Annotated in this window: 58 protein-coding genes (2 of these 58 only partly in view); 29 read left to right on the top strand and 29 right to left on the bottom strand. The window is 53.1% G+C overall.

Going from position 1 to position 57,100, the window contains the following annotated elements:
- Window positions 1-543: the beginning of an FAD-binding oxidoreductase gene (locus AACZ64_RS06685; protein WP_293614570.1), read on the bottom strand. The gene continues 858 nt to the left of window position 1, outside the view; only the first 543 of its 1,401 coding nucleotides appear in the window; it begins with the start codon at window positions 541-543; its stop codon lies off the left edge, out of view.
- A 102-nt stretch (window positions 544-645) separates the two neighbouring features.
- Here AACZ64_RS06685 and serA point away from each other — a divergent pair, with 102 nt between their 5' ends.
- Window positions 646-1,875 carry a phosphoglycerate dehydrogenase gene (gene serA, locus AACZ64_RS06680; RefSeq protein ID WP_293614569.1) on the top strand — a complete coding sequence of 410 codons (1,230 nt, stop codon included), beginning with the start codon at window positions 646-648 and terminating at the stop codon, window positions 1,873-1,875.
- A gap of 54 nt (window positions 1,876-1,929) precedes the next feature.
- On the opposite strand, the gene AACZ64_RS06675 is transcribed toward serA, so the two are convergent.
- From AACZ64_RS06675 to tkt, 6 genes are all read right to left on the bottom strand, one after another.
- Window positions 1,930-2,928: an alpha/beta hydrolase gene (locus AACZ64_RS06675; RefSeq protein ID WP_293614568.1), complete on the bottom strand. Its 999-nt coding sequence runs from the start codon at window positions 2,926-2,928 to the stop codon at window positions 1,930-1,932.
- Complete coding sequence (locus AACZ64_RS06670) at window positions 2,921-3,151, bottom strand: DUF2798 domain-containing protein (RefSeq protein ID WP_293614567.1); 231 nt, start codon at window positions 3,149-3,151, stop codon at window positions 2,921-2,923. Before AACZ64_RS06670 ends, AACZ64_RS06675 begins: the two co-directional genes overlap by 8 nt.
- A gap of 17 nt (window positions 3,152-3,168) precedes the next feature.
- The gene (gene fba, locus AACZ64_RS06665; protein ID WP_293614566.1) at window positions 3,169-4,233 is read right to left on the bottom strand and encodes a class II fructose-bisphosphate aldolase; all 1,065 of its coding nucleotides are present in this window, start codon (window positions 4,231-4,233) and stop codon (window positions 3,169-3,171) included.
- A gap of 88 nt (window positions 4,234-4,321) precedes the next feature.
- Window positions 4,322-5,488, bottom strand: a complete 1,167-nt coding sequence (locus tag AACZ64_RS06660) for a phosphoglycerate kinase (protein ID WP_272981595.1) — start codon at window positions 5,486-5,488, stop codon at window positions 4,322-4,324.
- Between the two features lie 35 nt (window positions 5,489-5,523).
- On the bottom strand, window positions 5,524-6,546 hold the full coding sequence (locus AACZ64_RS06655) for a glyceraldehyde 3-phosphate dehydrogenase NAD-binding domain-containing protein (RefSeq protein ID WP_036858732.1): 1,023 nt from the start codon (window positions 6,544-6,546) through the stop codon (window positions 5,524-5,526).
- 39 nt (window positions 6,547-6,585) lie between these two features.
- Window positions 6,586-8,580 carry a transketolase gene (gene tkt, locus AACZ64_RS06650; protein ID WP_293614565.1) on the bottom strand — a complete coding sequence of 665 codons (1,995 nt, stop codon included), beginning with the start codon at window positions 8,578-8,580 and terminating at the stop codon, window positions 6,586-6,588.
- Window positions 8,581-8,727: 147 nt separating this feature from the next.
- Between tkt and AACZ64_RS06645 the strand changes: the two genes are divergently transcribed.
- The 5 genes from AACZ64_RS06645 to AACZ64_RS06625 are packed head-to-tail and all read left to right on the top strand — an operon-like array spanning window position 8,728 to window position 13,940.
- Window positions 8,728-9,732, top strand: a complete 1,005-nt coding sequence (locus AACZ64_RS06645) for a metalloregulator ArsR/SmtB family transcription factor (protein ID WP_339639802.1) — start codon at window positions 8,728-8,730, stop codon at window positions 9,730-9,732.
- A gap of 31 nt (window positions 9,733-9,763) precedes the next feature.
- On the top strand, window positions 9,764-10,918 hold the full coding sequence (gene metK / locus AACZ64_RS06640; RefSeq protein WP_339639801.1) for a methionine adenosyltransferase: 1,155 nt from the start codon (window positions 9,764-9,766) through the stop codon (window positions 10,916-10,918).
- Between the two features lie 27 nt (window positions 10,919-10,945).
- Window positions 10,946-12,319: an adenosylhomocysteinase gene (gene ahcY, locus AACZ64_RS06635; protein WP_339639800.1), complete on the top strand. Its 1,374-nt coding sequence runs from the start codon at window positions 10,946-10,948 to the stop codon at window positions 12,317-12,319.
- 48 nt (window positions 12,320-12,367) lie between these two features.
- Window positions 12,368-13,213, top strand: a complete 846-nt coding sequence (metF, locus tag AACZ64_RS06630; RefSeq protein ID WP_339639799.1) for a methylenetetrahydrofolate reductase [NAD(P)H] — start codon at window positions 12,368-12,370, stop codon at window positions 13,211-13,213.
- Window positions 13,206-13,940, top strand: a complete 735-nt coding sequence (locus AACZ64_RS06625; RefSeq protein ID WP_339639798.1) for a 16S rRNA (uracil(1498)-N(3))-methyltransferase — start codon at window positions 13,206-13,208, stop codon at window positions 13,938-13,940. The genes metF and AACZ64_RS06625 overlap by 8 nt, the downstream gene beginning before the upstream one ends.
- Before the next feature lie 160 nt (window positions 13,941-14,100).
- On the opposite strand, the gene secB is transcribed toward AACZ64_RS06625, so the two are convergent.
- The 4 genes from secB to AACZ64_RS06605 form a co-directional block, all read right to left on the bottom strand.
- Window positions 14,101-14,547, bottom strand: coding sequence for a protein-export chaperone SecB (gene secB / locus AACZ64_RS06620; RefSeq protein WP_293614561.1), 447 nt, complete (start codon window positions 14,545-14,547; stop codon window positions 14,101-14,103).
- Between the two features lie 266 nt (window positions 14,548-14,813).
- Window positions 14,814-15,314, bottom strand: coding sequence for an acetone carboxylase subunit gamma (locus tag AACZ64_RS06615; protein WP_036858740.1), 501 nt, complete (start codon window positions 15,312-15,314; stop codon window positions 14,814-14,816).
- An 87-nt stretch (window positions 15,315-15,401) separates the two neighbouring features.
- Window positions 15,402-17,729 (bottom strand): hydantoinase B/oxoprolinase family protein, encoded by a 2,328-nt coding sequence (locus AACZ64_RS06610; RefSeq protein ID WP_293614560.1) that lies wholly within the window; start codon window positions 17,727-17,729, stop codon window positions 15,402-15,404.
- A gap of 72 nt (window positions 17,730-17,801) precedes the next feature.
- Window positions 17,802-19,943 (bottom strand): hydantoinase/oxoprolinase family protein, encoded by a 2,142-nt coding sequence (locus tag AACZ64_RS06605; protein ID WP_293614559.1) that lies wholly within the window; start codon window positions 19,941-19,943, stop codon window positions 17,802-17,804.
- A 468-nt stretch (window positions 19,944-20,411) separates the two neighbouring features.
- On the opposite strand from AACZ64_RS06605, the gene AACZ64_RS06600 reads away from it, so the two are divergent.
- A complete protein-coding gene (locus AACZ64_RS06600; RefSeq protein WP_339639797.1) occupies window positions 20,412-22,382 on the top strand; it encodes a sigma-54-dependent Fis family transcriptional regulator in 1,971 nt (656 codons plus the stop codon).
- 80 nt (window positions 22,383-22,462) lie between these two features.
- Here the strand turns inward: AACZ64_RS06600 and AACZ64_RS06595 are convergent, their stop codons facing one another.
- The 3 genes from AACZ64_RS06595 to AACZ64_RS06585 are packed head-to-tail and all read right to left on the bottom strand — an operon-like array spanning window position 22,463 to window position 27,210.
- Window positions 22,463-22,933, bottom strand: a complete 471-nt coding sequence (locus AACZ64_RS06595; protein ID WP_293614557.1) for a DUF2721 domain-containing protein — start codon at window positions 22,931-22,933, stop codon at window positions 22,463-22,465.
- A gap of 3 nt (window positions 22,934-22,936) precedes the next feature.
- Window positions 22,937-26,059 carry an efflux RND transporter permease subunit gene (locus AACZ64_RS06590; RefSeq protein WP_293614556.1) on the bottom strand — a complete coding sequence of 1,041 codons (3,123 nt, stop codon included), beginning with the start codon at window positions 26,057-26,059 and terminating at the stop codon, window positions 22,937-22,939.
- Window positions 26,056-27,210 carry an efflux RND transporter periplasmic adaptor subunit gene (locus AACZ64_RS06585; RefSeq protein ID WP_339639796.1) on the bottom strand — a complete coding sequence of 385 codons (1,155 nt, stop codon included), beginning with the start codon at window positions 27,208-27,210 and terminating at the stop codon, window positions 26,056-26,058. Before AACZ64_RS06585 ends, AACZ64_RS06590 begins: the two co-directional genes overlap by 4 nt.
- A gap of 222 nt (window positions 27,211-27,432) precedes the next feature.
- Here AACZ64_RS06585 and AACZ64_RS06580 point away from each other — a divergent pair, with 222 nt between their 5' ends.
- Entirely contained in the window at window positions 27,433-28,239 is an 807-nt protein-coding gene (locus AACZ64_RS06580; RefSeq protein ID WP_339639795.1) for a UDP-2,3-diacylglucosamine diphosphatase, read from the top strand.
- 62 nt (window positions 28,240-28,301) lie between these two features.
- Here AACZ64_RS06580 and AACZ64_RS06575 read toward each other — a convergent pair whose 3' ends face one another.
- Complete coding sequence (locus AACZ64_RS06575) at window positions 28,302-29,660, bottom strand: UDP-glucose/GDP-mannose dehydrogenase family protein (RefSeq protein ID WP_339639794.1); 1,359 nt, start codon at window positions 29,658-29,660, stop codon at window positions 28,302-28,304.
- 227 nt (window positions 29,661-29,887) lie between these two features.
- Between AACZ64_RS06575 and gshA the strand changes: the two genes are divergently transcribed.
- The 6 genes from gshA to rsd all read left to right on the top strand — a co-directional run bounded on the left by gshA (window position 29,888) and on the right by rsd (window position 34,196).
- Complete coding sequence (gene gshA / locus AACZ64_RS06570) at window positions 29,888-31,474, top strand: glutamate--cysteine ligase (protein WP_339639793.1); 1,587 nt, start codon at window positions 29,888-29,890, stop codon at window positions 31,472-31,474.
- A complete protein-coding gene (locus tag AACZ64_RS06565; protein ID WP_293614553.1) occupies window positions 31,471-32,052 on the top strand; it encodes an ACP phosphodiesterase in 582 nt (193 codons plus the stop codon). Before gshA ends, AACZ64_RS06565 begins: the two co-directional genes overlap by 4 nt.
- A gap of 25 nt (window positions 32,053-32,077) precedes the next feature.
- Window positions 32,078-32,557 carry a disulfide bond formation protein B gene (locus AACZ64_RS06560; protein ID WP_293614552.1) on the top strand — a complete coding sequence of 160 codons (480 nt, stop codon included), beginning with the start codon at window positions 32,078-32,080 and terminating at the stop codon, window positions 32,555-32,557.
- Window positions 32,554-32,913: a CidA/LrgA family protein gene (locus AACZ64_RS06555; RefSeq protein WP_293614551.1), complete on the top strand. Its 360-nt coding sequence runs from the start codon at window positions 32,554-32,556 to the stop codon at window positions 32,911-32,913. Before AACZ64_RS06560 ends, AACZ64_RS06555 begins: the two co-directional genes overlap by 4 nt.
- Window positions 32,910-33,617, top strand: a complete 708-nt coding sequence (locus tag AACZ64_RS06550; RefSeq protein WP_293614550.1) for an LrgB family protein — start codon at window positions 32,910-32,912, stop codon at window positions 33,615-33,617. The genes AACZ64_RS06555 and AACZ64_RS06550 overlap by 4 nt, the downstream gene beginning before the upstream one ends.
- Window positions 33,618-33,719: 102 nt before the next feature.
- The gene (gene rsd / locus AACZ64_RS06545) at window positions 33,720-34,196 is read left to right on the top strand and encodes a sigma D regulator (RefSeq protein ID WP_293614549.1); all 477 of its coding nucleotides are present in this window, start codon (window positions 33,720-33,722) and stop codon (window positions 34,194-34,196) included.
- 116 nt (window positions 34,197-34,312) lie between these two features.
- Here rsd and AACZ64_RS06540 read toward each other — a convergent pair whose 3' ends face one another.
- From AACZ64_RS06540 to ftsY, 9 genes are all read right to left on the bottom strand, one after another.
- Window positions 34,313-35,065, bottom strand: a complete 753-nt coding sequence (locus tag AACZ64_RS06540) for an FKBP-type peptidyl-prolyl cis-trans isomerase (RefSeq protein ID WP_293614548.1) — start codon at window positions 35,063-35,065, stop codon at window positions 34,313-34,315.
- Window positions 35,066-35,115: 50 nt separating this feature from the next.
- On the bottom strand, window positions 35,116-35,640 hold the full coding sequence (locus AACZ64_RS06535) for a TIGR02444 family protein (protein ID WP_293614547.1): 525 nt from the start codon (window positions 35,638-35,640) through the stop codon (window positions 35,116-35,118).
- Window positions 35,641-35,643: 3 nt separating this feature from the next.
- Entirely contained in the window at window positions 35,644-36,300 is a 657-nt protein-coding gene (elbB, locus tag AACZ64_RS06530; RefSeq protein WP_339639792.1) for an isoprenoid biosynthesis glyoxalase ElbB, read from the bottom strand.
- Window positions 36,301-36,406: 106 nt separating this feature from the next.
- Window positions 36,407-37,093, bottom strand: coding sequence for a tRNA (guanosine(46)-N7)-methyltransferase TrmB (trmB, locus tag AACZ64_RS06525; protein ID WP_339639809.1), 687 nt, complete (start codon window positions 37,091-37,093; stop codon window positions 36,407-36,409).
- Window positions 37,094-37,101: 8 nt separating this feature from the next.
- Window positions 37,102-37,494 carry a DUF423 domain-containing protein gene (locus AACZ64_RS06520; RefSeq protein WP_339639791.1) on the bottom strand — a complete coding sequence of 131 codons (393 nt, stop codon included), beginning with the start codon at window positions 37,492-37,494 and terminating at the stop codon, window positions 37,102-37,104.
- Between the two features lie 78 nt (window positions 37,495-37,572).
- A complete protein-coding gene (gene rpoH, locus AACZ64_RS06515; RefSeq protein ID WP_339639790.1) occupies window positions 37,573-38,427 on the bottom strand; it encodes an RNA polymerase sigma factor RpoH in 855 nt (284 codons plus the stop codon).
- A gap of 98 nt (window positions 38,428-38,525) precedes the next feature.
- Window positions 38,526-39,575: a permease-like cell division protein FtsX gene (gene ftsX / locus AACZ64_RS06510; protein ID WP_339639789.1), complete on the bottom strand. Its 1,050-nt coding sequence runs from the start codon at window positions 39,573-39,575 to the stop codon at window positions 38,526-38,528.
- Entirely contained in the window at window positions 39,565-40,242 is a 678-nt protein-coding gene (gene ftsE, locus AACZ64_RS06505) for a cell division ATP-binding protein FtsE (protein ID WP_036861069.1), read from the bottom strand. Before ftsE ends, ftsX begins: the two co-directional genes overlap by 11 nt.
- A gap of 17 nt (window positions 40,243-40,259) precedes the next feature.
- On the bottom strand, window positions 40,260-41,294 hold the full coding sequence (gene ftsY / locus AACZ64_RS06500) for a signal recognition particle-docking protein FtsY (RefSeq protein WP_293614544.1): 1,035 nt from the start codon (window positions 41,292-41,294) through the stop codon (window positions 40,260-40,262).
- A gap of 95 nt (window positions 41,295-41,389) precedes the next feature.
- Here ftsY and rsmD point away from each other — a divergent pair, with 95 nt between their 5' ends.
- Both rsmD and coaD read left to right on the top strand, forming a co-directional pair.
- Complete coding sequence (gene rsmD / locus AACZ64_RS06495) at window positions 41,390-41,989, top strand: 16S rRNA (guanine(966)-N(2))-methyltransferase RsmD (RefSeq protein WP_339639788.1); 600 nt, start codon at window positions 41,390-41,392, stop codon at window positions 41,987-41,989.
- Between the two features lie 55 nt (window positions 41,990-42,044).
- Window positions 42,045-42,527 carry a pantetheine-phosphate adenylyltransferase gene (coaD, locus tag AACZ64_RS06490; protein WP_036858758.1) on the top strand — a complete coding sequence of 161 codons (483 nt, stop codon included), beginning with the start codon at window positions 42,045-42,047 and terminating at the stop codon, window positions 42,525-42,527.
- Here the strand turns inward: coaD and mutM are convergent, their stop codons facing one another.
- Window positions 42,528-43,343: a bifunctional DNA-formamidopyrimidine glycosylase/DNA-(apurinic or apyrimidinic site) lyase gene (gene mutM, locus AACZ64_RS06485; RefSeq protein WP_339639787.1), complete on the bottom strand. Its 816-nt coding sequence runs from the start codon at window positions 43,341-43,343 to the stop codon at window positions 42,528-42,530. It lies immediately after the preceding gene.
- A 123-nt stretch (window positions 43,344-43,466) separates the two neighbouring features.
- Between mutM and AACZ64_RS06480 the strand changes: the two genes are divergently transcribed.
- Complete coding sequence (locus AACZ64_RS06480; RefSeq protein ID WP_339639786.1) at window positions 43,467-43,874, top strand: biopolymer transporter ExbD; 408 nt, start codon at window positions 43,467-43,469, stop codon at window positions 43,872-43,874.
- 87 nt (window positions 43,875-43,961) lie between these two features.
- On the opposite strand, the gene rpmG is transcribed toward AACZ64_RS06480, so the two are convergent.
- The 3 genes from rpmG to radC all read right to left on the bottom strand — a co-directional run bounded on the left by rpmG (window position 43,962) and on the right by radC (window position 45,229).
- Window positions 43,962-44,129, bottom strand: a complete 168-nt coding sequence (rpmG, locus tag AACZ64_RS06475) for a 50S ribosomal protein L33 (RefSeq protein WP_036858763.1) — start codon at window positions 44,127-44,129, stop codon at window positions 43,962-43,964.
- Between the two features lie 11 nt (window positions 44,130-44,140).
- Window positions 44,141-44,377, bottom strand: coding sequence for a 50S ribosomal protein L28 (gene rpmB, locus AACZ64_RS06470; protein WP_339639785.1), 237 nt, complete (start codon window positions 44,375-44,377; stop codon window positions 44,141-44,143).
- A gap of 177 nt (window positions 44,378-44,554) precedes the next feature.
- A complete protein-coding gene (gene radC / locus AACZ64_RS06465) occupies window positions 44,555-45,229 on the bottom strand; it encodes a DNA repair protein RadC (protein ID WP_339639784.1) in 675 nt (224 codons plus the stop codon).
- A gap of 99 nt (window positions 45,230-45,328) precedes the next feature.
- On the opposite strand from radC, the gene coaBC reads away from it, so the two are divergent.
- The 4 genes from coaBC to slmA are packed head-to-tail and all read left to right on the top strand — an operon-like array spanning window position 45,329 to window position 50,514.
- On the top strand, window positions 45,329-46,528 hold the full coding sequence (gene coaBC / locus AACZ64_RS06460; RefSeq protein WP_339639783.1) for a bifunctional phosphopantothenoylcysteine decarboxylase/phosphopantothenate--cysteine ligase CoaBC: 1,200 nt from the start codon (window positions 45,329-45,331) through the stop codon (window positions 46,526-46,528).
- Between the two features lie 6 nt (window positions 46,529-46,534).
- Window positions 46,535-48,976 (top strand): phosphomannomutase/phosphoglucomutase, encoded by a 2,442-nt coding sequence (locus AACZ64_RS06455; protein WP_293614537.1) that lies wholly within the window; start codon window positions 46,535-46,537, stop codon window positions 48,974-48,976.
- A 24-nt stretch (window positions 48,977-49,000) separates the two neighbouring features.
- Window positions 49,001-49,915 (top strand): acetylglutamate kinase, encoded by a 915-nt coding sequence (gene argB, locus AACZ64_RS06450; protein WP_036858767.1) that lies wholly within the window; start codon window positions 49,001-49,003, stop codon window positions 49,913-49,915.
- Window positions 49,912-50,514: a nucleoid occlusion factor SlmA gene (gene slmA, locus AACZ64_RS06445; RefSeq protein ID WP_036858768.1), complete on the top strand. Its 603-nt coding sequence runs from the start codon at window positions 49,912-49,914 to the stop codon at window positions 50,512-50,514. Before argB ends, slmA begins: the two co-directional genes overlap by 4 nt.
- Here the strand turns inward: slmA and AACZ64_RS06440 are convergent.
- Window positions 50,435-51,127: a hypothetical protein gene (locus AACZ64_RS06440; protein WP_339639782.1), complete on the bottom strand. Its 693-nt coding sequence runs from the start codon at window positions 51,125-51,127 to the stop codon at window positions 50,435-50,437. The two genes, slmA and AACZ64_RS06440, sit on opposite strands and share 80 nt — an antisense overlap.
- A gap of 91 nt (window positions 51,128-51,218) precedes the next feature.
- Here AACZ64_RS06440 and AACZ64_RS06435 point away from each other — a divergent pair, with 91 nt between their 5' ends.
- From AACZ64_RS06435 to phoB, 8 genes are all read left to right on the top strand, one after another.
- Window positions 51,219-51,986: an exodeoxyribonuclease III gene (locus tag AACZ64_RS06435; RefSeq protein WP_339639781.1), complete on the top strand. Its 768-nt coding sequence runs from the start codon at window positions 51,219-51,221 to the stop codon at window positions 51,984-51,986.
- 101 nt (window positions 51,987-52,087) lie between these two features.
- On the top strand, window positions 52,088-53,245 hold the full coding sequence (locus tag AACZ64_RS06430; protein ID WP_339639780.1) for a homoserine O-acetyltransferase: 1,158 nt from the start codon (window positions 52,088-52,090) through the stop codon (window positions 53,243-53,245).
- 2 nt (window positions 53,246-53,247) lie between these two features.
- Window positions 53,248-53,838, top strand: a complete 591-nt coding sequence (metW, locus tag AACZ64_RS06425; protein ID WP_339639808.1) for a methionine biosynthesis protein MetW — start codon at window positions 53,248-53,250, stop codon at window positions 53,836-53,838.
- Between the two features lie 26 nt (window positions 53,839-53,864).
- Window positions 53,865-54,308, top strand: coding sequence for a DUF4426 domain-containing protein (locus tag AACZ64_RS06420; protein ID WP_339639779.1), 444 nt, complete (start codon window positions 53,865-53,867; stop codon window positions 54,306-54,308).
- 83 nt (window positions 54,309-54,391) lie between these two features.
- The gene (gene rdgB / locus AACZ64_RS06415) at window positions 54,392-54,991 is read left to right on the top strand and encodes an RdgB/HAM1 family non-canonical purine NTP pyrophosphatase (RefSeq protein WP_293614535.1); all 600 of its coding nucleotides are present in this window, start codon (window positions 54,392-54,394) and stop codon (window positions 54,989-54,991) included.
- Between the two features lie 65 nt (window positions 54,992-55,056).
- Window positions 55,057-55,632 carry a chorismate lyase gene (locus tag AACZ64_RS06410; RefSeq protein WP_293614534.1) on the top strand — a complete coding sequence of 192 codons (576 nt, stop codon included), beginning with the start codon at window positions 55,057-55,059 and terminating at the stop codon, window positions 55,630-55,632.
- 21 nt (window positions 55,633-55,653) lie between these two features.
- Complete coding sequence (gene ubiA, locus AACZ64_RS06405; protein ID WP_293614533.1) at window positions 55,654-56,526, top strand: 4-hydroxybenzoate octaprenyltransferase; 873 nt, start codon at window positions 55,654-55,656, stop codon at window positions 56,524-56,526.
- An 86-nt stretch (window positions 56,527-56,612) separates the two neighbouring features.
- Window positions 56,613-57,100: the 5' portion of a phosphate regulon transcriptional regulator PhoB gene (phoB, locus tag AACZ64_RS06400; protein WP_036858776.1), read on the top strand. Its footprint extends 214 nt past the window's final position; 488 of the gene's 702 nt are visible here — the first part of the coding sequence; the start codon lies at window positions 56,613-56,615; the stop codon falls past the right edge of the window.

The following is a 57,100-nucleotide window of genomic DNA, read 5'->3' as shown; positions in this document are numbered from 1 at the left end:
ATTCAGCTCGAGGATATCGCCATTGCCGGTGACCACCTTCAGACCAAGCACCCAGTTGCGGGTCATGCCATAGCGAATGACTTTGATACCGCCGGCATTGGTCGCAATATTGCCGCCAATCTGGCTTGAACCAGTCGATGCGAAATCAACCGGATAGAATAATCCCTGTTGCTCGGCAAAGGCCTGCAACTGCTGAGTGATCATGCCCGCCTGCACCGTCACACTGCGGTCAATGGCATTGAATGCCACGACCTCGTTCATCCGGTCCAGCACTAGGACGATCTCACCGTTCAGGGCCACAGCCCCGCCACTGAGGCCTGTGCGCCCCCCGGAGGGAACCACGGCGATGCGCTCGGCAATGGCCAGCTGAATGATGGCCTGCACTTCCTCGGTGCTCCCCGGCAATACTACGACACCGGGTGACGGCGACCAAAGGGTCGTGCGATCGACGCCGTACTGCTGAAATGAAGTTTCATCCGTCAGCACACGCTGCTGACCGACGATCTCACGTAATTTTTCAATGACCGGGGGGGCAACAGTCATCTGGCGGACCTCCACAAAAAGGGGCAGTTATCGAAGGGCGTGCATGGTATCATAGCCGCCTTTTTTTCAGGTAGCAGTACGGGCCACCCAACCGAGGAGTGTATGGTCAATTTTTCTCTCGATAAGTCCAAGATCAAATTTCTCCTGCTTGAAGGCGTGCATCCCTCTGCGGTAGAGACACTCAAAGCTTCTGGCTACAGCAACGTCGAGTATCTTAAAGCGGCACTGTCAGAAGAACAGCTGATCGAAAAGATCCGGGACTTCCACTTCGTCGGGATTCGCTCCCGCACCCAACTCAATCGCCAGGTATTTGAAGCTGCCAGACGGTTGATCGGCGTGGGCTGTTTCTGCATCGGCACCAACCAGGTGGATCTGCAGGCAGCCACAGAACACGGCATAGTGGTATTTAACGCGCCCTATTCCAACACCCGCAGTGTCGCAGAATTGATTATTGCTGAAACCATCATGCTGATGCGGGGCATTCCCGAAAAGAATGCTGCTGCCCACCGCGGTGACTGGCTCAAAACGGCCACGGCCTCTCACGAAGTTCGAGGCAAAACCCTCGGCATTGTTGGCTACGGCAATATCGGCAGTCAGCTCAGCGTCATGGCCGAATCCATGGGCATGCGGGTGAAGTTTTACGATGTGGTCACCAAACTCCCCCTGGGCAATGCAGAACAGGTCGGTTCTCTCAAAGAGCTATTGGAGCTGGCCGATGTGGTTTCACTCCATGTGCCCGACAACCCCGCCACGCGCAACATGATTCGTGCAGAACAGCTTGCTGCCATGAAAACCGGCGCCATCCTGATCAATGCCGCTCGCGGCAAAGTAGTGGATATTGATGCACTGTGCGACCGACTGGAGAACAAACAACTCGGTGGTGCAGCTATTGATGTTTTCCCGGTTGAGCCGAAGTCCAACCAGGAAGAATTCGTATCACCTCTGCGCAAGTATGACAACGTCATACTGACGCCGCATATCGGCGGCTCCACCCAGGAAGCACAGGAAAATATTGGCCTGGAAGTCGCTGAAAAACTGGTCAGGTACAGCGATACCGGTGCCACCATCAGTGCTGTCAACTTTCCCCAGGTATCGCTGCCCTCCCACAGTGGAGCCCACCGCCTGTTGCACGTGCACCACAATGTGCCGGGCGTGATGACGGCCATCAACCATGTGTTTTCCGACAACAACATCAATGTCAGCAGCCAATACCTGCAGACCAATGAGTCTGTAGGCTATGTAGTGCTGGATGTGGACAGGGAATACAGTGATGTGGCACTGAAGGCACTCAAGGCCATTGATGGCACCATTCGCTGCCGGGTGCTGTTCTAGAATCTCACCAGAGACCGGTGGACACCCGACTGCCGGTTCTTTCCACTACGCCACCTAGCCCTCACCGAGCGACTTGAAGACCCGGTCTCGCATGTCATCGATCTCATTGACCAGATGGTGCCCGGCACCGGGGATCAATACCAGTTCAAAGTTGGGGAATTTTTTGCGGATCGACGCCACATTATAGCGCCAGTCCACCGTGCCGTCACAATCGCCCTGAACCACCTTTAACGGATAGTCACTGGGCGGCAGCGCGGCAAACTCCTCTGTCCAGCGTTTCATCGATGCCACCCATTCAATGGGAATGTAGTTGTACTGCAACGGATCACAGTTGATCAGAAATTCGTTAAATGCCTCGTTGGTGGTATTGGGGCGGAATGTCCGTGATACTTTTTTCAGCACCCGGTGAAACAGCTTGTAGGTGCGCAGACTTTTCATCCACTCCCTGGGCCGGATGAGTGGCGCCAGCACAGTGACCGCAGTGAGATCATTCGGGTAGTGGTAGGGTTTGGCCGCCATGACATACTTCATCAGAATAGCGCCTCCCGTGCTTTGACCAATCCCTTTCCAGGGTCTGGGAAAACTGCTCACACATTTTTGCAGCAGGTCGGAAAACACATCCACGTAGCGATCAAAGCTGTCGATACTGACCCGCTCGCCACTGGACAGGCCATGCCCCGGCAGATCAAATGCCACCACGGCATAACCCCGCTGCAGCAGGTAGTGAATCAAATGGCCATAAAGCCCGACATGATCAAAGTAGCCGTGTACCAACAGGTAGGTGCCACGCGGACTCTCCGGCAACCAGTAATGGGTGGCCAGCTGGAAATCGCCGGAGGCGAAGGTACCCATGCAATGACTGACCGCCGTCAACGAGTCTGGCGGTATCAGCCCGTAGTGACGCAGGTAAGCCATTTCGTCTGGCGTCTTGTCCCGCCGATCCTGCTCAGAATCGAATGTCAGCGGCAACAAACCACTGCTCACGCGTTCCAGCAGAGCATCATGCAAGGACTCTCGAGTGTCAGTCACGCAGGGCAGCGGATTGTCACCCATCTTTTTTAATTACCAGACTGACCAGCCTGCTCACCAGGGGCGCCACCACCAACACCGCCGGGAACGCAACCACAAAGGCAAAGCCCCATGCATGAAGCCAAATCTGCAGAATATTGTCCACCAGACCGACATTAAAAATACTGATCACCAGGGACATCAGACAGGACATCAGCCCTGCCATAAAAAAGGCAAACACCAGATGCTGATACTTACTAAGGATCATTGTTCTGCCCCGTCTGCCTAATTGACCTGGGGATCCAGTTCGCCGGACTGGTAACGCTCGGACATTTTATCCAGGTTGTAGGGCCTGATTTTGCCGGCATTGCCCGCGGTACCGAAGGACTCATAGCGGGCCACACAAATCTCTTTCATGGCATCCGTGCTCGCCTTCAGGTATTTGCGCGGATCAAACTCGGATTTATGACTCGCGAGAAACCGGCGCACGGCACCCGTAGAGGCCAGACGCAAGTCAGTATCTATATTGATTTTGCGCACCCCGTGCTTGATACCCTCAACAATTTCCTCCACTGGCACACCGTAGGTTTCCGCAATATCGCCGCCAAACTCATTAATGATTTCCAACCAGTCCTGTGGCACAGAGGAGGACCCGTGCATCACCAGATGGGTATTGGGGATCCGGGCGTGAATCGCCTTGATTCGCTCTATAGCAAGGATATCGCCCGTGGGCGGACGGGAAAACTTGTATGCCCCATGGGACGTACCAATGGCTATCGCCAACGCATCAACCGCAGTCCGCGACACGAAATCCGCAGCTTCCTCCGGGTCCGTCAGCATCTGCTCGTGGGACAACATCCCCTCAGCACCGACACCATCTTCCTCACCGGCCTGACCGGTTTCCAGCGAACCCAGACACCCCAATTCACCCTCGACGGAAACTCCGCCAGCATGTGCCATATCAACCACGCGCCGAGTGACTTCAACATTGTAATCATAGGAGGCCGGTGTCTTGCCGTCCTCCTGAAGGGAACCATCCATCATCACGGAGCTGAAGCCCAGTTGGATAGACCGCTGGCAGATTGCCGGGCTGGTGCCATGATCCTGATGCATGCAGACCGGTATATGGGGGAACTCCTCAATCGCCGCCAGAATCAGGTGACGCAAAAAAGGCGCGCCGGCGTATTTGCGCGCACCGGCTGAAGCCTGCACGATCACCGGGGAATCCGTCTGATCTGCGGCTTCCATAATGGCGCGCATCTGTTCCAGGTTGTTGACATTGAATGCCGGCACGCCATAGCTGTGCTCAGCAGCATGGTCCAGCAACTGTCGCAGTGAAATAAGTGCCATGTAATTATCCTTCCATCCTGTTTGGTTACTTGCCGCCGGGGAATGGCTTTTCAGCACTCACCGGGTGCCGTGAAAAACTGGTCTGCCGTCAAGAGGTCGCACGCGACTCAAGCATCGCCACTGCGGGCAGGGTTTTACCTTCCACATATTCCAGAAAAGCTCCCCCACCAGTTGAAATGTAGGAAACCCTGTCGGCAATGCCGTATTTGTCGACTGCTGCCAGCGTATCGCCACCGCCCGCTATCGAAAACCCGTCATTGGCGGCAATGGCATTGGCGATGGCTTCGGTTCCGGCACCAAACTGGTCAAACTCAAAAACACCCACCGGGCCATTCCAGATAATTGTACCTGCACCTTCGAGTATTTCGGTCAACACCTTGATGGTATTCGGACCAATATCAAGAATCATATCGTCTTCCGCCACATCCGCCACCGCCTTCAGCGTCGCTTCGGCCGTGGCGGAAAACTCGCCCGCGACGACCACATCGCTGGGCAGTGGAATGCTTGTTTTGGACATCAACTGTTTGGCCTCGGGCAGGAGATCGTGCTCACAAAGGGATTTGCCGACAGGTAGTCCCGACGCGGCGAGAAAGGTATTGGCAATACCACCCCCGACGATCAGCTGATCCACTTTTTCTGACAGTGTTTCAAGCACGGTCAGCTTCGTGGAAACCTTGGCACCTCCGACGATAGCCACCAGCGGACGAGCGGGATTGGCCAGTGCTTTTTCCAGTGCCTCCAGCTCGCCCGCCAGCAGTGGGCCGGCGCAAGCCAGTGGCGCAAACTTTGCGACACCGTGGGTGGAAGCCTGGGCGCGATGAGCCGTGCCGAAGGCATCCATGACAAAAATATCACAAAGCGATGCATAGGCTTTCGCCAGCACCTCATCATCCTTTTTCTCGCCGGCGTTAAAGCGCACATTCTCCAGCAATATCAATTGCCCATCCTGCTCGATACCCTTTTGCCAATCGCGAACAAGCGGTATCTCTCGCCCCAGCAAGACACCCAACCGGTCGGCCACCGGTTGCAAGGAAAACTCGGCATCAAACTGCCCTTCGACCGGACGTCCAAGATGGGACATCAGGATGACCGTGGCACCGGCCTGGAGCGCCAATTCAATAGTGGGTAGCGTTGCCCGCAATCTGGCATCGGATGTAACAACACCATTGCGGACAGGGACATTGAGGTCTTCACGAATCAGCACCCGCTTGCCCGTCAGGTTCAGATCCGTCATCTTGAGTACATTCAATGGCATGGTGATTACTCTGTCTCTGCTTATTGTATTTCAGGTTATTTGGACCCGGAAATGGACAGCCAGTGATTTACCAGCTCCACCATCCGGTTGGCGTAGCCCCACTCGTTATCAAACCAGAGCAGCACTTTCACCAGATGCCGTTGGCTGACCCTGGTCTGCCCCGCGTCCACGATACCGCTGCGTGGATCATGGTTGAAATCACAGGAGGCCAGTGGCTCCTCGGTATAACCGAGTATGCCGGTCAGCTCAGTGTCAGCGGCAGCCGCCAGCACCCGGTTTATGGTAGCGACATCGACGTCTGTATTGAGCAATATGGAAAGATCAATCGCAGACACATTCAACGTGGGAACACGCATGGCCTGAGCTTCAAAACGGCCCTTGAGTTCCGGCAGCAGGCGGTCGATGCCTCGCGCCAACTGGGTGTCCACCGGAATAATGGATTGCATCGCAGCACGGGTTTTACGCAAGTCTGTGTGATGGTAGGCATCGATAACGGGCTGGTCATTCATAGCCGAGTGAATTGTGGTGATCACCCCACCCTCTACTCCAAACACCCGTTGGAGGGTTTTAATCACCGGGATCACACAATTGGTGGAACAGGAGGCATTGGATATTACCGTCTCTTCACCGGTCAGGATCCCCTCATTGACACCCAACACGATGGTGGCATCAACGGTTGCTTCAGCCGGCTGGGAAAACAACACTTTCTTTGCTCCCGAACGCAGATGCCCCTCGGCAGTCTGACGATCAGTGAACGTGCCGCTGCATTCCAGCACCACATCCACTCCCAGTTCACCCCAGGGAAGGCTGGCAATATCCTCACGGTGATAGACCGAAATGGCATCGCCATTGACTGTCAGGGTATCGCCCAGAACCTCTACTGTCCCGGGAAAACGGCCATGGGTGGAATCGTATTTGGTCAGGTGGGCGATGGTCTTGCAGTCAGCTGGTTCGTTTATGGCAATGACCTGGATGCGTTCGCGGAACCCGGACTCATAGAGAGCCCGCAAGACCGAACGGCCTATTCGACCATAACCATTAATTGCCACACGAATCATTGAGCTGAATTCTCCTTTATCGGCGACGCGACGTCCCGCCTACAATACGGCTTTGACAGCTTCAACCACATTCTCCACGGTGAAACCAAACTGCTTCATCAGCTGATCACCGGGAGCAGACTCCCCAAAGGTGGACATGCCAACTACCCTGCCATCGAGGCCTACGTACTTGTACCAGTAATCCCGGTGCCCTGCCTCCACGGCTACCCGCACTCTAACCTCGGGCGGCAACACACTGTCCCGATAGGCTGAGTCCTGAGCGTCAAATAATTCAGCACAGGGCATGGAAACGACCCTTACCGCCACCCCCTTGCTTCTCAACTCTCCGGCAGCATCCATAGCCAGTGACACTTCTGAACCCGTCGCAATCAGTATCGCTTTGGGCTTGCCATCGCAGTCTTTCAGCACGTAACCACCGCGCTGGATATTGTTCAGTTGAGCTTCGGATCGCGACATCGGGGCCAGGCCCTGCCGGGAAAAGACCAGAGCACTTGGACCGTTCTTGCGAACAATTGCCTGCTTCCAGCTCACCGCCGCTTCCACTGTATCGCAGGGGCGCCAGGTGTGCAGATTGGGGGTTGCCCGAAGTGCTGTGAGCTGCTCCACCGGCTGATGGGTGGGGCCATCTTCGCCCAACCCGATGGAGTCGTGGGTATAAACAAAAATGCTTCGTTGTTTCATCAAGGCGGCCATACGCACCGCGTTCCTGGCGTATTCCATGAACATCAGGAACGTGGCGCCATACACGACAAAACCACCGTGCAGCACAAGGCCATTCATGATAGCGCTCATACCAAATTCGCGAACGCCATAATACAGGTAGTTCCCCGACGCATCGTCAGCAGTGATGCCCTGGCAACCGGACCACAGTGTGAGATTGGATCCAGCCAGGTCTGCAGAACCACCCAGCAGTTCAGGCAGCAGTGGCCCAAACGCATTGAGACAGTTTTGCGAGGCTTTGCGGGAGGCCACTTTTTCCATGGCTTGCTGACACTGGTGAATATAGGCATCGGCCTGATCAATAAATGTCGCCGGCAGGTCCCCTTTGATACGCCTGATAAATTCAACCGCCAAATCGGGGTGTGCAGCCCGGTAGCGCTCGAGCTTCTCCTGCCAGTCAGACTGGGACTTACTACCCTTTTCACAGGCATTCCAGCCACGATAAATCTCGTCTGGCACATCAAAGGGGCCATGGTTCCATTGCAGTTGTTGGCGGGCCAATGAAATTTCTTCAGCACCCAGAGGAGCTCCGTGACAATCTTCCTTACCCTGCTTGTTTGGCGAGCCAAAACCGATGATCGTTTTACAGCAAATCAGGGTGGGCTTTTCCTCATCCATTCTGGCAATTTCGATGGCCGCTTTGATGGCAGTGGCATCATGGCCATCCACATCAGGGATTACCTGCCAGCCATAGGCCTCAAAACGGGCCGGGGTGTCATCGGTAAACCAGCCAGCTACTTCACCGTCGATGGAAATGCCGTTGTCATCATAGAAGGCAATCAGCTTACCCAGCTTGTGGGTTCCCGCCAGAGAACTGACCTCATGGGATATTCCCTCCATCAGGCAGCCATCGCCCAGAAAACAGTAGGTATAGTGGCTGACGATTTCATGTCCCGGGCGATTGAACTGCGCTGCCAGAATTTTCTCTGCCAATGCCATACCCACGGCATTGCTAAGCCCCTGCCCCAATGGACCCGTGGTCGTCTCAACCCCCGGGGCATAGCCATATTCCGGGTGGCCAGGTGTTTTTGAATGCAATTGCCGAAAATTTTTCAATTCATCCAGTGGCAAGTCGTAGCCACTCAGATGCAACAGGGAGTACAACAGCATGGAGCCGTGGCCATTGGACAAGACAAACCGGTCACGATTAGCCCAGGCGGGGTCGGCCGGGTTGTGTACCAGGTAATCGTTCCATAACACCTCAGCGATATCCGCCATCCCCATGGGAGCACCGGGGTGACCGCTATTGGCTTGTTGAACAGCGTCCATACTCAGGGCGCGGATGGCATTGGCTAGATCACGTCTGGAAGGCATTTGGAACAGGCTCCTGGAGGGCAAATCGGGGAAATCGAAAGGGGCGCTATTTTCTCGTACTCGCGCAGCACAGTAAACAACCAATAGCACGCTACACCTATATCAAACTATTTTGATATAGATTTTCAGCTGTGTTAGAGTCGCCCCATGATCACCAGCCCTCAACCCGCAACCTGGGAATCTACCGGGTCAGACACCGATTCCCTTGCCACGCTTTGCAAGGCGGCCGGTGATCCCCTGCGGGTGGATATCCTCAGGGTATTGCGACACAACGCCTACGGCGTACTGGAATTAAGTGAAATTCTGGATATTGGCCAGTCCGGGATGAGCCATCATTTGAAAATACTTACCAAAGCGGGTCTGACGGCCACCCGCAGGGAAGGCAATAGCATTTTTTACCGGCGGTCGCCGATACCGGAGGAACCACGACTTCAGTCGTTACACCGCGCCCTGTTCGCCGCCATTGACCAGACTGAACCCAGCCTAAAATTGCAACGACGCATACAGCATATCAATGATGAGCGGACCCGGGCATCGACTGTTTTTTTTGAACAGAATGCAGACCGGTTTCACAGCAATCAGGATTTGATTGCCAGCTTCGATCAATATGGTGAGCCCGTCACGGACTTTCTGGATGCAACACCGGGATTCCGAGGCACGGTACTTGAGGTTGGCCCCGGGGAAGGAGGCTTTTTACCTGCGCTCTCCCTGCGCTTTGATCAGGTTATTGCATTGGATACATCGGCGGAGATGCTCAACCGCTCGCGTGAATTTGCCGAATCACGCAATCTGGCAAATATACAGTTTATCCACGGCGATACCGGACTTGCTGTCGAGCATTCTCTCAACCCTGATTACATTACCCTTAACATGGTACTGCACCACACCTCGGATCCAGCGCTGATTTTTAAACATCTCGCCGAGCTCCTGGTACCCGGTGGAGCACTGATCGTGACTGAGCTCTGTCATCACGATCAAAGCTGGGCCCGCGAAAACTGTGGCGATCTATGGCTTGGCTTTGAACCGGAGGATCTCAGCAGTTGGGCATCAGCTGCGGCCCTGACTGAAGGAGAAAGCCTGTTTCTGGCCCAACGCAATGGCTTTCAGGTTCAACTGAGACAATTTTTTAAACCCAATCCCAATCGGAAGTAGCTGATGCTAATCAGCACAGGAACCGCTACCTATGTCAAATTACAACTTGTTCACCTCTGAATCCGTTTCCGAAGGCCACCCCGATAAAATGGCCGACCAGATCTCCGACGCCATTCTTGATGCCATTCTGGCCGATGATCCGAACTCCAGAGTGGCTGTGGAAACCCTGGTAAAAACCGGAATGGCCATTATTGCCGGGGAAGTGCGTACCAACACGTATGTCGACCTGGAGGAAATTGTTCGTAGCGTCATTCTGGATATTGGTTATAACAGTTCGGATGTGGGCTTTGATGGCGCATCCTGTGCTGTATTGAATGCCATCGGCAAGCAATCCCGCGATATCGCCATTGGCGTTGACGAGGCCAACGAGAAAGAACTGGGTGCAGGTGATCAGGGACTGATGTTTGGTTATGCCAGCGACGAGACCGATGTCCTGATGCCCGCCCCGATCTATTTCGCCCATAGGCTGGTAGAGCGCCAGGCGCAGTTGCGCAAAGATGGCGTATTGCCCTGGCTGAGACCCGATGCCAAGAGTCAGGTGACCCTGCGTTACGCTGATGGCAAACCAGTGGCCGTGGACGCAGTTGTGTTGTCGACACAGCACGCACCCAGTATTTCCCAAGCCAATTTGCAGGAGGCCGTCCGAGAGGAGATCATCCAGCACGTGCTCCCTGAAGAGTGGCTCCACAAAGGTACCCGCTACCATATCAACCCTACCGGTCAATTCATCATCGGCGGCCCCATGGGTGACTGCGGACTCACCGGTCGGAAAATTATCGTGGATACCTATGGCGGTATGGCGCATCACGGTGGCGGGGCCTTCTCCGGCAAGGATCCCTCCAAAGTTGATCGCTCGGCCGCTTATGCCGGGCGTTACGTGGCAAAAAATATTGTCGCTGCCGGGCTGGCCGAGCGTTGTGAAATTCAGATCTCCTACGCCATTGGGGTCACTGAACCCACGTCGATCAGCGTCAATAGTTTTGGCACGGGCAAATTGACGGATGATGAAATCGCACTGCTGATCCGCGAAAACTTCGACTTGCGCCCCCAGGGCCTGATAGAAATGCTCGACCTCAAACGTCCAATTTATCGGCCAACAGCCGCCTACGGCCACTTCGGTCGAGAGCTTGATAATTTTACCTGGGAAAGAACCGATCGGGCTGAAAGCCTGAAACGCGCTCTGTAATTCTCATTTAACAAACAGGAATTCACTATGACAAACATGGCCATCAAGAACGATTACAGGGTTGCGGACATTTCCCTCGCCGAGTGGGGTAACCGCGAAATTTCTATTGCTGAAACCGAGATGCCGGCACTGATGGCACTGCGAGAAAAGTATCGTGCAGAACAGCCCCTCGCTGGCGCAAAAATTCTCGGTTGCATCCATATGACGATTCAGACAGCCGTACTAATCCAGACACTGGAGGCACTGGGAGCCCAGGTGCGCTGGACATCCTGCAATATCTTTTCCACTCAGGATCACGCTGCCGCAGCTGTTGCAGCAAATGGTACACCGGTTTTTGCCTGGAAAGGTGAAACAGAAGAAGAGTACGAATGGTGCCTGGAACAGCAAATTCTCAAGGAGGGCTCTCCCTGGGAAGCGAATATGATTCTGGATGATGGCGGCGATCTCACCGCCATGCTTCATGAAAAGTTTCCTCAGGTGCTCAAGGGAGTGCATGGCGTTACTGAAGAAACTACGACTGGCGTGCACCGTCTCTACGAGATGCTGAAAAAGGGTGAACTGAAAATACCGGCCATCAATGTCAATGACTCCGTGACCAAGTCGAAAAATGACAATAAATACGGGTGTCGTCACAGCCTCAATGATGCACTGAAACGTGCCACTGACCATTTACTGTCTGGCAAGAAAGCACTGGTGATTGGATACGGTGATGTGGGCAAGGGCTCTGCCCAGTCGCTCCGTCAGGAAGGCATGATCGTCAAGGTGACCGAAATAGACCCGATCTGCGCCATGCAGGCCTGCATGGACGGTTTTGAAATCGCCTCACCCTATCTTGAAGGGAATCCCGAGAAGGGGGTTAATTCAGCGTTGTTAGCAACGACAGACCTGCTGGTCACCTGCACCGGGAACTACAATGTTTGCGATGTCGAGATTCTTCACGCACTGAAATCTGGTTGTGTGGTTTGCAACATTGGCCACTTTGATAATGAAATCGACACCAGTTACATGCGCAAAAACTGGCTATGGGAAGAAATCAAACCCCAGGTACACAAGGTATACCGGAATCGTGACACCAATGACCACCTGTTGCTGCTCTCTGAAGGCCGACTGGTCAACCTGGGCAATGCCACCGGTCACCCGAGCCGTATCATGGATGGCTCTTTTGCCAATCAGGTTCTGGCCCAAATTCACTTATACCAGCAAAAATTTGCTGACTGCGATCAGCCTACAAGACAGGCCTTGTTACGCGTCGAGGTATTACCCAAAAAGTTAGACGAAGAAGTGGCTGCTCACATGGTTTCCGGCTTTGGCGGTGTACTGACAAAGCTGAAACCCACACAAGCTGCCTATATCAATGTGCCACTGGATGGTCCATTCAAGGAAGACAGCTACCGTTATTGATTACTGGTTTAGAAAATTTACCATCTCCGCAGGGATTATTGATCAGTCATGAATGATCGACATTTAAGTTTTGAATTTTTTCCACCGAAAACACCCGAAGGACGCGAGAAGTTGCGCCTTGTACACAGTCAACTGGCTCGGTTCAATCCCGAGTTTTTCTCTGTGACCTATGGTGCGGGAGGCTCCACGCGTGACCACACCCGGGACATCGTCCTTGAAATAAACCGGGCCGGCTCAAATGCCACACCACACCTGTCCTTTGGCGGGGACAGCAAGCAATCGGTTTTATCCCTGCTGGAAACCTACCGTGAAGCTGGCATACGCCGTATCGTAGCCTTACGTGGTGATCTGCCCTCTGGTATGGGCGGCTCAACACAACTCGTCTATGCCAATGAATTGGTTCAGTTTATTCGTGAACATTTCGGTGATACGTTTGAACTGCTTGTGGCGGCCTACCCGGAGATTCATCCCGAAGCCGAAAGCTATCACAAAGACATTTATTGGCTCGACCAAAAATTTTCGGCAGGGGCAAGTCGTGGTATCACCCAATATTTTTATAACATCGATGCTTATTTTTATTTCCGCGATCAGTGTCTTGCAGCGGGGATTCAGAACCCGATAATCCCCGGTATTATGCCAATCACCAATTATCAGAACCTTATCCGTTTCTCGGATAATTGTGGTGCCGATGTGCCCCGTTGGATCAGACAACAATTGAAATCCTATGGTACGGATACCGCCAGCATTCGGGCTTTTGGCCTGGACGTTGTCTCCCGTCTTTGCGAAAAACTCTTGTCGGGAGGAGCACCCGGTTTGCATTTTTATACCATGAACCAGGCTGACACCTGCACAGCCCTATGCCGTAATCTGGGGTTTCCAATAGCCGATGCGTGATATCAGAGTATTCACCAATCAACCTCTGGCAGTAGATGCTGAAGTACTCCTCGAGGAAAACAGTACTCACCATTTAACGACCGTATTACGTCTCAAAACTGGTGCCGCAATTGTCCTTTTTAATGGAACTGGAGGGGAATATCACGCCATTTTGGGTCAGGCCACAGGCAAACAAGCGCGGGTTTTAATTACCGGGTTTACGGAGACAAACAGAGAATCGCCTCTGTATATTTCCCTCGGTATTGGCCTGTCACGTGGGGACCGGATGGACTGGGTTATCCAAAAAGCCACGGAAGTCGGTATTGCTGAAATTACTCCCCTATTTACCGCACGCAGTGAGGTACGTCTCAAGGGGGACCGGGCTGACAAAAAAATTCAACACTGGCGAAAGATAGCCATTAATGCTTGTGAGCAATGCTATAGAAACATACCCCCCATTATTAATGCCCCAATTTCTCCTGACCTTTGGTCTCAATCTTTATCTACAGACCAAAACTTTGTACTCCACCATCGTAGCAATCAAACAGTTGGCGAACTGCGTACTCAGTCGATTAACTGCGTCGGGTTATTGGTCGGCCCTGAGGGAGGGTTAACAGATTCTGAAATTACATCTTCACTGCAAAGTGGCTTTCAAGCACTGACTATAGGTCCCCGGATCTTACGGACAGAAACAGCGCCCATCGTCGCAATCACCCTGTTGCAATCTCTTTGGGGAGATTTCATCTGACACAGACACTTTTTACAGTTTATAAATCCCAACCTGTTTACATCGTTTCCTCTCATTATCCACAAAAAACGCTGATCAAAATTTTGATCAGCGTCCACGACAACGTATCCAATGAACCTACAACACAACAATATAACTTGAGGCCCTGGCCTCTCTACAGTTATTGAGTAAGTTGTGCCTTTTTATCTTTATACAGTGCATCAAAGTTGACCGGTGCCAACATAAGAGGAGGGAAACCGCCTTTCAGCAACATATGGTCTACAGTCTCACGCAAGTAAGGAAACATAATAGCCGGACATGCCGAACCTAATGCCTCTTCAAGACGATCATCTGGGAAGTTGCCAATCAAAAACGAAGCGGCCTGATCAACTTCTAAGCGAAAAGCAACTTGCTCTGCATTATTTGCAGTAATTGAAATCGACAGAATCACTTCATACCTGTCTTCTTCAAGTTTCTGGTCCTTGATATCGAGATCCAAGGTCACTTCTGGGTTCCAGTCCGTCTTAAATACAGAAGCAGGATTGGGTGCTTCATAGTCATTTTTCTTCAGATAAATCTTCTGCATTGAAAAATGTGGCGTCGTTTGCGCTTTTTCATTCTGAGACATAATTTTTCCTCTGTATGTCGCACAGGATACCAGATCACAAAACAAACATGCGCAGCCTGCTTATTGTGTCATCGATACCTTTTTTGAATAGTCTGCCGGCCCGATACAATTCAGATCGAGTTTCAGGCGGCATGAAAGGGGTGTGTAATACATTTGCCAGCCAACCACTAACAGTCAGCGCATCACTTTTATCGTGGAAACTTGTAACTAAAATTTTATACCAGACATAAAAAAAGGTCCCGGCCAAAGGCCGGGACCCAGCACCATTAGATCTTAGCCGGTGCAGGCATATCCAACCATTCGAAGAAAGTCTTCAGGTCAGGCTGAATATCATGCATAACAGGGTACCAGGGAGTTGGTGCTTCCACATCATGCATAATACCGCACGACGGGCAGTAGTACTCACGGTATACCTGCCAGTTGGTATCCGGAGCCATCAGCTCTGGATAAACCTCTTTCATCTTCTCCACATTGTCACGAACATAAATCAATGCGTTAAGTTTCCAGTTTTTGCTGTAATGACCAAATTCATGGCCACAATCGCACTTGATGAGAATTTCCTGATCTTTGGAGGACTCAACAATGTTCAGGTGAGGACCAACAGCCAGAAGGATTTTGTCATCATAGGAGACATTTTCCTGCAGCACTTCCATATACAGCTTGTAACGAGCCTCGTCTTTCGGCATGGACAGCATCAGGTGAACTGTATCCCAATCCAAGGTGCCTTTGACCAGGTCACTAACCTGCTTCTTAGTGTAAGTAGACATAACTAAACTCTCTTATATTCTGTCAATTCGTCAAGTGATAGGGTGAACCACCGAAGTGGCCACCCTGCTCATAGGCAGATTAATACCTTATTCTTCTACCATGATCACTGGATGGACGTCGGGCAGGTCACCAATATCAATATTGTGTCTTGCACCGTACATCGGGGTTCCCAGCTCTTCTTCAGGCAATTCCCAATCTGCAGGAAGATCCCAGAATTCCTTGAATTCGGCAAGGAATTTGGCTGACAGATAGAAGCTTGACGCGAACATCTGCTGGACTGCCAAAGATGCGTCTTTATCGATGATTTTAGCGCGCTCTGTTTCCATCCACTCACGCACTGGAACACCGCGACCAATACGCTCTTTGCGGATTTCAGCCTGGCGAGCTCTGGTCTTCGCTGCGTCCATGGTGTAAACACCTTCTTCATCTTTGGTGAATACTGCACCGTAGATTTTTACAGCGAACTCTTCCATCAGGAAGTTCTGGTTAAGGTCTTCTTGGATGTCTGCAATTTCGCGATCCAGCGGATCACCAAAACCAGGACCACCGCGCAGATAGTTCAGGTACAGGTCACCATTGTCGAACATGTCTTCAGTGGTAATACACTGCTTGTCACGCTTAACAATAGCATCCGGACCGAGGTGTTTTTCGTATTCGCAGAGTGAAGGATCACGATCCTGACCCAGTGGCAGAGATTTACCTTCGGCGATACGCTCTTTCAGGCCGGTGTTATGAGCTTCAAAACGGTAGCCGGTAGCTGACGGATAACCACCCATCATGCCCCAGTCACTGTTCATGTAGCCATTGCCCATGAAGAACATAGTCCAGTCAGCTGAGTTCCAAACCATACGCAGGGTTTCATAACCCAGACCACCGCGGTACTTACCGTAACCGCCAGTATTGGTTTTGATACGACGACCCATGTACAACAGCGGTTCAGCCAGTTCCCAGATCTCGATATCACCCATGTCACCTTCAGGGTTCCAAATCGCAGCAGCGTGGTTCAGGCCGTCTTTCATAGCACAGGCACCAGTACCACAAGCCGCAGTTTCGAAGCTGTTAACCGCGTGAACTTCGCCGTCCTGGTTTACACCACCACCTTGCAACCAGTTACAGGGGTTGGAGTTACCGGCGTTAACTTCTTCCAGATAACCGCGAGCGAAGTACGTACGGCTGATGCCGCGCCACAAGGAACTCCAGGATGACACCAGGAAGTGCCACGCGTCAGCGTGTGCTGTACGGCGATCCTTCGGGTTGGTCCAGGTACCCGCAGGGCAACGGAACTCAGTCGCGTAACGAGGACCATCATTGATACGTTCAGTAGGAACCAGAGACTGGGTCATCATTACCCAGATACCGGAGGTGAACGCAGTGGGGTTTGTGTTATAGGTGTGCCAGCCCCAACGGCTGCAGCCTTCGAAATCAAGGCGCCAGGTACCATTGGGTTTCACGGTAATTTCACAAGGGGCGTGCATGATGGAGTCCATTTTTGCAAAAGTGGACGGAACATGGACATCCGGGTGGCTGTAGGGTACGTCGACAAAAGCAACAGTCTTCACTGTACCAGGCACACACATTGCCTTGATACGTTTAACCAGACCACGGCGACCGTCTTCAATCACCTCATACATGAATTTTTCAACCGCTTCAACGCCTTCTTCTTCGATTACCTCAGTAAGCATCTTGCGGATCATGTGGCAACCGGCAATACGGGTTTTCTCATCGAGAATCCAGTATTTGGTCGTACGAATGTTGCGTTGACTTTCATGCAAATAGTCGCGCAGAGGGGTATCGTTGATACCTGTTTTGCGACAGCTGATCTGGATGCCATCACCAAAACGCTGGATTTGGCCATTGGACATGGAACCAGGACCTACCGCGCCGGTATCAATTACGTGAGTCATACCACCGACCCAACCTCTCAGCAACCCATCATAGAAAATGGGTACGATAGTCGCGATATCACAGGGGTGAACGTTACCAACTTGACAATCGTTGTTGGTGAACATGTCGCCATCGGCGATACCGGGATTGCTTTCCCAGTCATTCTGGATCATGTATTTGATCGCTGCACCCATGGTACCCACGTGAATGATGATACCCGTAGAGGTAGCAACACAATCACCAGCAGCGTTGTACAGGGTAAAGCAAAGCTCACCTTCCTGTTCAACAATGGGCGATGCAGCAATTTTCTTGGCCACTTCACGGGAGTTAACCAAACCCGCACGAACTTTGGAGAAGATACGCTCGTAACCGATCGGATCTTTGTCCTTGAATTCGAGGGTTTCGTGACCGTTATAGAAACCAGTTTTGGCTGTACGCTCCATGATGGCATTACGGTGGTCATTTAGAGTCAAGCCGCTTGCGAGTAGTACACCGGGGGTGTTACCCAACGCATTTTTCATAATAGTCATAATTATTCCTCTGTATCTTTTTCGTCTATGTAATCGACGTTAGCAATTATCTTAGTAGATGTTCGCTATTTATTAAACTTCGATCAGGTGGAACAGACGGTGTCCATCCAACCAGGTTTCAAAGCCAGTCGGGATTACATATGTGGTTGCATCAGACTCAATAACTGCTGGTCCGGTTATTCTGTTGCCAGGCAACAGGCTTTCCATTTTGTAGAGTTTTGCAGTAACCCATTTACGACCATAGTAGAACGGACGCTCGCCAATTGCTGCTTCAGCTGGAGGATTTGGACCGGCATCTGGTTCAGAAGGAATGCTTGGCTTCTTGGTTTCAACAGATCCACGCATGATAGCAGCAGTCACACCAAAACCGAGCTCAGGAGAACGAGCAGCGTCGGCGTATACCCGGCCATAGGTTTCATCAAAAGTGGCAACCAGCTTATCCCAGTCTTCCGGAGAACCGATATCGGAAAGTGGTGAGCTCATTTCCAGGTCATTCAACTGACCCAGATACTGCATGCGGTAACCGGGGGTGAGTGTGACGTCATCTTCGGTAAATCCGTTGATTCTGAACTCTTCCATCACTTTGTCGGCCAGCTCTTTCCAGGCACCGCCCAAGGTATTCACAGCTTCCTGCTTCTCGGCAGTCGTTGAGTCTTTGGTGATACCGATATCTGTACTCTTATCATAGCGGTATTCAAAGTCTGCGGTCGCACAACCAAATGCAGAGAAACCAGCAGCCCAAGCAGGAACGATAGTTTCTTTAAAGCCGAGACCCATGGTATAGCCATAGGCGTGAACCGGACCACCACCACCGTAGGAGAAACACACGAACTCACTGGGGCTGTAGCCTTTGGCACTGATCATGGCGCGCAAATGCTGACGCAAGGAAAGGTCAAGCAGCTCAATCACACCCGCCGCTGCATCTTCCAGAGACAGACCGAGGGGATCAGCGATCTGTTCTTTGACGCACTGCTTAGCACGTGGAACGTCCAGCTCAAGAATACCGCCGAGGAAGTTATCGGGGTTCAGGTAGCCCAAGATGATGTGGCAGTCAGTTACAGACACTGTGTCAACACCACCAGCAGGCCAGCAAGTACCTACACGGTAACCGGCACTATCAGGGCCGAGTTTCAGGGAGTTACTGTAGGGGTCGATACGCACAAAGCTACCGGCACCCGCACCAATAGTATCCATGGATACCAGCGGCAGAGACAGTACCAGTCGGGCGCAATCGCCGTCCTGATGCATGGACACTTTGCCCTTAACAATCAGCGCCATGTCGAAACTGGTACCACCGATGTCAGAACAGGCAACGTTTTCGTATCCGAGCTGCTCAGCGAGGTAACGAGAACCCATCACACCGCCGATAGGACCAGACACCAGCGTACGAGCCAGTTCTTTTGCCTTCCAGCTGATGGTACCACCGTGGCTGGCCATGACACGAACGTCATATTTAGCACCGACGTCTTTCATGCGCTGGCTAAGGTTAGCCAAAATTTTGCGTGAAGGCTCGGCAGCGTAGGCTTCCAACAAGGTTGTGTTGGTACGGTGAGTTTCTTTACGAACCGGGTAGTAGTCGACAGAAGCAAATACTGGAATGTTAGAGCCCATCTCTTTGGCAACCTCAAGACACACATCGCGAACAGCGCGCTCATGTGTACCATTAAGGTAAGAGCTCAGGAAGCTGATCACAATGGCTTTACAGCCTTGCTCAATCAGTTCACGGGCTGCTTCACGGGCCTCATGCAGACGAACGGGAATTACTACACCGCCTTTGGAGTCAACACGCTCGGTAACACCCCGAGTGTCATGGATGTGCGCCAGAGGCTCATCATAACGGTGGGTGTTGAGGTGGAGACGGTCTTCAAATGCATAACCCAGATAACACTGGATAGCACGCCCCATGCGATGGAAGTCTTCAAAGCCTTTACTTACGATCAGACCAGTGCGAAGACCCTTGCGACCAACAACGCGGTTAAGCATCGCGGTACCAGAGAATACGCAGGTGACCATTTGCGGGAAAACTTCTTCAGGAGTTACGTCCCAGTGAGCCAGTGCATCAACACTGGACGTCAGCACCGCGTTGGCTTCATCGACGTCACTTTGTGCTTTACCGACGACGAAGGTGCCATCTGCACGCACAAAAAAAGTATCGGTCATCGTGCCGCCGGCATCGATACCCAGAACTTCAACGGGATTGGTTAAATCATTCAAGTGTATATCCTCTTATGTTGATTACTTCTACCCCTGTCCACCTTAATTTGATTTGCTTCTTATAGTTAATACTACAAATCATTCGCGGACTGGGGAGCCCTCGCATACGACTATAGCAATAGCCGTGCCAATAAAAATTTATTGTTAAATTTTATTATGTTATAAGAAATATCAAATTAATGTTTGGCGGAAACCGACTATAATCGTTCGAATATCAGTCGCCGGCCGGACATTAATCGAACTGGATTAAAACACGGCTTAATGGTTCATGTCTACGATATTGCTGACTATCTAGACTCTCTGGCCAACAGAAACCAGTGCTTTAGTGTCTCCTGGACCATTATTACAAACCACTTGTAATTGAATGACTTGCAAGTGACTATATTTAATGAGGCCTAAAATCCAGAAACGTCCTATAATCGTACAACGACTTTTTTCATAATAACAACCCGGTGAGATAAGAGTGTCATGAGTTATGAACCTTCCCTTAAGGGGTCCACTGCCGTTTCGCACCCGACGCGCGTTGCTTCTGCACGCGAGAAACTTCTGACAGACGGCAACCTGCCGGACAATACCGTGCGATCAGTCATTGAAGCTTCCTGGAAGCGTTGCGTGACAAGTCAGGTTGATCCGCTAATTGCAAAACGGGCACTGGAACTCAGCGGTGAAGAGCTGACTGGAATCAGACGGCAGCACCGGGAACTGCTCTCTGCCTCCGAAATCATCATGCGCGAAGCCAAAGAACTACTGGCAGAATCCGGCACCATCATGCACCTTGTGACGCCCTCTGGGATGATACTGGATTACGAAGGAGATCCCGACACACTGGAACTGGCCAACAATTACAGCTTAATCCCGGGTGCCAACTGGAACGAGCAGGCAGCGGGAACGAACGCCATTGGCACTGCCTTGAACATTGGCGCACCTGTACAGGTTCACGCATTTGAGCATTTCTGTGAAAACATCAGCCGCTGGACTTGTTCTGCGGCAGTTATTCGTGACCCGTTCGAGAAACGCCTGCTTGGTGCACTGAATATTTCAGGTTTGAAAAACACACTGCATGATTACTGCCTGGCACTGGCCATTTCCGGTGCTCGCAGAATTGAAGGTCAGTTTGCACAGCTGAAACTGGCGAAGAGAGATCTTCTGCTCGGCACAACCATTGATCATTTTGCCTCTTCAGGAAATGACGGGGTACTGCTGTTTGATATGGATGGCAAATTGGTTCGCACCAATACTATGGCAGACAAGGTTCTGGCCGCCAGAGGTATAAGAATCAATCTGACGCCATACAATCCTATTCTGACACTTAACAGTGAGGGAGCCTACACCCCCGAGCAGGACAGTGCTCTCCATCAGATAGATCAGCAGTGGGTCCAACCTGTCACCCACCAGGGGGAGCAAATTGGTTATCTGGCGGTCATTCCTCTCCCCGCACGCTCTTCACAGAGAGCATCAGGCAACCCGACCACTATCCCCCCCCCCTCCAAATCTACCGGGTTTTTCCGCCTGGTAGGACAGAGTGCTCCTTTCCTGAAAGCGGTACAGCAAGCGAAGCGGGTTGCCAAAGCACCCATACCTGTTTTGCTCCAGGGAGAAACGGGGGTTGGCAAAGAGCTTTTTGCCAGGGCGATGCACGAAGAGGGGCCATCTAACACAGGTGAGTTTGTTGCACTTAACTGTGGCGGGCTTTCCAGGGATCTGCTGGCAAGCGAACTGTTTGGACACATTGAAGGGGCTTTCACCGGTGCCCGGCGCGGCGGCATGATTGGCAAAATAGAAGCCGCTAACGGCGGCACACTATTTCTGGATGAGATAGGCGAGATGCCCTTCGACCTCCAACCAATGTTTCTCCGGGTACTCCAAGAATCAGAAATCTGCCGGGTAGGCGATACCAGACCGCGCAAGGTCAATTTCAGGCTGATCGCCGCCACCAACCGAGACCTGGCTCAGGAAGTGGCAGAAGGTCGCTTCAGGATGGACCTTTACTACCGAATCTCTTCAATGACACTGACGGTACCGCCATTGCGGGAGCGAACCGGAGATGTCTCACTGCTCGCTCACAATATATTCGCTCACCTGCTGGAACAGCATTCCGGCGACCAGAAACGACTCAGCAAACCATTGCTCGATCTACTCGAGAAGCATAGTTGGCCGGGCAATATTCGCGAACTGGGCAACCTGATTACAGCCGCTTTCTTTCTCTCCGACCGGGAAGAACTGGGGCCGGAAGACCTCCCCAAGGATTTCCTCGCTGCCAATCTGGAGGGTCATGAAGGCGAAGAAGTGGCCAACCCCCTGGACTTTGCCGAAAAAGAGGTGATTATCCGGTCCATTCGTGAACAGGGCGGCAACCTGACAAAAGTGGCCAAACAGCTGAACATTGCGAAAAGTACCCTGTACATCAAACTGAAAAAATACAATATCAAGCGCGCCTGAATAACCTTTTCACAGGCTCTCTGTGAAAATCCTGTCACTTTTGGCAAGGCTTCATTAAAGCGCAAACAGGTCAGATCAACTTATCTGGCACCAACATCCTCAAAGGAAAACTCTCTGGCTACCCTTAGTGTGCGGGTAGCCAGCTGAACCTCCTTGAGGAATAACATCAGCGCGACAATCAACAATACCAGTGCCAACACAAAGAACCCGATAATCAGACCACCTATATGCAACTGCCAGAAACCGCCCACAAATAGACTGACAATTAATATGCAGACCAGCAACCCGGCTGCCGTGCAAAGCCCAATAGACCAGTTGGTGACTTTAGTCCTGCGCCAAAGAAACTTAAGTTCCTGCTGACAAATCGCTTTCTGTTCAGGGTCACTCAGGCGGAGTTCCCGTTGACCCACCACCCTGGCGCGATCAACAATTCGCCCTAGCCGACCGGATATGACATTGAGAAAGCCCGCTATGCCTGCCAGCAGGAATACCGGCGCAACCGCCAGCTGAATAACCAATGCCAGATCAGTGACCTCAATCATCGAATTCATCTTTTAGTCGCTCCTCGCGATCGGTTGCTGGCCCGCACTGAATTGCGCCCTGATACGTTCACCCGTGAGATAGATCGAGGGCACCAGCAGCAGAGTGACAAAAGTAGCCAACAAAACGCCAAAAGCCAACGAAATTACCATGGGTATCAGGAATTGAGCCTGGGCACTGCGTTCAAACAGTATCGGTGTCAAACCAAAAAAAGTGGTCAGTGATGTCAGCACGATTGGCCTAAACCGGTCCCTGGCCCCCTGAACAACTGCATCCATCGCATGCCACCCCTCTTTTTTCAACTGGTTAATGCGATCAATCAGCACAAGATTATCATTGACCACCACACCGGCGGTTGCCAACACACCCATCATTGAAGGCATGCTGATTTCCTTGCCAAACAATATGTGGCCAATAATGGCTCCGGCAATACCAAACGGCACGGCGCTGAGCACAATAATTGGTTGCCAGTATGAGCGGAACTCCACAGCGAGCAAGGTATAAATGGCCAAGAGCGCCAGCGCCATCATCTGTACAAAGCCTATTTCAAAGGCTTTTTGATCTTTCTGTGCACCGTCAATTTCCAGCGTTAGGCCCGGGAATTTCTGCACCAGTTCGGGCCAATGGTCCCGCATAAACACTGCCACGATTTCATCGGCAGAAGCAGCACCACTAACCAGCTCGCCTTCTATCTCTACCATACGCTTCCGATCGCGGCGCTTGATCTCCGTATATCCCGGCACAAACGCGATATCTGCCACAGCATTAAAAGGCAACTCACGGCCATCATCCGTTCGAATACGCAGCTCATCCAGTGACGAAATTCGGGCTCGCTCCGCTTCAGGATAACGAACCATGACTTTGACGTCTTCCCGCTCCCGTGGAATCCGCTGAGCTTCGACACCATAAAAGGCATTGCGCAATTGTCCGGCAATATCACTCAAACCAATTCCGAGCGTGTCCGCATTGTCTTTAAGGCTGATTTCTATTTCTTTGCTTGCCGTACGAAATGAACTGGAAACATTAAAGACCCCGGGGTATTCCAGCAACAGGGACTCAATTTCCACCGAGGCCAAACGCAACTCATCAATCTGCTTGCCCTTGAGAAGTAAATTGATCTCCTTGGGCCGCCCCATCAGGGTATATTCGACCCGGTAGTCCTCGACATTTTCAACAGCCCCTATATGTTTCTGCCAGAGCTCGGCCACCGCCTTTGACGAGACTGAGCGGGTTTCGTTACTGGATAATTCCAGAACAACCGAGACGATATTCTCCCGACTCTCGGCATAGTGGTTTTCAATGACCGAGCGCCCATCGTCGCCAATCAACAGAGGCTCCTGCTTTAACCCCTCCACGCCTTCTTCTATCTGTCGCATGACCGCCAGAGAGCGATCGAAACTGACACCTTCCTGTAGCTCGGCTGATGCCCGCAGGTATTCACCCTCAACCACCGGAAAAAAAGCGACACGCAACCAACCTGTAAAGAAAACCCCCAGTATGACAATCAGAACTGCCAGAAACAGCGCCATGGTGGTGCCGCTGTGACGCAGGCAACTTTCCAGTACCGGCCGGAACTGATAATCCGCAAACTGCTTCATCCACCGGGAAGCCCCGTTTCTTGCCTTCTGCAACCATTTTGCAAACAGCCATGTAGCCTCTTTCTCAGGTTTCATATGACGCAGGTGCGCCGGCAAAATCAGGAAGGACTCCAGCAGCGAAAATGTCAGCGCAATAATCGCTACCTTGGGCATTTCTGCCATCAGTTTGCTGGAATCACCGGGCAACAGCAGCATCGGCACAAACACTATGATCGTGGTCAAAACGGCAAAAGTGACCGGCTTTGAAACTGCCAGGGCCCCCAGTGAAGCACTGTCATTGCCATTCAGACCGCGCTCGTGATGTGAGTAGATACTTTCACCCACGACAATGGCGTCATCCACTACGATGCCGAGGATGAGTAGAAAGGCAAATAACGAGACAATATTGACGCTAATCCCCAGGTAGGGCATTAACCACAGAGTACCCACGTAGCAAATACCTATTCCCGCAGCCACCCAAAATGCCAGTGCCGGTCGCAAGAAAAGTACCAGTAAGCCGAACACCAGCAATAACCCACCGAGGGCATTTTTTGACAGCAGATCAATTCGACTGCCCAGGTATACTGACAAATCGCGCCACACCACCAATTCGACGCCAGGCTGAAGACTGGGCAACTTCTCCGCAACATAAGCTCTGACGGCCTCCGAGGAAGCCACAACATCGGGATTGCGGGTATTGAATAGATTGATAAATACAGCGGGTTTGCCATTGAACATGGACACCAGATCCTGTTCTGCAAAACCGTCGTTAATACGGGCAATATCACCCAACAGAACCTGTGTACCGTCGGTATCCCGCAAGACCACAATACGCTCAAAATCTTCCCGCTGGTAAGCTTGCCCCCGGGTCTGCAGGACAATGTCCCCCGCTTGCTCGCGCACCTCACCGGCGGGCAAATTGACCGATGAACGCCGGATGGCGGCAACAACGTCCTCAAACGTCAGCTGGTAACGGCGCAGTGTTTCCTCGGATATTTCCACAGCGACCTCCTCAGGCCGCGTGCCACCAATTTCCGCCAGAGTGACACCAGGTAACCCGATGACCTCATCGCGAATGGACTCGGCAAGTCGCTTGAGGTCATCTTCCGCCATCGGTCCCGCCAGAGCCAGGCTGAGAATCTGCGTTCTTGCCAACACCTCTTTGATCCGAGGTCGCTCGGAATCCACTGGTAACGTATTAATGGCATCTACCCGTGATTTCACATCATTGAGCAACTTCTGGGTGTCGTGACCGTCGGCCACTTCTATCTCAATCCGCCCCATGCCCTGATAGGCAAACGAGCGCAGCTCCTCAATACCATCCAGATCATGCACCTGCTCTTCGATGCGGATACAGATCTGCTCTTCAACCTCCCGCGGCCCGGCACCCGGGTAGGGCACCTCGACCTGAACCACGTCCCTCGGTATTTTCGGAAACATTTCCTTGTCGAGGTCCGGCAAACTGGTCAGGCCACCCACCAGCACCATGAACATTAACAAATTGGCCGCAATGGGATTGCTGACCCACCAATGAATCAACCCCCGACCTGACGTGCTCATGGGAGGTCCGGCGCCGACACAAGCACTGGAGACACCTTCATCCCCTCAACCACATAACCCGGCCTCTCCAGCAGGATCAGCTGCCCCTCCGGGATACCCGTGATCAACAGGCTTTCCTCCAGTACCTGCAGTACCCGAACAGAGACCGTATGCAACCGGTTTTCTTCATCCAGCACGAGCAGTTGGTCTTTCTCATACAGGGCCTGGCGAGGCACACTAACCACTGCATCAAAGGAGCGACCCACTACTTCTGCGTTGACAAACAGACCCGCCACCAAGGGCGGCGAATACTGATAGGGATTGGTTATCTCGACAATCCCGTAAATGACCCGGGTTCGCGTATCAATGGTGGCGTCTGTGCGCACCAGCAGGCCAGGCCAGTCGGCCTGCTGCCCATCAAACCTCGCCGACAGTGTCACCTGAAGCGGGCTGTCGGCTTCGGGCCGGAGCGGCAGATTCAAACGCGACGCCTGACTCGCCGTTAATGGCAGGCGTACCTCCATGGTATGTGTCGCGAAAATCTCTGCCACCTGCATGCCGGAACTCACATACTGTCCGCTGTTCACCTGGGTCTGACGTATCAGGCCATCAAAGGGTGCGACAATCGTCGTACGCTCAAGATTGATACGGGCCTGCTCGAGATCCGCCCTGGCCCCAGCCAGGGCAGCTTCTGCCGCCTTTAACTGTGGCTCACGCAGAAACAATGCGTTGCCTTCTCTATTACCCAAATCCCGCCACTCTCGCTTTGCCTGCCTGGCTTGTCCTCGCTCCATGGCAAGGGTTTTCTCCGCCTCGGCAACCCGTGATGATGCCCGGATGACTTCAATATCGTAGTCTCTGGCATCCAGTTGCATCAGCACTTCGCCTTCACTGAAAAAACCACCATCGACAAAATTTGGTGAAACAGACAGCACCCGTCCCGCAACCTGGGCAGCCAGCGCCACTTCAACCTTGGGCTGAACCGTGCCCTGGGTCAGCACACTGACCTGGCGGCGCGCTGGAATGGCTGTCATAGCGGAAATTTCCGGCGGTGCCGGTTCCGCCCGGGGCTGTTGGGCTGGCTCAGGCCTGATTCCGGCCAATAAGACCACTACCAGAATGGCCACCAGCACAATCATCAGGGGGACAAGCGCTCTTTTTAATTGACCCATAGTCTGTTGATTATCCTTCTAATTGGGGGAAGTGACATTATCACAGGATCACGTGAGATCCCGGCCCTTGTAGCCATCAAACTGGCAGCAATCTGCCGAAAGTACCAATCTCGCCTCAAAACAGTTGCTGTCATCAAAGCTTCTTCAATATGCCATGCCCCCGTCATCTGAGGCCACTAAGTTTCCAACAAAGCTCTGTAATCAAGAACTGTGAGGCCAGCTATGCACTATAACGCCATATGGCTATCGGACATTCATTTGGGCTACCGGGACTGCAAGGCAAATTTCTTGCTGGACTTCCTCAATAAAACTCACACCAACCGGCTTTATCTGGTAGGGGATGTGGTCGATTTGTGGGCAATGAAACGTTCTTTTCTCTGGCCACCCAGTCATCACGAGGTGTTGCGCAAAATCATCGATCTGGCGAATAACGGCACCCGGGTGATTTATATACCGGGCAATCACGATGATCTGATGAGAGAAGTGGCTGGTACCGTGCTTCTCAATATCGAGATTCACCAACAATTTGTCCACACCACCCACGAAGGCAAAAAATTACTCTTGCTGCACGGTGATGAGTTCGATCATGCTGTGCTGTGCAACCGGTTTGCACGCCTGGCAGGCGACGCCGGCTACAGCCTGCTGCTACATTTTAACCGCTGGAGCAACGCCTTGCGGCGCTGGTGGGGACTGCCCTACTGGTCGCTCGCTCAGTACGTGAAAAACCGGGTCAGAAATGCCCGTGCGGCCATCATCGCTTTTGAAGAAGCGGCGGCCAAGGAAGCTGTTCGTCAGGAAGCAGACGGTATTGTCTGCGGGCACATCCACCAACCGGAAATCCGAACGATTGACGGGATTCTCTATTGCAATGATGGCGATTGGGTAGAGAGCTGCACGGCATTGGTCGAACATCGTCAGGGCAAACTCGAGCTGCTTCACTGGGGTGACCTGCAACAGGCGATCAAATGCGATCAGGCGGCCAATGACAGCTCAATCAGTGCCCCGTATTCACTACCACGGCTCTCCTGAGGGACAGCGACCCCGGGGGCAATCAGATCACACTGCCTGCGCCAGCCTGTTGAGCGCATCTATCACTGCTCTGCGACTATTGACCCCTGTTTCACGACACCCGTCCGACCCATTGCCAGATAATCAAAACCGGCTTCGGCAACCCGCCTGGGATCAAACAGGTTGCGGCCATCAACAATCAGGGGTCGCTTCATTTTCTCGGCAAGCGCTGCAAAATCAGGTGCCCAGAAGTGTTTCCATTCTGTACAGATCACCAACGCATCGGCACCTTTCGCCGCAGACTCTTTGGTGCCCACCAGCACCAGGTCGTCGCGATCGCCATAGATGCGCTGACACTCTTCCATGGCACGCGGGTCGTATGCCTGTACCAGGGCACCATGCTGCCAGAGAGACTCCAATAGCACTCTGCTCGGGGCCTCGCGCATATCGTCAGTTCGAGGCTTGAATGCCAACCCCCACACGGCTATGGTTTTTCCTTTCAAGTCACCATTAAAGTAACAATAGAGCTTCTCAAACAGCCGCTGCTTTTGCTGGCTGTTCACCTGCTGTACAGCCGACAACAGGGATGTGTGGTAACCCGCCTTTTCAGCCGTCACCTGCAGGGCACGGACATCTTTTGGAAAGCAGGAGCCCCCGTAACCACAACCAGGGTAAATAAAATGGTAGCCAATGCGGGGGTCCGCACCGATGCCCAGACGAACTTTTTCGATATCGGCACCCAGGTATTCGGCAAGATTCGCTATCTCATTGATAAAACTGATTTTGGTGGCCAGCATCGCATTTGCTGCGTATTTGGTCAGCTCTGCTGAGCGAACGTCCATGACAATCAACTTCTCATGATTTCGGTTAAACGGTGCATAAAGCTCCCGCATAATACCGGTGGCCCGTTCGGAACCAGTGCCCAGTACAATCCGGTCCGGCTTCATAAAATCACCGATGGCGGCACCTTCTTTCAGAAACTCGGGGTTTGAGACCACGTCAAAGGGTATATCGAGCGCACGATGATGGAGCTTCTTTTCAATCAGGGCCCTCACTTCATCGGCTGTGCCCACAGGCACCGTGGATTTATTAACAATCACGGCAGAGTCCTGCAGATACTGGCCAATCGTGTCTGCCACTGACAGGACATGTCGGGTATCCGCCTCACCATCTTCATCACAGGGCGTGCCCACGGCGATAAAAATCACTTCGCCATGGGTAACGGCTTCGGCGACGTCGGTCGTAAACACCAACGATCCCTCCCGTTGCGTTTCTACCAGATAGTCCTCAAGACCGGGTTCAAAAATAGGGGCTATCCCTCGACGCAACGCATTTATTTTAAGTGCATCCTGATCAATACAAGAAACCTGATGGCCAACATGGGCAAGACAAACACTGGTCACCAACCCCACATAGCCTCCACCAAATACGGTCACTCTCATTCCACTCACACTCATTCTGTCATTTGGTGGATTCATGGTGTGACTGTGGCATGACAGCCTTATGGCACTTTTTTAGGGGTTTTGTGACAGCCCACGGGCTCTTGCAAGGGCTGCAATTCAGTTACACTTAGCTGGCCGGAAATCATCCACGTTCAACCCTTTGCTCTGCAGGGTGCTACTTGCCCGGGGAGACAAGAACACGATTTTTGCCTGATAAGGAATTTAACTTGCCGCTACTAAAAAACCGTTTGGCCCTACTGACTGACGCGACCGGGGATCAGCTCCTGACCGGGATGGTCAGAGGTATAGAGAAAGAGAGCCTGCGGGTGACACCAGCCGGCAAACTGGCACAGACCCCCCACCCATTGGCATTGGGGTCTGCGTTGACCCACCCGAAAATCACCACAGATTACTCGGAGGCGTTACTGGAATTCATTACGCCACCTTTCAGGGATGCCGATCTGGTATTGCAAACTCTGGAGGATATTCACCGCTTCACTTACCACAGGATTGGCGATGAATTGCTCTGGGCCAACAGTATGCCCTGCCAGCTCAGTGGCGACAGTGATATTCCGGTGGGCTATTACGGCACCTCCAATATCGGCAAGATGAAAAGTGTTTACCGGGTTGGCCTGGGCCACCGCTATGGCCGACTGATGCAGACAATTGCCGGTATCCACTACAATTTTTCAGCCCCGGATTCACTCTGGGAGATGTTGCGCAAGGCAGAGAATCCCGGCCAGTCGCTACAGAATTTTAAAACTGAAAACTACTTTGCCCTGATTCGCAATTTCCGCCGCTACTTCTGGTTATTACTCTATTTGTTCGGTGCCTCGCCCGGGGTTTGCCGCAGCTTTGTCAGAGGCCGTGAGCATCGTCTGATACCCTTCGGCAAAGACGATCACAGCCTCTACGCGCCCGACGCTACATCACTGAGAATGGGCGACCTGGGTTATCAAAGCACGGCCCAGGAGCAACTGATTGTCTGTTATAACGATCTGCACAGCTACGTGACCACCCTCCGCGGTGCGCTGGTCAAACCCTATCCGGCTTACGAATCAGTAGGACTCAAAGACCACCATGGCGAGTACCATCAACTAAGCACCCATTTACTACAGATTGAAAATGAATTTTACAGCACCATCCGGCCAAAGCGGACAACCAACACCGAAGAGACTCCATTGAGGGCACTGTGGGAGCGCGGTGTTGAATATATCGAGGTGCGCTGTATTGACCTTAATCCTTACCAGCCACTGGGTATTGATCGTGAACAGATAGATTTTCTCGACATTTTTCTGCTCACTTGCCTGTTGGCCAGTAGCCCGGACACCGATGACCAGGAATATCGAAATATCCTGGATAATCAGCGACGCACAGTTTATCGGGGACGGAATCCGCTGCTTACCCTGCGGGATGGAGGGGGTGAGCGATCACTTCTCGAGTGGGCCGAAGCAATATTTGCCGATATGGCACCAGTGGCTAGCATGATGGATGATCACCATGGCGATGACCGTTACCAAAAAACGTTGCTGTCACTACGCCATCGGTTAAAAGACCCTTCGCTGACCCCCTCCGCCCGGATGCTGGAGGAAATGGCAGAAACCAACCAGACATTCTTTCGCGTCGCCATGAAATACGCCACCCAGCACCGCGAATACTTCCTGGACACACCACTGGATCGGGAAACTGAGACACACTATCAACAGCTGGCCCGCGAGTCGCTGCGACAACAACAAGAGATTGAGCAGCGCGATGACCGGAGTTTTGACCAGTTTCTTGCCGATTATTACCGGCAGTATGATTTTCAGCTGTGAACTACCTCGCCCACCTCTACCTGTCAGGTCATTGCCCGGAGCGGATGATCGGTGGGTTGCTGGGTGATTTCGTCAAGGGTCCCCTCCGGGGAGACTACCCGCCAGCGATCGAGGCGGGGATTTTACTGCATCGAAAAATAGACGTTTTTACCGACAATCTTCCGGCCGTCCGGACTGCCATCACTCGCTTCGAGCCACCCTACCGGCGCTTTGGCGGGATACTGCTCGACCTCTGCTACGACCACTTTCTGGCCGATAACTGGTCGAGGTACCACCATCGTCCACTCACAGATTTCTGCCAGGATTTCTACCGCAATCTATCGGATTATGCAGAGATTTTACCGGACAGGGCCAAACATTTCAGTGAAGTGGCACCCCGGGTGAACTGGCTTGAAAACTACGCACAGTTTCAAAATCTGGAATATATGCTGGAACGCATCGGTCAACGTTTTAAAACCCCAATACCCCTCCACCAGGCTTTCCCGGAACTGCAGCGGGACTATCGGTTGTTGTCCAATGAGTTTCACCAGATTTTTCCTCTGTTGATTGAGTTTACTGAAAGCCAACGTCTAAAATGAATGGCCTCCTGAAGGGAATAATCCAATGATACCGACAGCAAGACAGACCAATCTGGTGATCTTTCTCGGCTGCACGCTGTTGATCCTGATTGCCCTCTACATGCAACACATAATGGGACTGGTTCCCTGTTACCTTTGCGTCACCCAGCGGGTTTTCGTCATAGCCACCGGGCTTATCGCCCTGCTGGCATTTCTTCACCACCGGCACACACGCTTTTACGGTGCTATCACCGCCCTCAGTGCACTGGCAGGTGGTTTTTTCTCCGGCAAACAGCTCTGGATGCAACATTTGCCAGAGGAGCGGGTTCCCGCCTGCGGACCACCGGTGGAATACCTGTTTGACGTTTTCAAATTCAGCGATGCGTTGGGCATGCTGCTGCGCGGTGACGGCAACTGTGCCGAGGTGCAATGGCTGTTTCTCGGTCTCAGCATTCCCGGTTGGACTCTGGTTTGTTTTATCCTGCTGGCTGCGCTGGGCCTGTGGCAAATGGTTCGCCGGCAGTGAATTTGCTGCGCGGACTCGCCGTACTGATCCTGTTTCAGGGCATTGGTGAGGGAATCAGCCACATCACAGGGATACCGGTACCCGGCCCGGTAATCGGCATGGTCCTGTTATTTCTGGCACTGCAGTTCAGCCACACGGAAACACCGGCCTGGCTGGGGCGAACGGGCCACTCGCTTATCCGCTGGCTGTCTCTGATGTTCCTGCCCGCCTGCACCGGCCTGTTTTTTCTGCCTGACATCTCCCGGAACCAATGGCTTCCCATCGCCGGGGCCATTGTTCTGGCAACCCTGCTAACACTGCTATTGGCTGCTCTGTTGATGCAAAAACTGATGTCCGCTGAAGGCGAGCGTCCATGACAGCGTGGCTGGCCACTACCCTGCTGTTGGTGCTGACCTTTGCTGCTTTCGCCGCCGCTCTCTGGCTGTATCGGCTCAATCGGGGTAGGCCCACCCTACAGGCGCTCATGCATCCGCTGGTCACAGGCCCGTTAATAGTCAGCGTCATCCTAGTCGCCACCCATATTGATTACGACCAATACCGGGAGGCCAATCAACTGTTCTTTTTTTTGCTGGGCACCACGACCGTTGCGTTGGCAATCCCGCTTCACCAGCAATTTCATCATATTAGCCGGCTATTCAGACCGCTAATCATTACGCTGATATTTGGTGCCAGTTTTGCCGTAGCAAGTGCCCTGGTAATCGCCTGGTTACTGGGTGGCTCCATAGAGACACTGATTTCATTGGCACCCAAATCAGTCACCACCCCTATCGCCCTTGGCCTGTCGGAAAAGATTGGCGGTCTGCCGGCATTGACTGCCGGTGCGGTTGTGTTTACCGGTGTTGTTGGAGCGGTGCTGGGCCCCCTGATTTTTCGTTGGCTGGGTATCACGGACGACCGTATCATTGGCTTTGTCACAGGCATTTGCGCGCACGGGGTCGGGACAACCCGGGCTTTTGAAATCAGCGCCCGTTGCGGCGCTTTCGCCAGCCTGGGACTGGGTATGACCGGCGCGCTGACAGCTTTCAGCCTGCCGTGGCTGGTCATTTTCTTCCTCGATTAGCCCTGACAGCCAGTGTGGCCGTGCGCGCCTAATGTGTGCTTGCCACGCACACACTGTTTCCCTATGCTTGGTGCATTCCAACAATCACAAGCAGCATCGTTTATGCTAGAAAATTGCAAGTCGGCCCAGGAGCGCTGGGGAGGTGTCAGCCAACTGATAGATCATTGGCTGGAGGAACGGCAGGAAATGCTGGTTCGCTTTTGTGCGCTGGGTGAAATTCGCCATTTCAGCAATGAGGACCCCTCACAGGGCAAGAAGGTCAAAACCTTTTTTGAAATTCTTGTGGACTACACCTCCGCAGGCCACTTTGAAATCTACGATCAGTTGATCCGTGAAGGTAACAGCTATCAGGACAAAGATGCACTGGAGGCCGCCAACGGACTGCTGGAAACAATTGATGCAACAACAGAGCTGATCCTCGACTTCAATGACAAATATCTGGAGACCGACGATCTCACTTCTCTGGCAGCCGATCTTTCTACTCTGGGAGAAGCCATTGAATCGCGCCTTGAGGCTGAGGATTTCATGATTGAAGTCCTGCACTCTGCACACCAGGATCAATCCCCAAAGATCAACTAGACCACTCAACCAATCGCATCCGAAATTTTTGGGCATCATTACTGAATTGACTACCAATAAAAAAGGCCCTCATGGGCCTTTTTTGATTTACTGGATAATGCTGTGCTGGGCAGCAATTAATCAGAGCCCAATATCTCTACCAGCTCCACTTCAAAAATCAGTGTCGCATTGGGACCGATCAGCCCGGCTGTGCCATTTGGGCCGTAGGCAAGATCGGAGGGAATGTAAAGCTCCCACTTGCCCCCTTCCTGCATTTTCTGCAGTGCTTCCGTCCAGCCCGGAATTACCTGTCCGACATTCAGCTCTATCGCACCACCGTGTTTCTCTGAGGCATCAAACTCAGTACCGTCAACCAGGGTCCCCCGATACTCAACAGAAACCTGATCGTTGGCATCGGGCGATGCGCCTGTACCGGCCGTAATGACCTTGTATTGCAACCCGGTTTCAGTGGTAATCACACCGTCTTTATTGGCGTTGGCAGCAAGAAAGGCTTTTCCCTCAGCGGCATTTTTCTCTCCAGCTTTTGCCATCTCCGCCTGCTTTTCACCATTTAATGACTGTTGCTTGGCCTGCTGCTCCGCATGGAAGGTTTCAATCACTTCGGCCAGCTCTTCGTTATCAATACGCGGAGGACGATTATCGAGTGCGTCAGCGAGACCCGCGGCAAAGGTTTCGCGATCCAGCTCAATACCACCCATCGCCAATTGGCCACCCATATCCACACCAATGACATAACTGTACTTCTGTAATTGCGTTTCCAGAACAGGCTCCTGATCTTGATCGTTTGTTTGCTGTGTCTGGGGCTTTTCACTGCAGGCGCCAAGGGCAAAAATGGCCGTCGAAGCCAGCAGTAGATATTTCATTTTCATAATCAGTACCTTGTATGGAAAATCAATTTAAGTGTTATGTTAACGTAAATTCAGTTTTTGGGCTTTGCAGAAGCCACCGGCCAAACCAGTGGGCTTCCGTAATTTATTGTAATATCGCTTGTACGGCTCAAGTAAAGATTCAGATTTTGCAGCTGTTGTTCGCCGCCTGGCTCGCTTCTATTGGTACTGCCCGTGTCCCTTGAGCTGCCGTATTTTGTCTGCCACCAGTTACACAGCCTATTCTGGACAACTCGCTCGGCCCTGAGTTCAAGTTGCTTAACTTCCTGCGGCCATTCCTGATCGGCGAAGCCCGCGAATTCTGACCGGACAAAACGCCGAACGCCACGCAACGGCTCGACAACCTGTTCATTCCAGTCTCGAATGACCTCTTCCGCTTCATCCAGATCCTGGACAGTTAATACCTGTCCGAAACTGCCGAGCCAGCAACAAAACAGGACCAGATTAACATTGGCACCAACGCCTTCCTGTAGCTCGAGACACGCCCGGGCCACTTCGGAGCGACCGTAGTGAACCAGCGAATAGTCCCAGAAAGGGTTGTCCGCTAACTGGCTCAAAGCTCAAGCCATTGCCAGTACTGCGTCCACCAGTTTATTGATGCCCGTGGCCGCTTCACTGATGCGGCGGGCCAGCAGATAGGCGGGCGTGGTAACCAGCTTGTTCTTCTCATCAATACAGATATCGCCGACACCACAGGTCCGATGCTCGGCACCGGTTGATTCGATCGCCGCCGCAATTTCAGGGTTGTCACCCACGGTGCACTTTACTCCAGCACCAAACAGCACACCTGACATCACCGGTGCGATGCACATCAATCCAACCGGTTTACCGCTCTTGTGCATGGCACGAATAAAGTTACTGAGATCCTCTCGGACACTCAACTGCGCACCCTGGACAGCGAAATCGGACAGGTTTTTGGCAGCGCCAAAGCCACCGGGCAAAATGACCGCATCAAAATCATCGGCATTGGCTTCCGCCAACTTTTTGATGTCACCTCGAGCCAGTCTTGCCGCTTCCACCAGCACATTGCGGGTTTCACCTTCAGCGACTTCACCCGTCACGTGATTGATCACATGCAATTGCTCAATATCAGGTGCAAAACACTGAACCTCCGCACCAGCCTGATCAAGGCTAAGCAGGGTAATCACGCTTTCGTAAATTTCTGAGCCGTCATAAACGCCACAGCCGGACAGGACTACTGCCACTCGCTTGCTCATCACTTACCTCCTTCTAATTTCTACAACTAAATGCATGGATGTATCTCTGTATCAACCAGGAGTATAGGCAGCGATCTTCTGGATTCCTACCTTCGCCTCCCAGTCTTCAGACTGACTGGAACAGTAAATCCCAAACACCGTGACCCAGGCGTTCACCACGCTGCTCAAACTTGGTGGTGGGGCGGTAGTCCAGACGCGGCGCGTAATGACCAGCCCCGACCACATTTTCAAGGCCACTGACCGACTCCATTATCTCCAGCATATGCTCTGCGTAGGGCTGCCAATCCGTTGCAAAATGCAGCATGCCCCCGACCTTCAGCTTATCCCGTAGTTGCTCGACAAATGCCGTCTGGATTAACCGTCGCTTATTGTGTTTTTTCTTGTGCCAGGGATCCGGAAAGTAAATCTGTATGCGATCAATGCTGTGGTCAGCGATACAATCGGTCAGAACATCGTTCGCATCGGCCAGATAAACACGCAGGTTTGGCAAAGCCAGTTTGGCGGTATTATTGATCAGGCGCCCCACCCCCGGTGGATGTACTTCAATACCAATAAAATCCTTATCCGGTTCCGCCTGCAGCATGGTCAATAACGAATCGCCCATACCAAAACCAATTTCCAGTACCCGCGGGGCCTTGCGCCCAAACGTGGTATCTGCATCCAGTTGACCCTGGTACAAACTCAGCCCGTAAACGGGCCAGTATTTTTCGAAAGCAGCGCGCTGACCCTCCGTCATCCGACCCGCCCGCACCACATAACTTCGAATAGACTTCTTTTTAAACTCCGGCCTGATCTCCAATCCTATGCTCCGCTGTCTCTCGCCATTGCAACGAGTCGAACCAGCGCAAAAGACAGCACCACCCAACTTGCCATAAACAACAGTCCGCCAAACGGAGTCACCACGCCGAGGGCCGAAAATCCGGTGATCACCAGGGCATAGAGGCTACCCGAGAACAACAGAGTTCCCGCCACCATCAACCAACCGGCCACATCCAGTAATCGCAATGGCTGACGCATGGCTGCGACGACAAGAGCCAGTAACGCCAGGGCGTGGAACATCTGATATAACACCGCTGTTTGCCAGACAGCCAGCATCTCGGGGCTCACCGAGCCACGCAATCCGTGGGCCCCGAAAGCACCCAACGCTACGGCGAGAAACCCCGAGATTGCCGCACAGACAGCTAATAGCTTCATTCATCTCTCCAGAAAAGCACTTTTCAATAAAAAAAGCCGCGGGAATCGCGGCTTTTCAAGTATACAAAGATGTCGCCATCAGGCTTCCATGGTCGCCCGTACTTTTTTCATGGCATTTTGCTCCAACTGGCGTACCCGCTCGGCAGAGATGCCGTATTTGTCCGCCAGGTCGTGCAGTGTGGCTTTATCATCCATCAGCCACCGGCTGTTGATAATATCGCGGCTGCGGTCATCAAGCTCGGCGAGCGCCTTGACCATCCGCCCGTGGTTATCTTCCTCACTGTCGGACTGCTCCAACTGCCAGGCCGGATCTGCACGGCGGTCTTCAAGATAGAGTGCCGGGGCCTGATAGCTGCTGTCCTCATCGCTGTCTTCCGGCACATCGAAGGCGGTATCGCGAGCCGAGAGTCGCTGCTCCATTTCCAGCACCTGCTTCACGTCCACCCCCAGATCCTGGGCAATGGCCTCAGCTTCATTGTTGGTCAGCCAGGCCAAGCGGCGCTTGGCGCTGCGAAGGTTAAAAAATAATTTGCGTTGCGCCTTGGTGGTGGCCACTTTGACAATACGCCAGTTGCGCAGTACATATTCGTGAATCTCGGCTTTGATCCAGTGGACAGCAAAGGATACGAGCCGTACACCTTTTTCGGGGTTGTAGCGTTTTACTGCTTTCATCAAGCCAACATTGCCTTCCTGGATCAGATCCCCCAGGGGCAAGCCATAGCCATTGTAGGAGCGGGCAATGTGCACAACAAAACGCAAATGCGAGAGCACCAGTCGACGGGCAGCGTCGAGGTCTTCACGATAATAGAGATCTTCGGCGAGGGAGCGCTCCTGTTCCACAGACAACACGGCAATGGAGTTAACACCCTGCATGTAGGCAGCAAGATTGGCACCCGGCGCCATCCATTCATAAGCCTGTAACGCTTTCTTCATATCAACCTCTAAAAATCAGGGAGCAATAGTTTAGCAACTTGTGATTGGATTTTCATAGTATAAAAAAGTTGCATTCGCCAGTTTTATCTGACAAAAGTCTAGTCCGGCTCAATACTGGACAGATGCCTGGCCACCGCCAGCCACGCCCCCAAAAGACCCAGCAGAGCGCCCGCAGCCATGAGATAGAGCAGGCCAACCAAACCCAGCCCCTCCAACTCAAAGACACTTTGATAGAGCGCAGCCAGCCTCGACACCAGCCCGGAAAGGGAAAATAGCGCCAAGGCCACCAGCATCCAGGCCAGAACACCACCAATGAGGCCATACCATACACCGGTGTAAAGAAAAGGCCGGCGGACATAGTTGTCCGTTCCACCCACCAGCTTGACCACGACAATTTCATCCCGACGATTTTCGATCGCCAAACGGATCGTATTGCCCACGATCAACAGCACACCCATTGACAGAGCCAGTGCCAGAGCGAGCGCCAATCGTTCCCCAACAGACAATATTGCCTGCAGGCGCTCCATCCACTTCATATCCAGCCGCACTTCATCCACCCCCGGCAGGGCCATGATTCTTGCTACCAGCAGTTCGCTGGCCACCAGATTCCCCTGGAACCGGTTATCCGGCTGCACCAGCAACACAGCGGGCAGGGGATTCTCCTCCAGCATCTCCAGCACATCGCCAAAACCGGACAGCTCGCGAAACTCTTTCAGAGCCTGCTCTCGAGAGATGTAACGGACTGAGCGAATATCGGCATCATCCGACAGGCTCTGCCGCAACTGCCCAATCGTTTCATCTGAAGCAGATTTGTTCAGAAAGAGCGTCAACTGAGCCGTTGTTTCCACGCGACTGCCAAGCTGCTCGAGATTGACAATACCGAGGTAAAGCGAGGCCGGTAATCCCAGCGCAATGGCTACAACCAGTGATGTCATCAGAGTCTGGACTGGCTCCGCCAGCAATTTCCTGCTGGTGCTGACGAGCAATTGCTGATGATGCTGCAAATAACTTTTCAGCTTGTCAGGCCAGCCGACTTGCCCGCCACTTGCTCCGCGTCGCGGTTCTTTTATCTGCGGTTTTTTGCCCGCCCCAACCTTGCGCTCCACCGACGTCCTGCGATCCTGGTTCTGCCACCGGTTAGCCGACATGTGCAGGCCTCTCATCACTCGCCAACCTGCCCTGCTGCAACTGCAGGACACGCAATCCCATCCTGGAAATCAGATCAATATCATGGGTAGCAATCAGGACGGTGACACCGACCTCGCCAAAATCGCGGAACAGATTCATGATTTCTGATGACAGTTCCGGATCGAGGTTTCCGGTGGGCTCATCTGCCAGCAGAATACGGGGCTTGTGTACCACTGCCCGGGCAATACCCACGCGCTGCTGCTCGCCGCCGGACAGTGTTATGGGATTTTGTTTTTCCTTGTCGAGCAGACCCACTTTATCCAGAGCGGCTCTCACCCGGCGCCCCACTTCACGGGGTTGATAACCGGAAACCAGCAACGGCAGCGCCACATTATCAAACACCGTTCGATCAAACAGCAGCTGATGATTCTGAAACACAACACCCACATTGCGCCGATAGTACGGAATCTGGCTGCGGTGTAACCGACCGAGGTTTTTGCCATTGATCAGCAATTGTCCCTGCGTGGGACGCTCCATCAGCATAACCAGTTTTAATACCGTACTCTTACCGGCACCGGAATGCCCGGTAAGGAAAGCCATTTCACCGGCATCCAGATTCAGCGTCAAACCGCTCAGAGCCTCTTGGCCCGTCGCATAACGTTTGCTGACCTTATCAAAGCAGATCATGGGATTTGGTTTGTCACTCAAGTGTTCTGATCAAACAATGCCGCCACATATTCCTGAGCCACAAAGGGTTGAAGGTCATCTATACTCTCACCCAGGCCCACGTACCGAATGGGCACGCCAAAACGTTTACAGAGGGAGAAGATAATGCCGCCCTTGGCGGTACCATCCAGTTTGGTCAGCGCCACACCGGTGACCGTTACAGCCTCCTGAAATTGTTGCATCTGGTTGAGCGCATTCTGACCTGTCCCGGCATCGAGTACGAGCAGCACCTCATGGGGAGCACTGTCATCGAGCTTGGCCATCACCCGTTTCACCTTCTTTAGCTCTTCCATCAGATTACTTTTGTTGTGCAGGCGTCCCGCAGTGTCGGCAATCAATACATTTGTACCCCGGGATTTGGCTGACTGAATGGCATCAAAGATGACCGAGGCGCTGTCCGCTCCGCTATGCTGGGCAACCACCGGCACGCTATTGCGGTCACCCCAGGCCTGCAATTGTTCAACCGCTGCAGCACGAAAGGTATCCCCGGCAGCCAACATCACGGATTTACCCTGATTTTGAAATCGTTTTGCCAGTTTGCCAATGGTCGTGGTCTTGCCCACACCATTGACTCCGATGACCAAAATCACATAGGGCTGATGCTCCCCTGTGATGGAGAGCGCCTGCTCACAGGGTTCCAGCTTTGCTGCCATGGCGTCTTGCAGTGCGGCAAACAGGGCACGACTGTGGGCCAGTTCTCTGCGCTCTACTCGTCCGGCGAGGTCCTGAATAATCTCCACCGTGGATTCAATACCCACATCAGCCTGCAACAACAGTGTTTCAAGCTCTTCCAGCAACTCATCATCTATTTCTCGATCCCCGAGAAACAGATTGCCAAAGGTGCGGCCGGTCTTCGACAGGGCGCGACGGAACCGGTCACCCAGGGTCGCTTTTTGCGTATTTTCCGCAGTCACTGCCATTGAGGGCTCTGACTCAACCAGAGCAGGGGTCTGCTCGGATTTTTTGGATGAACGAAAACGCTGCAAAAAAGAGCGTTTTTCATTCGCAGGCATATCATTTTCCGGCTTGCTTGGGTCGGTCACAGTGATCCTGTTTTCTCAGTTGGTATCGGGCGGTGTATGCTACCACTTTAGGGAGTATATAACGTTTGAAAAACCACTCATCTACAGCGACACATGCTGCGAAGGTGGCTCGCGGTCAAGTCCGTATTATCGGCGGGCAGTGGCGCGGGCGCAAATTACACTTTAACGAGGTCGCAGGGTTGCGACCCACCGGCGACCGCATCCGGGAAACCCTGTTCAACTGGCTCGCACCTTGGATTGATGGCGCCAGGTGCCTTGACCTGTTTGCCGGTTCGGGGGCACTGGGAATCGAGGCATTGTCCCGGGGGGCAGCCGAGGTCACCCTGATTGAAACACACCCTCAGGCAGCGGAGAACCTGCGTGAGAACTGCGCCCGACTCAAGGCTGACGACGCCAGAGTCATTCAGACAAACACACTCATCTGGCTGGCGAACAGTTCACCAGACCAGCCCTTCGATATCGTATTTCTTGACCCACCTTTTTCGTCAGACCTGCTGCAACCCTGCTGCGAGCTCTTACAGAAACCGGGACTTCTGGCATCCGGGAGTCTGATCTACCTGGAGGCCGACCGCTACCACCCCCTCCCAGAAACCTCCCCCACGTGGGAATTACTGCGAGAAAAAACCGCCGGACAGGTCGGCTACCGATTGTATCGGGTCAGTTGAGCCTCCCCGACAAAACGTTTACCATGGCGGCCCTTTTCCGAGGCAAACCATCACTGTGAAAACCATTGTTTATCCAGGCACCTTTGATCCCATCACCAACGGACATATCGATCTGGTGGAGCGTGCCAGCAGCCTGTTTCACCATGTGATTGTCGCCATCGCCACCAGCTCAAAAAAGCACCCCATGTTCGACCTCAATGAACGTATTGATCTGGCAAGGCAGGCCCTGTCCCATCTCGACAATGTGGAAGTAAAAGGGTTTGATTACCTGCTGGTTAACTTTGTCAATGATTGTGGTGCAGATGCCATTCTTCGGGGGTTGCGCGCAGTATCGGATTTTGAATACGAATTTCAGCTCGCCAACATGAACCGCGCACTGGCACCGGATATCGAAAGTATTTTTCTGACGCCGTCGGAGAAGCTTTCCTATATATCCTCTTCGCTGGTAAAGGAAATATCCTCTCTGGGTGGGGATATCAACGAATTTGTCCCCCCCTCGGTGAGAGATGCGCTGGTGCAAAAATTCTTCAGCAGCTGATCACCGCTGACAGCTCGGACAATAGACCGTGGAGCGCTGCCCCAATCTGATTTCCTTCAATACCGTTTGACAACGCAGACATGGCAATCCACCACGACCATAGACAAGCAATTGCTGCTTGAAGTAGCCCGGTTTGCCATCACCACCGACAAAATCCCGCAAGGTCGTACCCCCCTGCTCTATTGCCTTTCCGAGCACCTGACGGACCTGTTCAGCCAGGGACTCCAGACGCTGCCGGGACACCTTGCCGGCAGCCAGCGTCGGCCTGATACCACTCAGGAAAAGTGATTCATTGGCGTAAATATTCCCCGCGCCCACGACTACCCGGTTATCCATCAGAAAAGCCTTAACTGCCACGCTCTTTCCTCTGGACAACCGATAGAGATAGTCACCATTAAAATCGGATGCGAAAGGCTCGGGGCCCAGCAGGCAGAGCCGTGCATGTTGCTCTGGAGGCCCCTCGACCCAGAGTATCGAGCCAAAGCGGCGCGGGTCGGAATAACGCAGCACCCTATCGTCTGTAAAACAGATATCCACGTGATCGTGCTTTGCAGCAGGGGTGCCAGCCGTAACGATTCTGAGACTCCCCGACATACCCAGGTGAATCATCAGATGGCCCTGCGGAAAACGAAATAACAGGTACTTGCCACGCTGTCGCCCTTCCAACAATGGCATTCCGCAAAGCTGTTCTGACAGCCCCGGTGATACCGGCCAGCGCAGGCGGGACTCCCGCACCACAACCGCCCGAACATCTCTGCCGAGGATATGCGGTATAACCCCTCGCAATGTCACCACCACTTCCGGCAATTCCGGCATAATTTACTCCAGCAAACAGCCCGCAGCTAAAATCTCTGGCATACTTTAAAGCAGCTTCGGACAAAGGGCATCAGCCAGCCGGGGCATGACACTGTTCAACCCACATTCCAACAGGTAACCAGCATGGCCATAGGCAGGCGCAAAGTCGCCGAGGAACAGACGGACATCGATATGACACCGATGCTGGATGTCGTCTTTATTCTGCTGATCTTTTTTGTCGTCACTGCCTCGTTTGTCCGGGAAGCAGGTATTGATATCAACCGCCCCCCGATAAGCGACGAGCCACCACCGGACAGCCAGCCAGCTGCTATTATTTTTCGTATCGCTGAGGACAATACTGTCTGGCTGGAAGGACGACGTATTGATGTTCGCTCAGTGCGCGCCAACGTCGAAAGAGTCCATGCAGAGAATCCGCAGACAAAAGTCATTATTGAAGCGCACCCTCTCGCCAAAACGGAGACCTTTGTGTTGATTTCCGATCAAGCCAGAGAGGCCGGGGTATACGACATCGCCCTGGGCACCAAAAAATAGCCAGACAAACGCTCGACACAAAAAAAGCCCCGGTGGCTGCGGGGCTCGTTCGATGGAAACAGGAATCAGTGACTGCCGAGAGGCGAGTTACTTGATTTTCGCTTCCTTGTAGGGGACATGTTTGCGAACCACCGGATCGTACTTACTGAACTCCAACTTTTCCGGCTGGGTACGCTTGTTCTTGGTGGTTGTGTAATAGTGACCAGTGCCGGCACTGGATACCAGTTTGATTTTGTCGCGATTTGACTTGGCCATGGTTAGTCTCCTTAAACCTTAGCGTCGCGCTTGCGGATATCCGCCAGCACTTGGTCGATACCCAGCTTGTCAATAATGCGCATGCCCTTTGAAGAAATACGCAGTTTGATAAAACGTTTCTCCGCCTCAATCCAAAAACGGTGACTGTGCAGGTTGGGTTCAAACCGGCGACGGGTTCTGTTTTTGGCGTGGGATACATTGTTACCTGTCATCGGTTTTTTGCCGGTGACCTGACATACTTTAGACATTGCTTTGCCTCTGCTATTGGCGCCACCCCATCGGGCGACCGCTTTTGAAACCTGGCCGTTAAACCTGTTGTCCGAGAGACACCCCGAAAGGAGACACCCCGAAAAGAGCCGCGTTTTATACCAGAACGTCCCCCTGAAATCAAATACATTCACAGAATTGATTGCCGGAGCTATGGATCAAATCATTCCCCTCTCGGCGAGAGAAACGGTGTGGCCGCCTCCCACAATCACATGATCCAGCACCCTTACATCCACCAGTTGCAGTGCTTCCTGCAATTGACGGGTAATACATCGATCGGGGTCACTGGGCTCAGCCACTCCAGACGGGTGGTTGTGCGAAAGAATCACTGCCGCAGCATTGTGATGCAATGCCCGTTTGACCACTTCACGGGGGTGAACGCTGGCGCTATTGACGGTTCCGAAAAACAGTTTTTCCCAGGCAATCAAACGGTGCTGGTTATCGAGAAACAGCACCCCGAACACTTCCTGATGACGCTGGCCCAGCTGTGCCAGCAGGAATTCCCCCACACTGGCCGGATTGCTGAACACCTGATCCCGCTGCAGTTTTTCCCCCAGGTGACGCCTCGCCAACTCCATCACCGCCTGTAACTGGACAAACTTAGCCTCACCCAGACCACGGGCACGACAAAATGTGGGCTTGTCGGCGGCCAGCAACTGGCCAAGATTGCCAAATTGATGCAGCAGTGATCGCGCCAAATCCACAGCCGATTGCCCGGCACAGCCAGTGCGCAGAAAAATTGCCAGCAATTCGGCATCGGAGAGCGTCTCCGCACCTTTTACCATGAGTTTTTCCCGAGGCCGCTCTCCCTCGGGCCAGTCTCGTATCGACATAACACCTCCCTGTGCGATCGATAATATAACCCCTGACTACGCAAACCTCCACGGCAATGTTATCTTAACCTCCCCGGTATCATATACAGGATCTACCCGATGCTCTCTCTGGCAAACAAACGCATACTGTTGGGTATAACCGGTGGAATTGCCGCCTATAAAAGTGCCGAAATTGTTCGTCGACTGCAGGATGCCGGTGCCGATATACAGGTAGTAATGACCCGTGCGGCCACCGAATTCATTACACCACTCACGCTACAAGCCCTCTCCGGACACCGTGTCCACCTGGCTCTGCTCGACCCGGAAAGCGAGGCGGCCATGGGCCATATTGAGCTGTCCCGCTGGGCCGATGTCATCCTGGTCGCACCGGCCACCGCGGATTTTATGGCCAAACTGGCCAATGGTGAAGGCAGCGACCTGCTCTCCACCATCTGCCTAGCCAGCCGATCAGCACTGGCTATTGCGCCGTCTATGAACCAGGGCATGTGGCGCCATCCCAGCACCCAATACAACCTGGAGCGATTGCGCGGGCGCGGCGTGCACATCTTCGGCCCAGCAGAGGGCAGCCAGGCCTGCGGCGACATCGGACCAGGCAGAATGACCGAGCCACAGGATATTGTTGAACTCACGGCCGACCTGTTTGAAACCGGCGCATTGGCCGGAAGAAAAGTCGTCATCACGGCGGGTCCTACGCGGGAAGCGATTGATCCGGTGCGCTACATCAGCAACCACAGTTCCGGAAAGATGGGTTATGCCCTGGCAGAAGCTGCTGCAGAGGCCGGTGCAGAAACTGTTCTGATCAGCGGCCCGGTTAATCTCACTCCCCCCGATCGAGTCAAAACCATCCACGTTACCAGTGCGCTTGAGATGTACGAGGCAGCTCTGGCTGAAACAGTGAACTGTCAGCTATTTATCGCCTCAGCAGCAGTGGCTGATTATCGGCCCGCCCGGGTCGCCGAACAGAAAATGAAAAAAGCCGCTGATCAGATGACCATTGAACTGGTGAAAAACCCGGATATTGTGAGTGCGGTTGCCGCGCTGCAGAATCGCCCTTTTACAGTGGGCTTTGCCGCGGAAACTACCCAAGTGGAAGATTTCGCCCGCAGCAAGCTGGAACGAAAAAAACTCGACTTGATCATCGCCAATGATGTCTCCGACCGGACCATTGGTTTTAACAGTGATGACAACGCGGTGCTGGTCGTGGAAATGCAGGGCGCCGAGGCCATTCCAAAAATTAACAAGTCCATTTTGGCGCGGCAGCTAATCGCCAGAATTGCAGACATGTTACCGACCGAATAAAGCGATATGAGAAATCCCAATCCCCGACGTGGTGCAATAATCCTGAAACTGGCCAAACACCCTGTTTTGATCGAATTTCTGGCACTGCTATTCTGCACTGCCGCTATCATTACCTATCTGCTACACCACCAGATGATGGACAATGCCAGAACTTCCCTTGCCGCATCGCTTGCCACTGAATATGCCACCAAGCAACGTATATTGGTCGACCACCATATTGATCAGCGTGCGCAGCAATTACTCGCCCTGTCACAGGATGACCTGTTCATTGAGGCATTGGCTACCGCCGACCAGGCCATGCTGTCACGCATGGAGCAGAGAATGAAGAGTCTGGTCGAAGACCTGAATAATGGCTATCTGCTACGCCCCGGGGAGAGCCGCCTCGCAGAATCGAATAATTTCATCGGGCAACAATTATCCCGACAGGTGCTGGAAGGCGAACTACCAGAACCCGTCGCGGCGAAAGTCAGTGATGACTGGGAGCTGCTGTTTGCCTACCCGGTAAAAAATACAGAGGGCAAAATCCTCGGCACATTGCTGGCCATGCTGTCAATGGAGCCTCTCAACAAGGCCCTTGCCCGAACAGTCGACCCTTCCCTGGGAACGACTGAACTGTTGCAGGATGTCCCCGGAGCCGGAGCCACTCCTTTTCTCACATTGATCAACAAGTCCAGAGCCGTGAATACCGTCAAGCAAGACACCCGCATCGGCACCTGGAAACTGCGCTTCACTGGCAGCGCGACCTTGTTGAAAAGAGCAGCCCCTTCCTACACGGAATTTATGGTGCTGGCAGGTGCCGTCGCGAGTATCACCCTGCTCCTGGCCTACCTGGCTATTCGTATCGCCCTTCATCGCGACCATCGGCAAAATTGGCGGGGACGGAGAAAGCCCGTGCCTGCCAGGACACCTGCCAACGAACCGACATCGTCTGCCGACGGGACTATTGATGAGACTGGTGACGAGTCTACAAACGGGACGAATTCCACTGACCCAGCACCAGATGAGCCACAGGAACAGGCAACCTACAGCGACACCGATAGCGACACGGACAACACAGATGGCAATGACGACATATCCGATATCCCGGCGGTGGTGTTTCGCGATTATGACATCCGGGGCCTGATGGGCTCACAACTAACGCCGACGTTCGCCCTCAAGCTTGGCCGCGCACTGGCTCGCCGGGCAATGCTGGTGGATGAGCACACCCTGGTCACCGGCTATGATGGACGACTGTCGAGCCCGGAATTGATCGAATCACTTGAGGAGGGAATCCGCAGCACAGGCTGTCACGTCATCCACTTGGGGTCAGTGCCCACCCCCCTGCTTAATTTTGCGACCAATCATCTGCAACAGACGGAGTGTGGCGTGATGGTGACGGCCAGCCATAACCCGGCACAGTACAACGGATTCAAAATTTTCTTTCAGCACCACGCACTCTGCGGTGCAGAAATTATGGCCCTGCAAACTGAAATGGCGGAGGAGGACTACCCCGACAAACCCCATGGCGAGCGCCAGGAACTGGATATTTCAGATGATTATATTGAGGCCATTTCCGGCGACGTGGTTCCCGCCCAGCACATCAAGGTGGTACTGGATGCTGGCAACGGCATAGCCGGTGAACTGGCATCACGGGTACTGGACGCCATCGGCTGCGATGTCATCCCCCTCTACTGCGACGTGGACGGCAGCTTCCCCAATCATGCGCCGGATCCCACGGTACCGGAAAATCTGACAGATCTTATCTGCCATGTGCAAGACAACCAGGCAGACCTGGGGATTGCGTTGGACGGTGATGGCGATCGAATTGTGGCGGTGTCTGCCACTGGCAAAATTATCTGGCCAGATGAGTTGTTGATGATTTTTGCCCGGGACGTCGTTTCGCGACATCCGGGAGCGGACATCGTATTTGATATCAAAAGTACCCGGCGCCTCAACACACTGATCAGCAGCTACGGTGGTCGCCCGGTGATGTGGAAAACCGGCCACTCCCACATGTATAACAAAATCATTGAAAGCAAGGCGCCGCTTGGTGGGGAATTCAGCGGCCATATTTTCTTCCAGGATCGCTGGTTTGGGTTTGATGATGGCATCTATGCGGCAGCGCGACTGATTGAAATCATGACCATTCGTGAACAGGGCCTGGATGAGATAATGGCCGGCTTTGAGGAACGCTGTTCAACACCCGAAATACGGATAGAAGTCGATGAACGAGAGAAGTTCACGCTGATTGAAAAACTGCGGGAAAAAGAGGCCTTTCAGGCAGGCAAGATGTCAACCATTGACGGAATTCGGGTCGATTTTCCAAAGGCATGGGGATTGGTGCGCGCCTCTAATACGGGCCCGGCACTGACCCTGCGGTTTGAAGCGGAGAACGAGGAGTCACTCGAAAAAATCAAATCGCTTTTCCGTCAGCAACTCCGTAGCATAGACGATCGCTTGAGCTTTTGAATTATCACACTGTCAGGAACACACATGTCACTAACGCGAGAAGCCGCCTCCAACACGGCTAGGGTTCTGTCCGAGGCACTGCCCTACATCCAGCGCTTCACCGGCAAGACTATCGTCGTCAAATTTGGCGGCAATGCCATGGTGGACGAAAAGCTGAAAGCCAGCTTTGCCCGGGATATTGTGATGATGAAGCTGGTGGGCATGAACCCGGTAGTGATCCACGGTGGCGGCCCACAAATTGGCGAACTGCTGGCGCGGCTGCAAATTGAATCCCACTTTGTCAACGGCATGCGGGTTACCGACAGCAAAACCATGGACGTGGTGGAAATGGTGCTGGGCGGTGGTGTCAACAAGGAAATCGTCAATCTCATTCACCACGCCGGCGGCAAGGCCGTTGGTATTACCGGCAAGGACGGCCAGTTAATCAAGGCCCGCAAACTCAAAGTCACCCGGCACACACCCGAGATGGAAGCGCCGGAGATCATTGATATCGGCCACGTGGGGGAAGTCGAATCGGTGAATACCGGCGTAATCGACATGCTGACCAACAGTGACTTTATTCCAGTGATCGCACCTATCGGTGTCGATAGTGAAGGCAACTCCTACAACATCAATGCCGACCTGGTAGCCGGCAAGATCGCCGAAGTCCTCAAGGCAGAAAAATTGATTCTGCTCACCAACGTCGCCGGCCTGCAGGATAAAAACGGTAAGGTTTTGACCGGCCTGTCCACCCGTCAGGTGGATGAACTGATCGCAGATGGCACGATCTACGGCGGCATGCTGCCGAAAATCCGCTGTGCGCTGGATGCGGTCAAGGGCGGCGCCAGGACAGCCCATATTATTGACGGCCGGGTCAACCATGCCACACTGCTGGAAATCTTTACCGATCTGGGTGTCGGCACGTTGATCTCCGATGAAGCAGCAGAGAGCGCCGGATGACAACAACAGCAAAAACTTCCAGAAAACAGCACATCCTGCAAGCCCTCGCAGGGATGCTGGAGGCCGCGCCCGGTGGGCGCATCACGACTGCTGCACTGGCCGCAGAGGTCGGTGTCTCCGAGGCTGCGCTCTACCGGCACTTCCCAAGCAAGACTCGGATGTATGAGGGCCTGATCGATTTTATCGAGGAGACGCTGTTTACCCGGATGCGGACGATCATTGTCGAAGAACCCGATGCCGCCAGTCGCTGCTACCGTATTCTGACGCTTCTGCTCACGTTTGCCGAGCGCAATCCTGGAATCACCCGGTTACTCACAGGCGACGCGCTGACCGGCGAAACAGAGCGACTGCACAAACGGATACAGCAATTATTTGATCGACTGGAAACTCAGCTAAAGCAGATTCTTCGCGAAGCAGAGGTATCGGAAAACCTGCGCCCGGCCATCACAGTGACGGCTGCAGCCAACCTGATATTGGCACTGGCCGAAGGCAAGATCAGTCAATTTGTTCGCAGCGAGTTCACTCGGTTGCCGACGGCGAACTGGCAGGAGCAGTGGTCGGTGGCTGCGACGGTTTTTTTTCGGGATTCAACGTCCTGAAGCGGTTTTTGTAACGCTTATAACGCGCCGCCACCACCTCATATTCCCGCTTGCGCAGCAACAACATATGCTGTGTATCCCCGGTTAATCTGGTGATCTCATCCATTCTTGCCAATAGGTCTTGGGGTAATTTTTTACCGGCCAGCTGATATCGGGCAGCCCTGGTTTCGGCCTTTTCAAGCTGCTCTTCATTTTTGGCCCGGTTGGACTCGATAATCTCTATTTCTCTGGCAAGCTGGGCCAATCGCCGCTCACCAGCAGCCTCAACCTCGCCAACATCACTGTAGCTGCGCAATAGAAATTGATCCTCTTTGAGTTGATCCGCCCGGCTTGCCTTGCCTGATACGGCCCCATCCTCTTCTTCCACAGGCTGATGTGGCGGGACAGTTTTTACCACCCTGCCTGTGCTACTGAGCACCTCATAACCTTTAGCGACGTACTCCGGAGGCACTTGGTGGTCAATCACCAGATTGCCCTCGCTATTGTGATAGCGGAAAAGATTACTGGCCTCTGCTAACATGGACGCCGAACAACATAATGCCAACACCAGGCACCAAGTGGATTTGCTGTTATTGTTGAAATTGACCATAGAGGCAGTCCGGTTTGTCAGCATCACAGGTTCCGCCAGAGCCTGAAAACAGTTTTCTCATTTTGGAAACACGATCTGTCGGTTATCATACACTCTCCCAAAATCAGGGGCGATCATGCGAATTATCAGTGTTGCCGTGGACGGTATCCAACAGGCTGCCGATCTGGGGTTATTTCAGTGGCTGGCCTCCCAGGACGCTCACATAATATGCCTTCAGGATCTCCGGTTGCCGGAACCCGTTCTCAGTTCTCGTGCCGAGTTTCAGCTCGACGGTTACTTCAGCTACTTCTTTGATGCGCCCCAACCAGAGCAGAATGGTGTCGCCATTTACACCCGGGATATGCCCAAGGCAATAATGTACGGTTTTGGTGCCAACAACGGCGAAGATATGAATGGGCGGTATCTGCAAGCCGACTTTGAGCATGTCAGCATCTGTTCTCTGCTGGCTCCTTCCGACAACGGCGGCCAACCGCTTAAAGACCGTTTTTTTCGGGATCTTCTGGCCCATTTCAGCAAAATCAGCAACAAGCGCCGTAACTATATTTTTTGTGGCAGCTGGAATATTGCCCATCGGTCAATTGACGTGAGCGCACCGGAAACCTGCTGCAATCTGTCCGGTTTCCTGCCACATGAGCAGCAGTGTCTCGATCAGGTATTCGGTGACATCGGTTACGCCGATGCTTTTCGGCTGTTCAACATGGATGCGGACGAATTCACTCACTGGCCTGCCGGTAAACCCCTTGAGGGGATGGGCTGGCGCACCGATATGCAAATTGTGTCAAAAAACCTCACCAGTCACGTGGAATATGCTGTGACCTACAAGGCCAAGACGTTTTCCAGTCACCTGCCAGTGATTGTGGATTATGATCTGGAGACACTCTGACAGCGGCGGCGAGCAAAACAGCATGCTAACCTTGCGCCAATACACGCCCCTCTTTAGACTGCCGAAACACCGACAAAAGCCAGATACTCGTTGAACCATTGATGCCTGATGTAATTCCGGAAAACTCCGTTGGTATTGTCACACCGCAAGCGATTCACTTCGATGAGCCGCTCGTGCTTGCCTGCGGCAGAACACTCGACAATTACACGCTGATGGTGGAAACCTATGGGGAATTGAATGCCGATGGCAGCAATGCCATCCTCATTTGTCATGCCCTCAGTGGTCATCACCACGCCGCCGGATACCACAGCATGGCCGATCAGCGGCCGGGTTGGTGGAACAATCATATCGGGCCGGGAAAACCCTTCGATACCAGCCGTTTTTTTATCGTCTGTCCGAATAATATCGGAGGCTGTCACGGTAGCACCGGCCCCATATCCATCAACCCTGATACCGGTCAACCGTGGGGGCCTGATTTCCCACCGTTGCGGGTCCGAGACTGGGTAGAAAGTCAGGCACGACTGGCGGACAAACTCGGCATCCGTCAATGGGCTGCCATTGTTGGCGGCAGTCTCGGTGGCATGCAGGTTATGCGCTGGGCTTTGGAATATCCGGATCGGCTGCGTCATGCGGTTGTCATCGCCTCGGCGATGAAACTCAGCGCGCAAAATATCGCTTTTAACGAGATAGCCCGCAACGCCATCCGATCCGATCCCGAGTTTTGCAACGGTCGCTATCTCGAACAACAGACTCAACCCAGAAACGGACTGGGGCTGGCGCGCATGATTGGCCACGTTACCTATTTATCGGATGAGCTGATGGGCAATAAATTCGGTCGGGAATTGCGCTCCGGTTCTTTTCAGCGCGGCCAGGATGCACCCATTGAATTCCAGGTGGAAAGCTATCTGCGTCATCAGGGTGACGCCTTTTCCGGTGCTTTCGATGCCAACACCTACCTTCTGATGACCAAAGCGCTCGACTATTTCGATCTCGCCCGTGAGTACGATCACAATCCGGTCGAGGCCTTCCGGCACGCCAGCTGCGATTTTCTTGTGGTGTCCTTTTCCAGCGACTGGCGCTTCTCGCCGGAACGCGCTGGGGAAATTGTTGAGGCAATGATCGCCGCCGATAAAAATGTGGCGTATACCGCCATTGAATCCACCCTTGGACACGATGCATTTCTATTGCCGAACCAGCGTTATGAGCAAGTGCTCACTGCCTACACAAACCGCATAGCAGCTGAGATTTCCTCAAAATGATGATACGCACAGACCTGAACATTATTCAGCAGTGGATCCATCCGAAGAGCCGAATTCTGGACCTCGGCTGCGGCGACGGCGAACTGCTGCAGACCCTCGCCAAGACAAAAGGCGTTTGGGGGTATGGGCTGGAAATTGATGCTGATAAAATTACGTCCTGTGTTGCCCGGGGCGTCAATGTGATTGAGGCCGATCTTGACGAAGGTCTGAGCCAGTTTTCCGACAACAGCTTTGACACCGTGGTCATGACCCAGGCCCTTCAGGCGATGCGCTATCCTCACCTGGTCCTGGGAGAAATGTTGCGCGTGGGCAAACAGTGTGTGGTGACATTTCCCAACTTCGGCAACTGGCGCGCCCGCAGCTATCTAGTGTCACGGGGCCGCATGCCGGTCACCAGGCAACTCACCTTCCAGTGGTACGACACGCCCAACATCCACTTTTGTACCGTGAAGGATTTTGAGGCACTCTGTTCGGAGAAGCGTATCCGGATACTGCATCGAGAATTTGTTGCAGAGCGACTGCCGGACAGGTACATGAAAGGTATCTGGCCAAATATGTTCAGTGACACCGCCATCTACCATTTGAGCAAGTAGGCCTCTTCATGACAGGTAGCCACAACATGAAAATAACCCAAGCAATCTCGTTATTCCTGTTCATCGCAGGTTTGAGTTTCAGTGCGCTGGCTGACAACCGCCCCTACAAGGAATACGGCGACCTGAAAGTGTTTTTCAGTGCCTTCAACAGCAGCTTTATCCAACCGGACGTTGCCAGTTCGTACAATATTGTTCGTGGCAAGGATAAAGGGCTGGTGAATATTGCCGTGGTCAAAAATGGCCACATGGGCGGTCTGCCAGCCGTGGTCAAGGGCACCGTCTCCAATATCTTCGGTCAACAGCAGGTGCTGGAATTCGCCGAAATCCGCGAAGAAAATGCAGTTTACTATCTGGCGCCGTTTCGTTTTGACAAGGAAGACTGGATGACCTTCAAAATTGACGTCAGTCCGGATTCCGACAAGGCGACACATTCGCTGACTTTTCAGCGCAAGTTCTATGTCGATGAGTAGCCTGTGACAGGCACCCCAGACTCTCCGTTCAGCAGGGGCGCAATAGCGCACTTAATAGCAACCTTTCTGTCATCCAGTTCAACATGAAAATTGTTCTCGCCACCGGTAACAAAGGCAAGCTTACAGAGTTTCAGCACCTGCTAGAATTACTCCCCTTCGACATTCTGCCGCAATCGGATTTTGAGATTCCAGAGGCGGTAGAAGATGGCCTCAGTTTTGTGGAAAATGCCCTGATCAAGGCCCGGCATGCCTCCCACCTCACCGACCTGCCCGCCATTGCAGATGACTCCGGTCTTGAAGTGGACGCACTCAATGGCGCCCCCGGAATATATTCCTCACGATTTTCCGGGGAAAACGCCACCGACCAGCAGAACAACCTGCGGTTGCTGTCACTGCTTCAGGAAGTACCCCGTGAGCAACGAACCGCCCGCTTTCATTGCCTGTTGGTATATCTGCGTCATGCGGAGGATCCGACGCCACTAATTTGCCAGGGCACCTGGGAGGGACTGATCGGGTTTATCCCGGAGGGTGACAACGGCTTTGGCTACGACCCACTTTTTTATATTCCCGAGCTCGGCTGTACCTCCGCACAGCTTGGCAAAGAGGAAAAAAATCGCATCAGTCACCGGGCCAAGGCCATGGCGCTATTACAGGAACGGCTTGTCAGCCTGTATAACCCATAGCCCCCAAAGCGCTGTCGCAACCAATTAGAATCCATTGTCATATACCAAGGTCCATAGGTATCGCTGTGCCCCGTCGCTCCTCACACACCCCCGCCAATCGCCAGCTCCACTGGCGCAGCTATCGGCGCACACCGCTGTTTGTTACCTACAGCGCCCTGCGGCCGTGGCTACTGGATCGAGGCTCACTCACCGAGCGCTTAATCCGGGCAAGCGCAGGGCAGTTTGAAGTAAAAATACTGTTTCAGGGCATGGGGGTACCCCAACTGTCCGAGCAACGTGCATTGGAGCTACCGGCCCGACAACGCGCCCTGATCAGGGAGGTCATCCTGTTTGGCAACCGCCAACCCTGGGTCCATGCCCGCAGCATCATTCCGATAACAACCCTGGCCGGGCGATTGCGCAAACTCCGAAAGCTGGACAACCAGCCCCTCGGCGCACTGCTGTTTAGCGACCCCGGCATGGCTCGCGGACCCATTGAAATTTCCAACCTGTCCATGCTCGAATCGTGGCCTTCTGCGGTACCGGCCAACTATGGTAGCCCCGTACAGGGACGCCGTTCACTGTTTTGGCTGGATAGCAAACCCTTGCTGGTGTCCGAGGTGTTTTTGACGGGGTTTACCCCGTACAATAAAACCCCCTGATTTCGCAACCATGCGGCATTTATGAGCAAAGCATTACAGCGACTTCCCGATTTTGTCCGGCTGATGCGCTTTGACAAGCCTATCGGTACGCTCCTGCTGCTCTGGCCGACGCTCTGGGCGTTATGGTTAGCCGCAGGCGGTGTCCCTTCCGCAAAAAATTTGCTGATCTTCGTGCTGGGTGTGATCCTGATGCGCGCCGCAGGCTGTGTCATCAATGATGTGGCCGACCGGCAGGTGGATGGCCATGTGACGCGAACACGGCACCGACCGCTACCCAATGGTAAGGTCAGCACCCGGGAGGCCATGGCGCTGTTTGTCGTGCTATGCCTGGTTGCCTTTGGTCTAGTGCTGCTGACCAACCCACTGACCATCAAATTGGCCCTGGTGGGTGTGGCACTGGCGGCCTGCTACCCCTTCATGAAACGTTTCACACATTTGCCGCAACTGGTGCTGGGTGCCGCCTTTGCCTGGAGTCTGCCCATGGCCTTTGCGGCAGAGAGCAACAGCCTGCCCCGGGAAATGTGGACACTGTACATTGCTGTGGTGCTCTGGACCGTCACCTACGATACCTTTTACGCCATGGTGGATCGGGAAGACGATCTGAAGATTGGCATCAAGTCTACCGCCATTCTTTTTGGCGACATGGATATACCCATTACCGCCTGTCTGCAAGGTCTGACACTGATCGCGCTGTTGATGACCGGAATCAACTTTAATCGCAGCAGCTGGTTTTTTCTGTCCCTGCTGGGAGCCGCCTTGCTGTTTCTCTACCAGCAGTATCTGATCCGCCATCGCGAGCGCGACGCCTGCTTCCGTGCTTTTCTCAATAATCATTACGTTGGTGCTATTATTTTTATCGGCCTGGCAGCGGACTACCAGCTCACTGCCGACTAGGTATCGGCCATTCATTTGTCGATTGTCATATTTTTGTCATGCTCAGGTCATGTAATGGGTATCTGGATATCAATGATGAAAAGAATATGAGTGATAAAACTGTACTGGTTGTAGACGATGAAACGGCCATTCGCGACATGATCTGTTCAGCGCTGGATGTGGCCGGATTTGACACCCTGCAGGCTGAAAATGCCCAGCAGGCGCATGCCATGATCATCGACCACAAACCCGACCTGGTGCTACTTGACTGGATGATGCCCGTCACCAGTGGCATTGAGTTGATCCGGCGACTACAACGGGATGACCTGACAAAAAATATACCGGTCATCATGCTGACCGCCAAAGCCAGTGAGGACAACCTGATCCAGGGCCTCGATGTGGGTGCGGACGACTATATCACCAAACCGTTTTCACCCCGTGCCCTGGTGGCCCGTATCAATGCGGTACTGCGCCGTGCCGAACCGGAGCTGCCCCCGGAACCGATAGAAGTGGATCAACTGCTGTTTGATCCCATCAGTCACCGGGTCACCATCAGTGGTCAACCGGTGTCCATGGGGCCGACTGAATTTCGGCT

The organism is uncultured Porticoccus sp. (genome assembly GCF_963975625.1).
In the GTDB taxonomy this organism is placed as follows: Bacteria; Pseudomonadota; Gammaproteobacteria; order Pseudomonadales; family Porticoccaceae; genus Porticoccus.
The sequence above is the reverse complement of the archived record's forward strand: the minus strand, read 5'-3'. Positions and strand labels throughout refer to the sequence as shown.

What these genes read in the sequence shown, in the direction of transcription:
- elbB (WP_339639792.1), bottom strand. Translation starts at nt 36,300, where the DNA reads ATGAGCAAGCGAGTGGCAGTAGTCCTGTCCGGCTGTGGCGTTTATGAC.
- argB (WP_036858767.1), top strand. Translation starts at nt 49,001, where the DNA reads ATGTCACTAACGCGAGAAGCCGCCTCCAACACGGCTAGGGTTCTGTCC.
- AACZ64_RS06610 (WP_293614560.1), bottom strand. Translation starts at nt 17,729, where the DNA reads ATGACTATTATGAAAAATGCGTTGGGTAACACCCCCGGTGTACTACTC.
- AACZ64_RS06580 (WP_339639795.1), top strand. Translation starts at nt 27,433, where the DNA reads ATGCACTATAACGCCATATGGCTATCGGACATTCATTTGGGCTACCGG.
- AACZ64_RS06420 (WP_339639779.1), top strand. Translation starts at nt 53,865, where the DNA reads ATGAAAATAACCCAAGCAATCTCGTTATTCCTGTTCATCGCAGGTTTG.
- ftsE (WP_036861069.1), bottom strand. Translation starts at nt 40,242, where the DNA reads ATGATCTGCTTTGATAAGGTCAGCAAACGTTATGCGACGGGCCAAGAG.
- AACZ64_RS06430 (WP_339639780.1), top strand. Translation starts at nt 52,088, where the DNA reads ATGCCTGATGTAATTCCGGAAAACTCCGTTGGTATTGTCACACCGCAA.
- serA (WP_293614569.1), top strand. Translation starts at nt 646, where the DNA reads ATGGTCAATTTTTCTCTCGATAAGTCCAAGATCAAATTTCTCCTGCTT.
- radC (WP_339639784.1), bottom strand. Translation starts at nt 45,229, where the DNA reads ATGTCGATACGAGACTGGCCCGAGGGAGAGCGGCCTCGGGAAAAACTC.
- secB (WP_293614561.1), bottom strand. Translation starts at nt 14,547, where the DNA reads ATGTCTCAGAATGAAAAAGCGCAAACGACGCCACATTTTTCAATGCAG.
- AACZ64_RS06600 (WP_339639797.1), top strand. Translation starts at nt 20,412, where the DNA reads ATGAGTTATGAACCTTCCCTTAAGGGGTCCACTGCCGTTTCGCACCCG.
- AACZ64_RS06585 (WP_339639796.1), bottom strand. Translation starts at nt 27,210, where the DNA reads ATGGGTCAATTAAAAAGAGCGCTTGTCCCCCTGATGATTGTGCTGGTG.
- AACZ64_RS06540 (WP_293614548.1), bottom strand. Translation starts at nt 35,065, where the DNA reads ATGAAAATGAAATATCTACTGCTGGCTTCGACGGCCATTTTTGCCCTT.
- AACZ64_RS06455 (WP_293614537.1), top strand. Translation starts at nt 46,535, where the DNA reads ATGAGAAATCCCAATCCCCGACGTGGTGCAATAATCCTGAAACTGGCC.
- ahcY (WP_339639800.1), top strand. Translation starts at nt 10,946, where the DNA reads ATGACAAACATGGCCATCAAGAACGATTACAGGGTTGCGGACATTTCC.
- rpmB (WP_339639785.1), bottom strand. Translation starts at nt 44,377, where the DNA reads ATGTCTAAAGTATGTCAGGTCACCGGCAAAAAACCGATGACAGGTAAC.
- AACZ64_RS06550 (WP_293614550.1), top strand. Translation starts at nt 32,910, where the DNA reads ATGACAGCGTGGCTGGCCACTACCCTGCTGTTGGTGCTGACCTTTGCT.
- AACZ64_RS06660 (WP_272981595.1), bottom strand. Translation starts at nt 5,488, where the DNA reads ATGCCATTGAATGTACTCAAGATGACGGATCTGAACCTGACGGGCAAG.
- ftsY (WP_293614544.1), bottom strand. Translation starts at nt 41,294, where the DNA reads ATGCCTGCGAATGAAAAACGCTCTTTTTTGCAGCGTTTTCGTTCATCC.
- AACZ64_RS06435 (WP_339639781.1), top strand. Translation starts at nt 51,219, where the DNA reads ATGCGAATTATCAGTGTTGCCGTGGACGGTATCCAACAGGCTGCCGAT.
- rpoH (WP_339639790.1), bottom strand. Translation starts at nt 38,427, where the DNA reads ATGAAGAAAGCGTTACAGGCTTATGAATGGATGGCGCCGGGTGCCAAT.
- rsd (WP_293614549.1), top strand. Translation starts at nt 33,720, where the DNA reads ATGCTAGAAAATTGCAAGTCGGCCCAGGAGCGCTGGGGAGGTGTCAGC.
- AACZ64_RS06615 (WP_036858740.1), bottom strand. Translation starts at nt 15,314, where the DNA reads ATGTCTACTTACACTAAGAAGCAGGTTAGTGACCTGGTCAAAGGCACC.
- AACZ64_RS06590 (WP_293614556.1), bottom strand. Translation starts at nt 26,059, where the DNA reads ATGAGCACGTCAGGTCGGGGGTTGATTCATTGGTGGGTCAGCAATCCC.
- AACZ64_RS06645 (WP_339639802.1), top strand. Translation starts at nt 8,728, where the DNA reads ATGATCACCAGCCCTCAACCCGCAACCTGGGAATCTACCGGGTCAGAC.
- AACZ64_RS06595 (WP_293614557.1), bottom strand. Translation starts at nt 22,933, where the DNA reads ATGAATTCGATGATTGAGGTCACTGATCTGGCATTGGTTATTCAGCTG.
- ftsX (WP_339639789.1), bottom strand. Translation starts at nt 39,575, where the DNA reads ATGTCGGCTAACCGGTGGCAGAACCAGGATCGCAGGACGTCGGTGGAG.
- rdgB (WP_293614535.1), top strand. Translation starts at nt 54,392, where the DNA reads ATGAAAATTGTTCTCGCCACCGGTAACAAAGGCAAGCTTACAGAGTTT.
- AACZ64_RS06675 (WP_293614568.1), bottom strand. Translation starts at nt 2,928, where the DNA reads ATGGGTGACAATCCGCTGCCCTGCGTGACTGACACTCGAGAGTCCTTG.
- AACZ64_RS06440 (WP_339639782.1), bottom strand. Translation starts at nt 51,127, where the DNA reads ATGCTGACAAACCGGACTGCCTCTATGGTCAATTTCAACAATAACAGC.
- AACZ64_RS06625 (WP_339639798.1), top strand. Translation starts at nt 13,206, where the DNA reads ATGCGTGATATCAGAGTATTCACCAATCAACCTCTGGCAGTAGATGCT.
- AACZ64_RS06655 (WP_036858732.1), bottom strand. Translation starts at nt 6,546, where the DNA reads ATGATTCGTGTGGCAATTAATGGTTATGGTCGAATAGGCCGTTCGGTC.
- AACZ64_RS06520 (WP_339639791.1), bottom strand. Translation starts at nt 37,494, where the DNA reads ATGAAGCTATTAGCTGTCTGTGCGGCAATCTCGGGGTTTCTCGCCGTA.
- ubiA (WP_293614533.1), top strand. Translation starts at nt 55,654, where the DNA reads ATGAGCAAAGCATTACAGCGACTTCCCGATTTTGTCCGGCTGATGCGC.
- AACZ64_RS06560 (WP_293614552.1), top strand. Translation starts at nt 32,078, where the DNA reads ATGATACCGACAGCAAGACAGACCAATCTGGTGATCTTTCTCGGCTGC.
- mutM (WP_339639787.1), bottom strand. Translation starts at nt 43,343, where the DNA reads ATGCCGGAATTGCCGGAAGTGGTGGTGACATTGCGAGGGGTTATACCG.
- coaBC (WP_339639783.1), top strand. Translation starts at nt 45,329, where the DNA reads ATGCTCTCTCTGGCAAACAAACGCATACTGTTGGGTATAACCGGTGGA.
- AACZ64_RS06670 (WP_293614567.1), bottom strand. Translation starts at nt 3,151, where the DNA reads ATGATCCTTAGTAAGTATCAGCATCTGGTGTTTGCCTTTTTTATGGCA.
- metK (WP_339639801.1), top strand. Translation starts at nt 9,764, where the DNA reads ATGTCAAATTACAACTTGTTCACCTCTGAATCCGTTTCCGAAGGCCAC.
- tkt (WP_293614565.1), bottom strand. Translation starts at nt 8,580, where the DNA reads ATGCCTTCCAGACGTGATCTAGCCAATGCCATCCGCGCCCTGAGTATG.
- rpmG (WP_036858763.1), bottom strand. Translation starts at nt 44,129, where the DNA reads ATGGCCAAGTCAAATCGCGACAAAATCAAACTGGTATCCAGTGCCGGC.
- AACZ64_RS06480 (WP_339639786.1), top strand. Translation starts at nt 43,467, where the DNA reads ATGGCCATAGGCAGGCGCAAAGTCGCCGAGGAACAGACGGACATCGAT.
- AACZ64_RS06575 (WP_339639794.1), bottom strand. Translation starts at nt 29,660, where the DNA reads ATGAGAGTGACCGTATTTGGTGGAGGCTATGTGGGGTTGGTGACCAGT.
- metF (WP_339639799.1), top strand. Translation starts at nt 12,368, where the DNA reads ATGAATGATCGACATTTAAGTTTTGAATTTTTTCCACCGAAAACACCC.
- slmA (WP_036858768.1), top strand. Translation starts at nt 49,912, where the DNA reads ATGACAACAACAGCAAAAACTTCCAGAAAACAGCACATCCTGCAAGCC.
- fba (WP_293614566.1), bottom strand. Translation starts at nt 4,233, where the DNA reads ATGGCACTTATTTCACTGCGACAGTTGCTGGACCATGCTGCTGAGCAC.